Origin of the sequence: Xanthomonas cassavae CFBP 4642 (assembly GCF_000454545.1) — a bacterium.
Classification (GTDB): Bacteria; Pseudomonadota; Gammaproteobacteria; order Xanthomonadales; family Xanthomonadaceae; genus Xanthomonas; species Xanthomonas cassavae.
This window is the reverse complement of sequence record NZ_CM002139.1, coordinates 4672606-4724743: the sequence shown is the minus strand read 5'-3', so window position 1 is coordinate 4724743 and position 52138 is coordinate 4672606. Positions and strand designations below refer to the sequence as shown.

The window sequence follows — 52138 nt, the reverse complement described above, 5'->3', positions numbered from 1 at the left end:
GAGCGTTGCTCTCGGCGCTGAAGCCGCGCGTGCGCGGGTGAGGCGTTGTCCGTAGGGGGTTGATCTGGCACCTGATCGTAGTCGGCGCCGGCGAGGACGTTGGTGACACGATCGCGGACCTGCTCAGCTGCATGTGTGACCAAGACAGGGTTGTAAGCCGGAACCGCCAAAATATCCGCTAACTCACTGATGCAATGGATGAAATCCGATCTTGTGAGCTATTTTTACACGTATGTCGGCTGAACCCCGCTTTCAGGTCATCCAGCGTGACCAGTAGCATCATTGGATCGAGGGGCGACGGCTCAAATCCGATCCGCTCATAGAACGCCTTGGCGTCGGCCGAGAGCGCATGCACGAGCACCCCGCGAATCCCGATGGTGTCGGCGGCTTGGACGATGCGCTGCCCGGCATCTTTCACCAGAGCGCGGCCTAGGCCCCTGCCCTGCTGCGATTGATCTACGGCCAGCCTGCCAAGGACCACCACCGGAATCGGGTCCGGCATGTTGCGTCGGAAGCGTCCGGGTGCTGCGTCCACCGTGACCCCGCTCGATGCCAGCGCATAGTAGGCCACCACGCGGCCATCGTCGCAGGCGACGAAGGTTCGCGAAGCGCCGGTAGCCTGATTTTTCAGGGCACGACGCTTTAGCCACTGGTCCAGACTGTCCACCCCGGAGTCGAAGGCTTCAATGTCGTGGTGCGCGGCCAGCGGTTCGGGCGCTGATACCGTCATGCTTTCTCCCACGGGGCGGGCGTCTGCATGGTTTTCCGCAGGCGTTCGTTCGGCTGCGGCGGCATGTCCAGTCGTGCCAGAAAGGCCGCGTAGGCGTCCGGGCTGGCGGAAATGATCGTCTGGTCTAGTAACGCTTCCTCGGCGGCCGACCGGGCGGCTTCCAGCACGAAGTCGGTGCGGTTCTTGCCCCGTGCCTTGGCGGCGCGGTCGATCAAGCTCCGTTCCTCGGGCTTGATGCGGATGTTCAGCGTTTCACGCTTGCTGGGTGCGGTGCTCATCGTGGGCATGGCTCAATCTCCTGCGGTTTCATGTAAGTGTACCGCGCCGTAATGTCAATGTCATTACGTTTGTTTGCCCGGCGTCGTTAAATCGCTCCCCCTTGCCCCCGCTCTGTGTGTGAAATGACGAGTCCGGCCCGGTCCTGCGTGTTGCACAAGTCCTAAGTTTTGCGACTGCCGCCACAGCTCCGGAATTGCTGGCTTTTCTATGTTGCAAAACTTTGTCGCTTATATTCTATAATGTGCGACAACATTTGCGACTAAGGGCGGCCCTATGGCACGGCACAAACAAGACCCCGGCACGCTCGACCTGATGAGCGGCCGATTGCTCGTCGGCTATGCGCGGGTTTCGACCGACGACCAAGAGCTGACCAATCAGCGGACCGAGCTGCACGCGGCCGGCTGTTCCCGCATCTTCGCCGAGAAGATCACCGGCACCCACAGCAAGCGGGCCGAGCTGGCCCGGATGCTCGACCATCTGAGGGCCGGCGACGTGGTAACAGTGACGCGGCTTGACCGCCTCGCCCGCAACACCCGCGACCTGCTGGACATAGCCGAGCAGTTGCAGGCGAAGGGGGCCGGCTTGCGGTCGCTGGCCGAGCCGTGGGCCGACACGACCAGCCCGGCGGGGCGCATGGTTCTGACGGTGTTTGCCGGCATTGCCGAGTTCGAGCGGTCTCTGATCGTGGAGCGCACACGCAACGGGCGCACAGCGGCCAAGGCGCGGGGCGTTCGCTTCGGCCGCCGCCCTACCCTCACCCCTGCGCAGATTGCCCACGCCCGCCGCCTGATCGACGAGGATGGGCAGACTGCAACCCAAGCGGCCGCCTTGCTGGGTGTGCATCGAGCGACCCTGTATCGCGCCCTGACCAAGGAGGACGGCGCCAAATGAAGAAGCCGAAACGGATCATTCTCGACTACCCCGACCGGCCGAAGCCGCCGGAGCCGCTGACGCCGGAGGAGCAGACCCACGTCGATGACTTTTTCGCATGGATGGATCGGCAGGAGTCCGGGCCGATGCGCGAAGATGGCGAGCCGCTGACCGGGATCGAGGCCATCGACTATCCGCCCGGTAAGGCCCATCCCGGAAATGTCCGGAAAGATCGCCCCCATGACGAGGCGATGGCCGAGCTGTTCCGCGCAGACCCGGACCATGCAGCGGCGCTGCTGGATGCGGTACGCCGCGACGGGGACGCTGACGAGCTGCGCGGCCTTCTGCGGCAGCTTGCGGCGGCGTTCGGCCCGGAGTGGCCGGGGTTCACCGATACCGAGCGGGAAACGCTGGATCGCGGCTAAACGTGCTTGCGTGCTTTCTACTATTAGTGCTTGCTAGTTGCGTGCTTTCTGTTTATCATCCAATTGTCAAAACAAACTAAGAAGGGGCGACATGTGAAAACCCTAGTGTTGGCAAGTCAGAAAGGCGGGGCGGGCAAGACGACGCTGGCCGCGCATCTGGCCATAGCCGCCGAGCAGGCCGGCGTGGGGCCTGCCGTCCTTATCGACACCGATCCCCAAGGCAGTTTGTCGGCGTGGTGGAACTCGCGTGATGCGGACACTCCGGCGCTCGCGGCCGCGACGCTGGCCGAGCTGCCGGCGAAATTGGAAGCGCTGGCCAGCGCCGGTTTTAAGCTGGCCGTCATCGATACCCCGCCCGCCATCACCGATGCCATCCGGGACGTGGTGAAGCTCGCCGACCTTGTGCTGATTCCAACCCGGCCTAGCCCGCACGACCTGCGCGCAGTCGGCAGCACGGTGGACATTGCACAGGAAGCCGGGAGGCCCTTCGCGTTCGCACTCACGCAAGCGAAGCCGACCGCCCGCCTGACGGTGCAAGCGGTGGCCGCCCTGTCTGCGCACGGTCCCGTAGCCCCATCCATCGTGCATGATCGTGTGGACTATGCCGGCAGTATGGTGGACGGCCGCACGGTGCAGGAAACCGATGGTAAGGGCCGGAGCGCCGAGGAAATCACGGCGTTATTTGCTTTCGTGCAAGAACGCATGAACGATAAAAAGAAAGCTCGCAAAAAGGAAACCGTCTAATATGGCTACGAAGAAAAGCGCCGATCTTACCGGCCTAGTCGCCACCAAAGGCAGCGCCGCCCCAGTGGCCGATATGCCCCCCCGCACGCTCAAGCCGACGCCCACCAACGACGATCCGGCTAACAATGTGCCGTTGAACTTCCGCGTGTCGGCAGACCTACGCCGCCGGTTCCGCATGTTCGCCGCATCGCACGACCTCAAGCTAAATGAGCTGCTGCGACTGGCCTTCACCGAATACGAAAAGCGCCACAACAGCTAACTGCTGTGGCAGGAGAGCGCCCTATGGCCACGAAGAAGAACGACGACCCCCAGCAAATCGGGGCATTGCTAGGCAAGTTGGTGCCGCGCGACGTGCTGCGCACCGCTAATGCGGTATCGAAGAATCCCAAGAGGAAGGGCCTTACCGCACAGGACGAGGGGTCCGGGGAGCAATGGAACAGGGAAGTCAGTTAAGCCGATTGATCCGCGAACGCACCCAGGCCGGGCTGACGGCCGCGCGGGCACGCGGTNAACAGATGCTGCCGCGGCTGGCGACGGCGCTGCTGCGCTGCACACCTTGCCCAGAACGCGTTTTGCGTATGGCAAGCAACTTCCATGGCTGAGGGATGGGGCTAATCAGGATTATTTTTGGATTATCTTTCGGGTGGTCGAAAGAGAATGCAGCTGTGTATCGGCTGCAACGCGCTGATGGAATCGAATAGGGTGGTGGAATCCGGCGATGATCTGATTCAAGCACCGCGGATGAGGCATGCCAATAGCGCGTCGCGAGCAGTCGTCGGAAAGTTTGCACGGCGCGCCCGGAATCGCCGTGGATGCGTGGTCCATGCGCCGATGCCGATGCCCGTAGCGCGCGGACGCCGGCAAGCAATCAACCATTGTGCGTGCCCAGGGTGCGTGCGCCGGTCAGGATCATGCGCAGCATCTGCGAGATCTGCTCGATCAGCTCGGGGTCCTTCTCCGGCGGCAGGTCCATTGCCACCGCGCCCATCGCAAACACCAGCCGGGTGATCGCCTTGGACACCAGCGCCGGTGCGTGCAGGGTGGCGTTGTCGGCGGCGGCCAGGCGGATCAGATCCACCCGCAACTCGTCTTCGAAATAGGTGAGCTCGCGCTCCACCGCCTGTTTGAACGCATCCGAGCCTACCGCGCCTTCGCGCAGCAGCACGTGCAGCAGCTTGTCGTCGGCGCGCAACTGTTCCATGAACGCCTCGACCGAGACGCGGATGACGCTGCGCTCGGTGGAGGTGGCGCGCTGGCGAGCCTGGCCGATGATGGTGCGTAGCGAACGCCCGGCCAGATCGATCAGCGCCACGGCGAGCTCGTCCATGTCGCGGAACTGGCGATAGAAGCTGTTCGGCGCGATGCCGGCCTCGCGTGCCACCTCGCGCAGGCTCAGCGTGGACAGGCTGCGGTGCGGGCCGATCAGCGACAGCGCCGCGGCAATCAGGTCTTCGCGCGAGATCGCCGGCTTGCGTGACGGCGGCGCGTCGTGGGACGGCAGGGCGATGGAGGTCATGGGCAACAGCCGGGCGTGGGCCTGAATCATAGCCCCTTCCGTCAATATACAAGTGTATACACGGATGTGCATGCATGCGTATAGTGCCCTCCATGAGCCTGGCACCCACTCCCAAGTCCACCTCCCCGTTGCCCGCACGGCTGGCGCGCCGCCTGGTGTCGCCACAGTTGTTCGACTTCTGGGCAACCCGGATCAACCCGTTGTGGACGCTGGAGCGGCCGATGGCCCGTCTGGTCGAACGCAGTGCGGCCAGTCGCGATGCGGTGACCCTGGTCTTGCAGCCCAACGGCCATTGGCAGGGCCTGCAGGCCGGTCAGCATGTGAGCCTGGGCGTAGAGATCGACGGCCGCCGCTTGCTGCGCAGCTACAGCCCGACGCTGCTGGACAACGGCCACCTGGCGATCACGGTCAAGATGATCGAGGGCGGGCAGGTCAGCCGCTATCTGGGGCACGCCGCCGCGCTGGGCACGGTGGTGTCGCTGGACCCCGCGTTTGGCGACATGCTGCTGCCGGCCACGCCGACCCCCTTGCTGCTGCTGGCCGCCGGCTCCGGCATCACGCCGATGCGTGCGCTGCTGCGGGCCGCGGCGCAGGCCGGCATGCCGGCCGACATCGACCTGCTGTACTGGGTGCGCGCGCGCGACGATGCCTGTTTCCTGGATGAGTTCCAGGCGCTGGCCGCGGCGCATCCGCGCTTGCGCGTACGCCTGCTGACCACCCGCGACGGTGTCGCACCGGCCGCCCGGGTGGATACCCACGCGCTGGACGAGATTGCCGAGCTGCCGCGCCGTCATGTGATGGCCTGTGGTCCGGGCGGCTTCGTGGAGGCCGCACGTGCACGCCTGGAGGGCCGCGTGGCGGCGTTCCAGGCCGAGGCCTTCAGCGTGCCGGCGTCGGACGAAGCCGAGGCCGGGCAGGTGCAGGTCCAGCTGTCGCGCAGCGGCCGTACGCTGAGCCTGTCGCGCGGCCAGTCGCTGCTGGAAGGGCTGGAAGCCCAGGGCTTGCGGCCAAAACACGGCTGCCGCATGGGCATCTGCAACAGCTGCGCCTGCGCGCGCCAGGCCGGCACCACGCGCCACCTGCTGACCGGCGAGCGCAGCAACGAACCCACTGCACAGGTCCGCCTGTGCATCAGTGCCCCGAGTACTGACCTGATCCTGGATCTGTAAGGAACCCTCATGAGCCGAGTCCATAACCGCGCCCTGTCTGCCGCCGAGCTGGAATCCTTCGGCGACGAGCTCGATGCCATCCGCGCCCGCGTGCAGCGTCAGGTCGGCGCCGACGACGCGCGCTACATCCGCCGCATCGTGGCCGCCGTGCGCTGGACCGGCGTGTCCGGTCGTGCGCTGCTGTTCCTGGGTGCCTTCGTGCATAGCGTGCTGATTCCGGCCTGGATTGCCGGCGTGATGCTGCTGACGCTGTCCAAGATCCTGGAGAACATGGAGCTGGGCCATAACGTCATGCACGGCCAGTACGACTGGATGGGCGACCCGCAGCTCAACGGCAATACCTACGAGTGGGACATCGTTGCCACCGGCGACAACTGGCGCAAGACGCACAATTTCAAGCATCACACCTACACCAACGTGCGCGGCATGGACGATGACATCGGCTACGGCCTGCTGCGCATCTTTCCCGAGCAGCGCTGGCGCCCGTTCTACCTGCTGCAGCCGTTCATCGCGGTGGTGTTCGCGCTGCTGTTCGAATGGGGCGTGGCAATCCAGGACCTGCGTCTGGGCCGCTGGTTCGCCGGCAAGATGAAGGCCGCCGAATTGCGCGCCTCGTTCCTGCCGGTCGGCCGCAAGATGGGCCGCCAGATGCTCAAGGACTACATCGTGTTCCCGGCGCTGGCCGGCCCGTTCTTCCTGACCGTACTGCTGGGCAACCTGGCCGCCAACGTGCTGCGCAGCATCTGGACCTTCGTGATCATCTTCTGCGGCCACTTCACTGCCGATGCGGAAGTGTTCCCGAAGGAATCGATCCGCAACGAGTCGCGCGGCCACTGGTATCTGCGCCAGCTGCGCGGCTCGTCCAACCTCACCGGCGGCAAGCTGATGAACGTGCTGTCGGGCAATCTGAGCCACCAGATCGAACATCACTTCTACCCGGACCTGCCGGCCAATCGCTACGCGCAGATTGCGGTCGAGGTGAAGCAGGTCTGTGCGCGCTACGGCCAGCACTACAACACCGGCTCGCTGCCGCGTCAGTTCGGCCAGGTGATGTGGCGGATCGTGCGGCACGCGTTCCCGAGCCGGCCCAAGCCGGTGCGCGAGCGTAGCGGGGCGCTGCAGAGCGCGTGATCCAACGAGAAAGGTCGCCACTGGCGGCCTTTTTCTTGGAGTGGAGCGTGTTCGGGCTGCTGGCGTGTGGATCGTCTGCTGACGGCGCCGAACTCGGTTTGCCGGCACGCAGCACGCGGCGAGGATGCAGTCGCCGATGCTGCGGTAACGCTGGCGCGGCATGCGCATGCTCCATGCGGTGTGCCAATCACCAATCACTAATCACCAGCGGCCCAAGGCCACAAGGCCGGGCAGCAGGGTGGCGAATCGGATGACTCAGCGCGCCGAGTTGCGCGCCTGTGCCTGATAGGCGATGAAGCCGATGGCCGGCAGCGCGCGCGAGAACAGCCAGCCCTGCGCCAGGTCCACGCCGTGTGCGCGCAGGTAATCCAGCTGTTCCTGGCGTTCGACTCCTTCGGCGATGGTGCGCAGCCGCAGCGTCTTGGCCATTTCGATGATGTGCGCGGTGACCGAGCTGGTGGCCGAGTGCGTGCCGATGGTGTCCACGAACGATTTGTCGATCTTCAAGGCATCCAGCGGCAGGCCTTGCAGATACTGCAGGCTGGAATAGCCGGTGCCGAAGTCGTCGATGGACACGGTGTGGCCGGCGCCGCGCAGATGGGTGATGGTGGTGCGCGCGGCATCGATGTCCATCAGGCTGCGTTCGGTCGCCTCCACCCAGACCTGCCCGCTGTCCACGCCGGTGCCCCGCAGCGCGTCGGCCAGCACCGACTGCACGCGGCCGCTCTTGATGTCCCCGGCCGAGACGTTGATGGCCACATGCAGCGACGGTTCGGCGGCCAGGGTGGGGCCGAGGTCGCGGATGACTTCGGCCACCACCAGATCGGTGATCGGCAGGATCAGGCCGCTTTCTTCGGCCAGCGGAATGAAGGCGTCCGGCGGCACCAGCACGCCATCGGGCTGCTGCCAGCGCACCAATGCCTCGGCACCAACGCAGCGGCCGCTGTCGAGGGCGATGATCGGTTGGTAATGCACGACGAATTCGCCGCGCTGCACCGCGATCTCCAGCCGCGCCAGCGGCGACAAGCGTCGTCGCGAGACCCATAACACCAGGCCGACCAGCAGCACAGCCAGCGCAATGCCGACCGGCACCACCTGCAGCCGCGCGGCAGCCAGCGGTCCGCGCAGGTAGGCGATCGGCTCGGTGACCACCGCGGCCCAGTCGCCCCGGCTTCCCCGGCCGGACAGCACCTGCGCGGGCGCCTGCCCAGGCGTATGGGTGGTATCGTCAGCGCGCGACGCCACCAGCAACTGTTCGGCAGCGGTGCCGGTACTGCTGAGCAGTTGCCCGTCCGGAGTGCCGATCGCCAGCTGCAGGCCGGGCGGGATATTGATGTCGGCCAGCGTGTTCGGATTGATCAGGGCGTTGTAGTTGTCCAGCTGCAGCGCCATCAGTGGATGTTGCGGGTTGGCCAGCGGCAGCAGCCGCGTGGTGACCGCAATGCCGCGCCTGACCACGAAATCCGGGCGGCTTTGCGGAATGCTGGCAGGCAACAGTCCCCATGAGGTGCAGCGCAACCGCCCCTGCCGGAAATGCCCCAGCTCGACGATGTAATGGCTGGTCAGCACCAACGCGCGCATCTGCGCCAGGTGGGCGGGCGAGCAGGGCGTCGACCTGGAGGCGGCCATGCTCAGCAAGGCGCCATAGGCCTCGTCGAAGGCGGTTTCGGTACGCCGGATCGCCAGCGCCGCCAGCTGGCTGAGCCTGCCTTCCTCACGCGACAGCGCCAGCCGCCAGGCGAGGTAGTACGACAGACCGATCGGGAGCGTTGCGCACACCACCACCAGCAGCACGGTCAGGCTAATGATGCGTTGGCGCTTCACGTCACCACCCGCATCGGCATGAGGGCCAGATCACGCGTGCGGCCCGATATGCGGTGGACGCTGCGGCAGCATCCAGGCGTGCGCCATGGCCGCATCGCCGCGCCGACGGACGCGGCGCAACGGCGTGATGTGGACCACAGATGGGGATGGATGAGGCTGCACGTCGCGAATGTACGACACACGCGTGCATTGCGCGCGTCCGCAGAGCGAAGTGGATGTGATTTTATGCCGAGCGGGCCTGATGCGCAGTGCGGACTGCCGCGCTGCGAGGGATTCACGCGCCTGCACGCAAAGGCGCGCTACGGTCGTTGCGTCTGCGCTCGCCCATGCGGGCCGCAGGACCAGCCGGTCCGCGGCAAGGCGCTCTCACCGGAGGATTCATCCATGACAACACAGAAAGAACGTGTCGGCGGCACCGATGCAGTGCCGATCTTCAAGATGCAGGAAACCACGCGCGATGGCGAACTGATCAAGTACGTGGTCGGCGACACTGGCGTGGCTTTCGACAGCCTGGAAGGCGCGCAGGCCGCCGCCAAGGATCTGGGCATGCTCAACGGGTGAGGCAGGCTGGCTGCCAGGCAGTCAAGGCGGCTACGCGCCGCCAGGGCAGGCCCGGTGCAGCGGTGCAGGGCCTGTCAGTGTGCTGATCGATGGCTGGCAGGGCTGGCGCCCCTGCCGGGCTGTCTCACCACCGTGGATTCAAGGCAGCGGCTGCTCGGTCAGCCGCCCGGTATGCGGGGTGTGGATCAACGGTGCCAGGTCGAAGCCCTGTTCGCGTGCATGCGCCAGGTACGCCTGGGCGATGTTTTCGTCCAGCTGCGGCAACCGCGCCAGTAACCACAGATACTTGCGGTCGGGGCTGCCGACCAGGGCCGCGGTGTAGTCGGCATCGATGCGCATCACCCAGTAGTCGCCCTTGGTGAAGGGAATCCAACGCAGCCCTTCGGGCAGGAAGGTCACTTCCAGACGGCCATGGGTGTCGTCGATAGGGCGGGCTTGGCCGACGGCCTCCTCCAGCTCACCTTCCACGGTCAGGCAGCGGTTCTGCACGCGCACTGTGCCGTCGTCTTGCAGCGCGTAATGCGCCGACACGTCGGTACAGTCCGCATCCTCGAAACGGATCGGCAGCCGGGCGATCTCGTACCAGGTACCCAGATAGCGGTTCAGATCCAGCGACGCGACGGTGGATAACTCGGGAAGTCGGTTCATGACAGCCTCGGTGCGAAAGGTGAGGCTGACGTTGTACGTGCAGCGCCATGAAATGGATGTTGCGGCATGGCCCTTGGCGGTGCGGTGCGAGGTGGACTGAACCGCACGGCACACCGCAGCGCGCGAGGTTTGGGGTGCTGGGGCGGGTGCGCACATCGGAGGCGGATGGGCAGGCCGTTGTCCCTTGCGACGCAAGCCTGCGTTGCGGCAAACGCGCACTGTGTCCTTGCAGGCGCGCGGCAATGCATCGCGACCCGCGCAGGCCGGCGCCAGGTTGCGGAGGCGGGTGGCACGTTCGAGCGCGTCAGCCATCTGGCCAATCCGGTCGCGTGGGTTTGTTTATGGACAAGACCACGGCACGTTGCAGTGGGGGCTGAGGCTGCCGCCATGATCGACGCACTGCCCGCACTACGAGCCCATGTTCGAAATAGCCGTGGCAGTGCAGTGCTCCGGGCGCGGCGGCCACCCTGGCAGCCGGCGGCGCAATCACCGCCGCGCTACGCCGCGCTCGCGGTGCCGAGTGCGCGATCCAGTTTGCGGTAGCCGATTGCTTCGGTGAGATGACCGGTGGCGATCGCCGCACTGGCATCCAGGTCGGCGATGGTGCGCGCCACCCTCAGGATGCGGTGCATCGAACGTGCGGATAGCTGCAACTGCTCGATCGCACGCTCCAGCAGCAGTTGGTCGTCGTCTTGCAGCCGGCAGTGGCGGTCGGTATCGGGCTGGTCGAGCTGTGCATTGGGCAGGGCACCACGCGCAAGCTGCCGCTGCCGCGCGGCAACCACGCGGGCGCGCACGCTGGCGCTGTCCTCGCCCGGGTTGCCGCTGCGCAGCGCCTGCGCCGGCAGCCGCGGGACTTCCACATGGATCCAGCAGCGGCCCGGAGATACGGCTGCGGTAGTGGCGGATACTGTCGCTGCTGCAGCGGCACCGCCCGCTGCCATCGCCCGCCCAGCCGCACGGGCAGGGATTCATGGCGGCGACCAACTGGAAGCGTGCCGGAAAATCCACGCTGCGCGCCGCACGCGAGATGGTGACCAGGCCCGATTCCAGCGGTTCGCGCAGCACTTCCAGCGTCTGCCGTTGCCACTCTGGCAGTTCGTCCAGGAACAGCACGCCGTTGTGCGCCAGTGAAATCTCGCCAGGGCGCGGATGCGGGCCGCCGCCGACCAGGGCAACCGCACTGGCGGTGTGGTGCGGGGACCGGTAGGGCCGCTGGCGCCAGCGGGCCAGATCCAGCCCACGGCCGCTGACCGAGGTGATGGCAGCCGTCTCCAGTGCTTCGGCTTCGCTGGCGTCCGGCAGCAGGCCGGGCAGGCGCGAGGCCAGCAAGGTCTTTCCGCATCCGGGGCTGCCGACCAGCAGCAGGTGGTGCCCGCCGGCGGCGGCGATCTCCAGCGCGCGGCGCGCATGCGGTTGCCCGCGCACATCGGCCATATCCGGTAGCGCACGTGCGCCGAGCGCGGTGACCGCCAGTTCCGCAGCAGGCGCCGGCCGGGTGCCGTTGAGGGCGGCGCAGACCTCCAGCAGGGTCCGCGCAGTGAAGGCCTGGACATGCCCGGCGATGGCTGCCTCGGCGCCATTGGCCAGCGGCACGATCAGCCGTCGCCCCGCCTGTGCGGCGGCCAGGGCCGCCGGCAGCACGCCGTCGACGCCACGCAGCTCGCCGGTCAGCGCCAGCTCGCCGAGAAACTCATAGTCGGCCAGTGCCTGCCGGTCGATCTGCCCGCTGGCGGCCAGAATGCCAAGCGCGATCGGCAGGTCGAAGCGGCCGCCCTCCTTGGGCAGATCCGCAGGCGCCAGATTGATGGTGATGCGCCGGGCCGGAAATTCGAACTGCGCGCAGAGCAATGCGGCACGTACGCGCTCGCGCGACTCGCGCACCGCTGCTTCGGGCAGCCCCACGATCTGGGTGGAGGGAAGACCGCCGGACAGATGCACCTCCACCCGAACCTCAGGCGCGTGCACCCCCACGCGGGCACGGCTGTGCACCAGCGCCAGACTCATGGTGGAAGGCTCGGGTCAGGGAGTGTCGGAACCGGGCGCCGCACTGGGCGGCGTGCCGGTTGCGCGTGCTTCCAGGGCGGCCACCGCCTGCTCAAGCGCGTCGAGTTTTTCGCGCGTGCGCAGCAGCACGGCGCGCTGCACGTCGAACTCCTCGCGGGTGACCAGGTCCAGCTTGCCCAGGCCGGCCTGCAAGGCGCCCTTGAAGGTGCTCTGCAGCTCTTCGCGTGATTGGCGCAGGCCCGGCGGCACTAGGTCGCTGAGGCGGCGGGCGAGGTCGTCGAGCTGATTGAAATCGATCATGGTGGTCTCCGCAGGTTCGTAGGAAGCCTAGTGCAGGCCGCCACACGCGGGACATCGGCAAGGCAGTCGGCAGGCGGTAAGGATAGTCCCATTCGACTGTCGTCCGGGGTGACGGTCGCCGGCATGGATGAGTGTTGCAGCCGTCCACGGTATGCTGCGCGCCCGTCATGCCCTGGGATTTGTACCAATGAAAATGATCATGGCCATCGTCAAACCGTTCAAGCTCGACGATGTGCGCGAAGCGCTCGCCGGCTGTGGGGTGGCGGGCATCACGGTGACCGAGGTCAAGGGCTTCGGCCGCCAGAAGGGCCACACCGAGCTGTATCGCGGCGCCGAGTACGTGGTCGATTTTCTGCCCAAGGTGAAGATCGAAGTGGCGGTGACCGACGACCAGGCCGAGCGTGTGGTCGAAGCCATCGTGGCTGCAGCCGGCACCGGCAAGATCGGCGACGGTAAGGTGTTCGTCTACGACCTGGGCAGCGTGGTGCGCATCCGCACCGGTGAGCTGGACAGCGACGCGCTGTAGGGTTGGTAACGCGCGGTTGGCGTCAACTCGGTGCGATGCAGTGTGCCGTTGTCTCATGCGCGCCTGTGTGTGCAACGTGGCGCGTGCCGTGCATGGCTGGTCGACTGAGCGCAGCGGGGCTGTCGCGCGGGTTTGTTGTCCTTCGGCCTGTGTCACGCCGCATGCGGTGCGCATCGCCAGATGCGTACGGAGCGCCACGTTCGGTGACGCCGACGCGGCCGTGGATCTGAGGGCCAGAACGTTCTGCGGCGCTGATCGGGAGTGCCAGCAGGATGTGCGGCTTGCCGGCCACGTCGCGCTTCCAGCATGCAGCGAAGGTGACTTTACCCGGCTGCATCGGATGCCTGGGCCATGAACTCCTTGGTGCACCGTGCTGGTTGCGGCAAGACAGCGTGCGCGCTGTACCGCACGCCGCAGATCTGGCGAACGGCGCCGTGTCTGCCATTGGCATGCTGCGCTTAACGAGGCGCTGCCCTAGCGGAGCCGTGCTGGTCACGCTCTGATGGTTGCCGATGCGCCCGCCGGCCCAGGACATATCGGCGGTGACCCTGTGGCATGCGAGCAGCACGCTGCTGCTTTCAGTGTGTGCGAGGACGCCAATTTCTGTCGCCGCTCATGGCAAAGGCACCTGGGAAAGTCGCTGCCGCACTGCCCGCACTGCCCGCACTGCCCGCACTGCCCCAATGCCCCAATGCCTCAATGCCTCAATGCCTCAATGCCTCAATGCCTCAATGCCGCTGGGCCGGGGTACTGATCCCGTTGAGCCAGCATGGCGTCGCGTCGCGCATTGCGCGTTTGCTGGAGCGCTTCGCCTGTTGGGAGGCCGGCGATACGCGCCCCTCCCCACGTTCGGTGGCTGGCGATGCATAGAGATCGTACTCCTTCTCATACCATTTCAATACCGAAAGTCCCCAGTTTTACTGACTCATGAAACGGGCTCAACCTCCGTTCTCGCTTCTGAACTTGTCGCCGCGGCATGACTTGCCTACTCTAGGAGTTAATACCATTCCAATACCGGAGTTCGACATGCAGCGAGGCAACAGGCAGACGGGCATGCGCCTGCTTCCGGTGGTGATGGCGCTGGGCCTGGCACTGCCGGCAGTAGCCGCGCCGGTTACCCAGCCGGCCATCTTCCCGACCCCGGTATCGATCAGCCTGGATGGTCAGACGATCACGTTGGGGGATGCGGTGGTGCTGGTGGTGGCGCCGGGCGCCGACCCAGCCGCCGTTGCGCTGGTGCGCCGCGTACTTGGCGCGGCCGGTGTTGGCAAGATCGCCACTGCGGCGCGCCTGCCGGCAACCTTCGACCGCCCGCACGTGGTGGTCGGCACTGGCGCGGCGGCGGTGGTACGCGATGCGTTGGCGCGCAGCAAGGCCACGCAGGACACCCACACCGAAGGCTATACGCTGACCAGCGTGGCGCTGGGCAGTGGCCTGATCACGCTGGCCGGTCACGACGACGATGGCCTGTTCCATGCCGCGCAGACGCTGCGCCAGCTGGTCGAGCGGCCGGCGATCCCGACGCTGACGATCCAGGATTACCCGGCCATGCCGATCCGCGGCACGATCGAAGGCTTCTATGGCGCGCCGTGGTCGATGAGCGACCGCAGCAAGCACATCGACTTCCTCGCCCGCACCAAGGCCAACACCTTCATCTACAGCCCCAAGGACGACCCGTACGCGCGCGACCGCTGGCGCGAGCCGTATCCGAAGGCGACCTTGAAGGCGCTGGGCCAGCTGGCCGCCACCGCCAAACGCAATCATGTCGATTTCGTCTATGCGATCTCGCCCGGCCCCACGGTGTGTTTCTCCGACCCGGCCGATGCCAAGGCGTTGCTGCGCAAGTTCGATGCGTTCCGCGCGCTGGGCGTGCGCAGCTTCTACGTGGCGCTGGACGACATCGAATACACCACGTGGAACTGCGAGCGCGACAAGACCACCTTCGGTGCGTCCGGCGCGCAGGCGGCAGGCATTGCGCAGTCGCATCTGCTCAATCTGGTGCAGGCCGACCTGGTCGCCCGCCACGACGCTTCCTCGGAACTGATCATGGTGCCGACCGAATATTTCGATGCCAAGGAGAGCCCGTACAAGGAAGCGCTGCGCAAGCACCTGGACCCGAAGATCGTGGTGCAGTGGACCGGCACCGACGTGGTGCCGCCGGCCATTTCCATCCCCGATGCACGCGCCGCCACCAAGGCGTTCGGCCGCAAGACGCTGTTGTGGGACAACTACCCGGTCAACGATTTCGAAACCTCGGCCGGGCGCCTGCTGATGGCACCGTATGCGCGGCGCGAAGCGGGCCTGTCGGCCGAGTTGTCCGGCATCGTGTCCAACCCGATGAACCAGGAAGTGCCCAGCCGCGTGGCGGTAATGGGGCTGACTGCGTTCGCCTGGAACGATAAGGGCTATGACGCGCAGCGCACCTGGCACGCGGCGGCGCGCGATCTGGCCGGCGACGACGCGCGTGTCACTGCCGCATTGCTGACCTTCTTCGATACCCAGCATCTGGCGCCCACCTTCGGTAGCCAGCCGTGGCAGGAACAGGCGCCGCGCCTGAAGGCCGTGCTCGACCAGGTGCGCGAAGCGATCGCGCTGGGCGATGCCACGGCGCGCAATCAGGCGATTGCGACGTTGGCGCGCACCGCCGATGACATCGCCGCCGCCCCGCAACTCATCCGCGACGGTGTGGCCGACAAGGGCTTTGCCGAACAAGCGCGCCCATGGCTGGAGGCGATGGAGGGCTGGGGCCGCGCGCTGCGGCAGACCGCGGCCGGCCTGGAGGCCGCCAACCGTGGCAGCACCGAGGCGCCGGCATTGTTTGCCGATGCCGCGGCAGTCGCTGCCAGGGCCGCAGCGATCCCATCGATTCCCGGCGCCACGCGTTTCGGCGGGCCGGTCAGGATCGCCGACGGTGTGCTGGATCGGTTCGTGGCCGAAGCGCCGCACCTGATCGCCTATCGCGCGCCAGCGGCGACGCCGTAGCGGCATGCTGCGTTGATGGAATGCCGGTGCCTGCTCTCTGGCAGGCACCGGTGACGGTGATGCATCCCGCCCGAGATGCCCGCACGCCGCTGCCGATGCCATGCACCCGGCCTGGCGCAGCATTGCATGCTGTTTCATCACTCCTGGGCACGGTGCCTGCCGGGCATTACCACGTCCTATGAAAGATCGCCTGGCCACGCCGGCGCGTCTTGCATGCATCGTGGAGATCAGTCGCGCAAATCCGCCTGGTTCGCCGGCTGTGCGTCGCGCTTGAGACAACGATACAGCCGCTTCCACCCACCGCGAATACCGCGCACCCAGCCCGGTTCGGCGCTGCGTGCGGCTTCGTCGGCGGTGGGAGCGATGCCGGCCAGGCGCCGGCGCATCTTCTGGAAATTGGCCACCTCGCTGCGCTGCAGCTGCCGGGCCAGCAGGCCGCGCCGCAGCCAGCGCGGAAACCGCCACGCCGAGGTGAAATCGATCAAAACCGGCACCCCGGCACTGACCACCACGTTGGTGCCATGCAGGTCGTTATGGGTAATGCCGAAACCGTGCAGGCGGCGCAACGCCTGCTGCAACTGCTGGAACACCTCCTGGCCCACCACTGCGCTGGCGCTGAGCGTGTCGCCGGGAATGAACTCCATGCCCAACGCCAAACCGCCCAGGGTGCCGAGCAACGCGGGCGCATGCCGCCACCCGTGCAGCCGGCGCAGCATGCCGGCTTCGTGGCGCACCATCAGCCGCGCGATCGGCGCCAGCAGGGTACGGCGATAACGGGTGTAGTCCTTGACCACCGCCAGTTGCCCATCCAGGTGGGTGCGGTAGACGTCCGGTTCGAGCAGCCGCGTGCCCTGTTTGAGCAGCACGGGTGTCACAAGGTGCAGGCTGGAAACGTCCAGCGGCTGGTGGTGCATGGCAGTTCTCCGGACGCTGGCGGCGCGGAGGTGTCACGCGTTACGCAGGTCCACGGTGATCGCTTGGGATCGGGAGTGCGCAATTTTAAAACTTGTCGGCATTGACACTACAGTTATTTAACAAATGAAGTATTCCGGATGTGGAACGGCGTTTTTAAACAACCTCTTGGAGGCGGCATGAGGGACCGGTGCTTTGCGCACCATGTGGTGTCTTGCATGAGACAGGGGGCTGCTGCTGCGCGGTGTCTTGGCAGGCGATGCAACGGGGGGCGTGCCGTGCCGCGCGGCTCATGCCGAGTATGGAGGTCTCACCTCTTCTTGACAGACACTGAGACTCCAGACGCTGTGCGCGCTGCGGTCAGGGGGCTGCATCATGTGCGACGGCGTTGGCCTGCCCAGGCCAGCCTGCGCCAGTGTCACCGGCGACACCGCGTGCTGCGGGGAAGCCCCCATGAGACGACGGCAACTGCACCACTTCCCGACGCCCGTTAGGGAAACTCTGAACAACTCCCCCTGATCCTGCGACAATCGCACAGAGGCACCAGGACGATGACGATGCAACTGACCTTCGGCGACGCGGAGTACAACAGCAAGCGNCGTGCCGAAAACGGCAAAAAACCGGGGGTTTGAGCGCCCTCAGCGCGGCGGATGTGGCGTGTTTCGTTTTCCGGCTGCGTTGATCAGACCATCCTTAGGTCCGCCTGCGTGCGCAAGGATGCGGAACGATGGACGACCACTCAGGGGGAATGTGATGAAAAAGACCGCAACACTGCTGTTGGCTTGCACGGCGCTTGGCGTCACGGCACAGGCCTCGGCGCAATCGCTCTCGCGCGGCTGGGATAGCTACCGCCAGCAGCACAAGCAGCAACAGGCCGGCCCGCAGGGCAGTGCAGCGCCGACTGCTCCGGTATCGGCCGCCACGCCCACCACGACTGCCACGGCACCGGCCGGCAGCGACGGTAACGCATCTGGCCAGAGCGGCGGATTCACTACAGTGACGGCGCAAGCACCCGCAGTGGCATCGCCACCTGTGCCTGCGTATGTGGCGGCCGCCCCGCGCGAAGAGTCCCGCATCGACAGCGGTGCCTTCATCGGCGTGCAACGCGGTAGAGCGGAGGTGTTCGATGGCTATAAGCAGGACATGCTCGGTCTAAGCGCCGGTTATCGCTGGCGCGCAGGCTCGGTGACCCTCATCGGTCTTGAAGCATCGATCGGTCGCCTGGATCGCGGCGAGAGCACGGACGACATCTTTATCCCGTCCGTGAAGTTTGGCGGCCTTGGTGGCACGGCGCGCTTCAACTTCGGTGATAGCCCGTTGTTTGCGATGGTGCGCCTGGGCTCGTGGTACGCCGATGTCGCAGAGACGAGCGAGGAAATTTACGGTGGCTACGCAGGCGTCGGCGTGGGTGTGGACCTGGGCAAATACGCCAGCGTGAGCGTGATGTACACCAACTATGTGTACGCCAATGATTACTACGACTACGGTGAAGACATCACCATCAATCGTGCCGAAGTGTTGAACGTGGGCGCCGAAGTCCGTTTCTGATTGGCGACGCAGCACGGCAGATACGGCAACGGGGCGGATGGCAACATCCGCCCCGTTGCGGTTTGGGCGCTGCTGGCGTTCTACAGCGCCGGCTTGCGCTTACTCGCCCAGCGCCTTGGCCACGAACGGCGGGGCAAGCAGCACGCCGGTGTGCAGGTGCGCGGTGTAGTACAGCGTGTCGAAGCCCTTGGCTTGCGCGGCGTCCTGGCGGAAGGCGAAATCGGCCTTGGCCTGCTTGCTGGCCATGGTCACGCTCCACCAGCCGGTGGGGTAGCACGGCTGCGGGAACGGCAGGGTCTTGAACGACTGGAAGCCAGCCTTGCCCATCTCGGTACGCATTTCCTTGATCAGCTCCAGCAACGCCAGCGGCGATTCGGACTGCTGCACCAGTAGGCCATCGTCCTTCAGCGCCTTGAAGCAGCTCTCGTAGAACGCCTTGTTGAACAGTCCTTCGGCAGGGCCCACCGGGTCGGTGGAATCGACGATCACGATATCCACGCTGCCGGCCGGGCAATTGGCCATGTAGGCCACGCCGTCGTCGAACAGCAGCTCGGCGCGTGCATCGTGGTTGGAATCGCACAGCTCGGGGAAATACTTCTCCGACATGCGCGTGACCTGCTCGTCGATATCGCACTGGGTGGCGCTTTCCACGCCCGGGTGCTTGAGCACCTCGCGCAGGGTGCCGCAGTCGCCGCCGCCGATGATCACCACGCGCTTGGGCGCGGCGTGGGTGAACAGCGCCGGGTGGCTGATCATCTCGTGGTAGAAGAAATTGTCGCGGCTGGTCAGCATCACCGCGCCGTCGATGAGCATCAGCTTGCCCCAGTCGGTGGTCTGGTAGATCTCGATCTTCTGGAACGGAGACTGCACCTCGTCCAGCTTGCCGCTGATGCGGAAGCCGATCGCCGACCCGGTGGGCTGGAAGTGTTCGATGTACCAGTTGTCGTTGGTGCTCATGCGGACGTCCTAATCGAAAAGAAGCGGGCGGTTCCTTCTCCCGGCGGGAGAAGGTGGCGCGTAGCGCCGGATGAGGGTCGGGCGCAGCCCCGTGCAGCCAAACTGCGCAGCGGCTGACCCTTGCTCGGCCCCAGTCCGACCAGGAGCGGGGCGTGAAGTCGGCGCGGATTGTAACGGACCCTGCGCGTGCCAGGCGTTACACTTCACGCCCTTTTGCCCCAGCCGAGACAACGAAATGAGCGATTGGTCCCTCGACCAAGCCCGCAAGACCTACTCGATCCCGCATTGGGCCGATGGGTATTTCGATGTGAACGCCGCCGGCCACGTGGTGGTCACCCCCACCGTCGATGGCCCGTCGGTGTCGCTGCCCGAGGTGGTGGACGCCGCGCGCGCGGCTGGGGCCAAGCTGCCGCTGCTGGTGCGCTTCCCGGACATCCTGGGCCAGCGCCTGGGCAAGCTGCAGGCGGCGTTCGCGCAGGCGCAGTCCGAGTGGGATTACGCCGGCGGCTACACCGCCGTGTACCCGATCAAGGTCAACCAGCATCGCGGCGTGGCCGGCACGCTGGCCAGCCACCACGGCGACGGCTTCGGCCTGGAAGCGGGCAGCAAGCCGGAGCTGATGGCGGTGCTGGCGCTGTCGCGCCCGGGCGGGCTGATCGTCTGCAATGGCTACAAGGACCGCGAATACATCCGCCTGGCGCTGATCGGCCGCAAGCTCGGCCTGCAGACCTTCATCGTCATCGAAAAGCCTTCCGAGCTGACCCTGGTGCTGGAAGAGGCGCGCGCACTGGACGTCAAACCGGGCCTGGGCGTGCGCATGCGCCTGGCCTCGCTGGGCGCGGGCAAGTGGCAGAACAGCGGTGGCGACAAGGCCAAGTTCGGGCTGTCGCCACGGCAGGTGCTGGACCTGTGGAAGACCCTGCGCGACACCGAGTACGCCGACAGCCTGCAGCTGCTGCATTTCCACATGGGCTCGCAGATCTCCAATGTGCGCGACATCGCCAACGGCATGCGCGAGGCCACGCGCTACTTCGTGGAGCTGTCGCGGCTGGGCGCGAAGATCAGTCATGTGGACGTCGGCGGCGGCCTGGGCATCGATTACGAAGGCACGCGCTCGCGCAGCTATTGCTCGATCAATTACGGCCTGCATTCCTACGCCAGCAACATCGTGCAGCCGCTGGCCAGCGCCTGCGAAGAGCACGGCCTGCCCCCGCCGCGCATCGTCACCGAATGCGGCCGCGCGATGACCGCCCACCACGCGGTGCTGATCGCCAACGTGTCCGAAGTGGAGCAGGCGCCGGAAGGCCGTGTGCCGGACGCGCACGACGACGAGCCGGCAGCGATCCGCCACCTGCGCGAGATCCATGACGAGCTCGACGTGCGCCCGGCGGTGGAACTGTTCCAGGAGGCGCAGCACTTCCATGCCGAAGGCTTGAGTGCGTACGCATTGGGCCAGATCGACCTGACCCACCGCGCGCGTATCGATGACCTGTTCTATGCGATCGCGCACGGCGTGCGTGCACGCCTGAGCTTCGACGAGAAGAGCCATCGCCCGGTGCTGGACGAGCTCAACGAGCGGCTGGTCGACAAGTACTTCGTCAACTTCAGCGTGTTCGAGTCGATTCCGGATGTGTGGGCGATCGATCAGGTGTTCCCGATCGTGCCGATCGAGCGCTTGAACGAAGCGCCGCAGCGGCGCGGCATCATCGCCGACATGACCTGCGACTCCGACGGCATGGTCAAGACCTACGTCGAGAACGAAAGCCTGGACAGCTCGATGCCGCTGCACACGCTGAATCCGGGCGAGAGTTATCGCATCGGCTTCTTCCTGGTCGGTGCCTACCAGGAAATCCTGGGCGATATCCATAACCTGTTCGGCGATACCGATGCGGTGGAAGTGGCCGCGGACGGCGATGGCTATCGCATCGCGCAGCAGCGCCGCGGCGATACCACCGATGTGATGCTGGACTACGTGGGCTATCGGCTGGACACGCTGCGTGCGACCTATGCCGAGCGCATCGCCGCCGCGCAGCTGTCGCCCGAGCGCGCACAGGAATTGAGCGATGCGCTGGAAGCAGGGTTGACCGGTTACACCTATCTGTCCGACGAACCGTTGGGCTGAGGCACTGCGCGCTGCGGCCGAAGCCGTGGCGCGCCATTCTGTTTCACCTTCGAGCGCACTGCATTGACGAGACGGCCCGCAGCACCGCTGTGCGGCCGTAATGCGGCGTGGCTCAGGGTCCGAACCCGGCGCCATTGCCGGACGCCATGGCTTCTGCGCGCACTGGCCGAGCCCGGTAACGTCTTGCCCCGGAGACGGCGTGCGACGACCAACACCCTCCGCTCAAACCAGAGTCAGGCGATCACCAGCAACACCTGTGCATGCGTGATCGCCGCGGCGTGGCAATGACAATCAAATAACCGTCGTGTGACCGTCCGGTTGCAGACGGCATTTAAAAAAAAGCGCTGTGTCTTGCGGAATGGTTGTCCCTGCGACGCAATAAAATCAATGCCGCTGCATGCGGTGGTCTTGATGCATACGGTCCCGAATGCGACATGAAAGACGCAAAATTTCCGGCAAAGACGCCTTTGCCGGGTTGCTGCGCGATGCATGGCAGTCTGTCCCGTAGTGTGCAACGCGCAAAAAAAGCGATCTGTAGACGTATGCATCCAGAGCACTAGTTGAAATCACAAATCAGCAAAAAATTTTTTCGGGCGACGCGGATTTCGTGATTTTTGCACGGTTTATCGCGGTGGCTAATTGTTAGTGTTTGTGCAACTTGTCGGGAAACAAGTGCTTTTAGCAACGTCGTTGCACGTCGTGGTAGCGACGCCGCACGTCGCTTCGTGGTGCATTCCCATTGTGCGTTTCCATCGTATGTCGCTGGCATGCGCTGGCGGTCGTCGGTATCTCTTACCTCACGTTTTAAGGCCAGGTGCTGATCCGGCGTCCCCCTGCCTGCATTGCGGACATGGCGCACCGGGCGACTGCGCGCCACACACGAAGGATGCACGCAATGCACACTGACGCCTCTCCCGTGTTTCCCCTGACCAAAGCGCAACGCGGCCTGTGGGTCGCCAGCAAGTTGCATACCGACAACACCTTGATGTTGTCCGAAGCGCTGGAAATGTTCGGCCCGCTGGATCCGCAGCTGCTGATCCGCGCCAGCATGCAGCTGACGCGCGAATTCGACACACTGCGGCTATGCATCGCCGAGCACGACGGCGTGCCGCATCAGGTGGTCCTGCCCGACTACACAGCTGCGATTCCGTATTTCAACGTCAGCGAAGATCCCTTCCCGCGCAACGCCGCCGAGCATTGGGTTGACGAGGAAATCCGCAAGCCGGAAGACTTGCAGAACGGTCCGTTATGGCATTGCGCGGTGTTCCGCCTTGGCGAAGACCACCATATGTGGGTGCAATGCGTCAGCCATCTGGTGATGGATGGCTATTGCGCCTCGATCATGATGCAGCGCATGGCGATGCTGTATAACGCCTACGCAGAAAATCGCGAGCCGGAGCCCGCGCAATACGGCAGCGCGCTGTCGCTGATCGAGCTGGAACAGCAGTATCGCGACTCTGATCGTTTTCAGCGCGATCGCAGTTACTGGATGCAGCAGCTGGCCGATCTGCCGCCGCCGGCGACCCTGGCGCGTCCGGGCAATCACCTGTCGACCGGGTTGTTGCGGGGCACCGGACAGTTCTCGCCGCGGCAGGTGGTGCGGCTGCGCGCGCTCGGCAAGGGCTATGGCGCCAGCCTGCCGCAGATGCTGATTTCGCTGATCGCCGCGTATTACTACCGCTGCACCGGTGCCGAGGATCTGGTGCTGGCCATGCCGGTGACCGGCCGCATCAATGCGCGTTACCGGCAGACCGCAGGCCTGGTGGCCAATGCGATTTCGCTGCGCCTGAAAATGGATCCGCAGCAGCCGGTGCATGCGCTGTTCGCGCAGGTGTCCTCGGTGGTCAGGCATGCGCTGCGTCATCAGCAATACCGCTTCGAGGACGTGCGCCGCGATCTGGGCATGTTCGGGATCGATCAGAAGTTCGCACGCCTGGCAGTGAACATCGAAGCCTTCGATTACGCACTGCGCTTTGGCCAGGCCTATGCAATGCCGCATAACCTCTCCAACGGCCCGGCCGACGATCTGACCATCTTCTGCTACGAGCGCGGCGACGGTGCCGCGTTGCGCTTCGATCTGGATGCCAATCCGGCGCTGTACGACAGCGACGAGCTGGCCGAGCACTGCCGCCGGCTGACCCATCTGGCCGATGCGGTGCTGGCCGATCCGGAATGCGCGCTGGGCCAGATCGATGTGCTGGGCGATGCGGAACGCCGCCGCCTGTTGCAGACCTGGAACGCCACCACCGCAGCGCTGCCGGAGCCGGCCACGCTGCTGCACGGCATGCTGCAGCGTGCCGAACTGATGCCGGCGGCAGTGGTGGTGCAATACGACAACCGCACCCTGGACTACGCCACGCTGTGCGAACTGGCCTCGCGCATCGCCGCGCAATGGGTGGCCGATGGTGTCCGCCCCGGCGACGTGGTCGCCATCGCGTTGCCGCGCAGCGAGCAATTGCTGGTGGCCTTGCTGGCGGTGATGTGGAGCGGGGCGGCGTATCTGCCGCTGGACCCGGAAAGCCCGGCCGCACGCAACCGGCAGATGCTCAACGATTCCGGTGCCATCGCGCTGGTCTGCGAGCCGGCGTTGTGCGAGCGGTATCTGCTCGGTGGCATGGTCTGGCTGGATCCGCGTCCGGCGGTGCTGCCGGCGGCGATCGCGCCGCTGGCTACGCCGGACGGTACGGCCTATGTGCTGTACACCTCCGGCTCGACCGGCGCGCCCAAGGGTGTGGAAATCAGCCATCGCAACCTGTTCAATTTCCTGCATGCGATGGAGCATGAGCTTGCATTGCGTCCGCGCGACCGCGTGCTGGCGGTCACCACCATCACCTTCGATATCGCCGGGCTGGAGCTGTATCTGCCGTTGCTGGTGGGCGCGCGCGTGGTCATCGCACCGGCCGGCATCACCCACGATCCACGCAGCCTATCGCGGCTGATCCCGCAGGAGCAGATCAGCATGGTGCAGGCGACCCCGTCGCTGTGGCGCATCCTGCTGGTCAACCAGGATCTGGCGCTGGACCGTATCCACGCCCTGGTCGGCGGCGAAGCCCTGGTGCCGGAACTGGCGACCCAGTTGCTGAGCCGGGTCGGGCGCCTGACCCAGTTGTACGGGCCGACCGAAACCACGATCTGGTCGACCATCATGCCGTTACAGCTCACCGACGCTGCCGCCCCGCCGATCGGCAGGCCGCTGCTCAATACCCGCGTCTATGTGCTCGATGCGCAGCGACAACCGCTGCCGACCGGCGCGATCGGCGAGTTGTACATCGGTGGCGCGGGCGTGGCCAAGGGCTATCGCGGCAAGCGCCAGCTGACCAGCGAGCGCTTTGTGCGCGACCCGTTCGCCGACGACGGCAGCAACATGTACCGCACCGGCGACCGCGTGCGTCAGCGCCGCGACGGCATGCTGGAATTCATCGGCCGCGCCGATGCCCAACTGAAGATCCGCGGCCATCGTGTGGAGCCGGCCGAAATCGAAAACGCCTTGCTGCTGCACTCGCAGGTGGCGCAGGCGGTGGTGGTCGGTCATCGCGATGGCGACCACGACGCGCCGCAGTTGCTGGCGTATGTGGTGGGCAAGCATGGCGCGACGCCAACGCCCGAGCTGTTGCGCGCACATCTGCAGCAGCGCCTGCCGGCGTCGATGATTCCCACCTTGTGGGTGCCGTTGCAGGTACTGCCGCTGACACCCAATGGCAAGCTGGATCGCCGCGCCTTGCCGTCGCCGGGTGCGCTGCCGCAGCGCGCGCATGTGGCGCCGCGCGACGCGCTCGAACAACAGCTGGCCGCGATGCTGCAGGATGTACTGGGCATCGAAGTGGTAGGCGTCGAAGACAACTTCTTCGAGCTCGGCGGCGACTCGCTGCGCGCGGCGGAAATGGCCGCACGTTTCCCGCAGACGTTCGGTGTCGAACTGCCGCTGGGTACCCTGTTCCATGCGCCGACGATTGCCGGCCTGGCCGAGGTGATCAAGCGCAACGCGCAGACCCCGAACGACCCGCTCGGCGTGCTGTTGCCGCTGCGTGCGGGCACCCCGGGTACGCCGCCGCTGTTCTGCATCCACCCGGTGGTCGGCCTGGGCTGGTCGTATCTCACCTTGCTCGGTCAGCTGGATCCGCAGTGGCCGGTGTATGCCTTGCAGTCGCCGGGCTTGAGCGACCCGCAGCATCGCCCGGAAAGCATCGAGGCGATCGCGCGCGATTACTTGGCGCGGCTGCGCACAGTGCAGCCGCAGGGGCCGTACCGATTGATCGGCTGGTCGCTGGGCGGCTTGATCGCCCATGCCATCACTGCCGAACTGCATGCGCTAGGCGAAGAAGTCGAGCTGCTGGCGATGCTCGACAGCTATCCGCACCTGGAGCAGGCCGCGTCGCTGCCGGAATCGGAAAACGTGCGTGCATCGGTGCATGCGCTGGGCCTGCATCTGGCACACGGCCAGCCGATGCCCACCACGGTGGCCGAACTGGCCAGCCTGCTGTGCGATCACTACGGCTTGAACGACCTGCCCGCAGTGCGCCAGCTGCTCGAGCAACGCCCCACGTTGCTGGACGACATGGGCGGCATGACCCAGCACCACCTGCATCTGGCGCGACGTCACCGTCCCAAGCCGCTGGACCAGGATGTGGTGTTCGTCGAAGCGAGCGTGCGCATGACCTCCGGCGGCGACGATACGGTGTGGATGGATTACCGGCCGCAGGCCTGGCGCCCGTACGTGCGCAACCTGCAGCTGCACGTGCTGGACAGCGACCACCACTCGATGCTGTCGACCACGCATGCGGCCACGCTCAGTGCACTGCTGCACGCGGCCACTGCGAACGCCGCACAGCGCGATGGCAGCATCGCCACCGCCAGCGACGGGGTGGCCGAATATGCCTGAGTCTTCGTTCAACGCGGGACGCCAGCGCCCGGTGCTGATCGCCACCCTGGGCACGCATGGCGATGTGCGCCCGATCATCGCGCTGGGCCGTGGCTTGCAGGAGCGCGGGTACCCGGTGCGGGTGCTGACCAGTGCCAACTTCGAAGCGCTGATCCGCGCCAATGAGCTGGACTTCTTCCCACTCAGCGGCGACCACCAGAAACTGCTGCAGGGCCATCCGGATGTCGCCGAGATGCGCGGTGGCTGGCGCGGCATCTGGGGCACCTTGCGTGCGCAGCTGCTGGAATGGGCGCGCGACTGGGCCGAGCAGGGCCGCGCGGCCTGTGCCGATGCCGGCCTGATTCTCGGCGTCGGCAGCACCAGCCTGCTGGCGCATAGCCTGGGCCAGGCCTATGGCCTGCCGGTGGTGTTCACGCAATTGCAGCCGCTGACCGCTTCGCGGCATGTGCCGTTGATGGTGATGCCCACTGTGCGCCTGCCCGGGCTGGTGAGCGTGGCGCTGCATCACGCGGTGAGCTTTGCCGGCTGGCAGCTGATGCGCCCGGCGCTCAACGGCATCGTGCGCCCGGCCTTGGGGCTGCCGGCGTATCCGTGGAGTGGCCCCGATCGCAGTGCGCAGCGCGTGGTGTACGGCTACAGCGAGCATCTGTGCCCACGCCCGCCGGACTGGCCGGACCGGGCCCAGGTCAGCGGGTTCTGGCAGTTGCCGCAGCCGCAGTGGCAGCCGCCGGCCGCGCTGCAGGCGTTTCTGCAGGCCGGCCCGCCGCCGCTGTATATCGGCTTCGGCAGCATGATCAGCAGCGATGCGGCCCAACTCACCGCCACCGTCAAGGCGGCGGTGCGTCTGACCGGTCAACGCGCGCTGCTGGCCAGCGGCTGGGGCGGGCTGGCGGCCGCGCAAGACGCATCCGACGATGCCCAGCGCTTCTTCCAGCTGGAGCAGGCACCGCACGATTGGCTGTTTCCGCGGGTGTCGGTGGCCGTGCATCACGGTGGTGCCGGCACCACCGGTGCGGCGCTGGCTGCGGGGATTCCGTCGGTGGTGCTGCCGTTCGGCTATGACCAGCCGTTCTGGGCGCACTGCCTGGCCCACCGCGGCGTCGCCCCGCCGGCGCTTGCACGGGTCGGGCTGCAGCCTGAGACCCTGGCCGATGCCATCGGTCAGGCCAGCGCGCCGAGCATGCGCGCAGCGGCACGCGCGCTGGGGCAGCGCATCCGCGAGGAGGACGGAATCGGCCGTGCGGTGGAGCAGCTGGAAGCCTGGGGATTGCTGCAACCGGCGGTGTCGGTGGCGCCGGCCGTGCGAATCGAGCAGCAGGCCGTCGCGTGACACAGGCCGATGCGTGATGGATGACGCTGTGGGGGAGCCACAGCGTCGGCGTTGGATTGGCTGCAGCAATGCGGCTGGCCTCACCGACGACCTTTGGCTGCTGCACGGGCGTGGCGCTGGCGTGTTGCTGTCGCCAATAGGTGGTCGACCGGACCCGGCCTGCACGATGGAGTGACGTGGAAACAGCGTCTGCGTTGCTGATCCGAGCTGGCGAATGCGCCAGCGCCGGCGCCGGCATCGTCGCATCGGCGGGATGCGGCACAATCGGGCTCCCTCGGCTTTGCATCGCCCGCATGCGCTACCCCGCTCTCGATCTGCTGCGTGGCATCGCCATTGTCTGGGTGACGCTGTTCCATTCCTTCGTGGTCGGCGGTCTGGGGCCGGACTGGGCGTGGTTGTCGCGCTACGGCTGGATGGGCGTGGACCTGTTCTTCGTCCTGAGCGGCTTTCTGATCGGCACGCAGGTGCTGAGGCCGCTGGCGCGCGGGCAACGCCTGGACTTCAAGGAGTTCTCTCTGCGCCGCGCGTTTCGCATCCTGCCGGCGTTCTTGCTGGTGCTGGTGATCTACATGGCGTGGCCGGACGTTCGCGAGTCGCCCGGGCTGGCGCCGTGGTGGATGTTCGTCACCTTCACCCTGAACCTGTTCGTCGACTACGGCCGTGATGCCGCGTTCTCGCACGCCTGGTCGCTGTGCGTGGAAGAACATTTCTATTTGGTGTTTCCGTTGCTGGCGACGCTGCTGCTGCGTCGGCCCTCGGCCGCACGCTTTGGCGTGCTCTGCGTGCTGGTCGTGGATGCAGGCATCGCGCTGCGTGCCGGCATCTGGTGGCACAACACCGCCCTGGACAGCGCTGGCGTCGGTCTGCAGCGCAACTGGTTCATCGAAGACTCTACTACCCGACCTGGAATCGTCTGGACGGTCTGCTGGCCGGTGTCGTGCTGGCGGTACTGAAGGTGTTTGGTCCCGTGACGTGGCAACGGCTGCAGCAGCACGGCTTGGATGCGGCGCGATCTGTTCGCGCGCCGACCGCCACACCAGTGGATCGCAGCGCGACCGGGGCACTGGCGTTGCAGGCCATCGTCACTGCGCGTCGCGCGCCACCTGGAAACCGGCGAACGACTGCGTGACCGGCATGATTTCCAGCCGATTGATGTTCAGATGCGCCGGCAGGCTGGCGACGTAGAAGATCTGCTCGGCGATGTCCTCGGCGGTCATCGGGGTGGCGCCGCGGTACAGCGTGTCGGAGGCGGCCTGGTTGCCGCCGGTGCGCACCAGGGTGAATTCGGTTTCGGCCATGCCCGGTTCGATCGAGGTCACGCGTACGCCGGTGCCGTGCAGGTCCGCGCGCAGGCCCAGCGAAAACTGCTGCACGAACGCCTTGGTGCCGCCGTACACGTTGCCGCCGGTGTAGGGGTAGGTCGCCGCGACCGATGCGATGTTGATGATGGCGCCGCGGCGTGCGATCAGTGCCGGCAGCAGGCGGTGGGTGAGGGTGACCAGCGCGGTCACATTGGTGTCGATCATCTGCTGCCACTGGGTCAGGTCGGCCCGTTGCGCAGGCGCGGTGCCCAGCGCCAGCCCGGCGTTGTTGACCAGCACATCGATGTCGGCAAACTCGGCCGGCAATGCGTCGATCGCTGCCGACATGGCCTGCGCATCGCGCATGTCGAAGGCAGCGGTGTGCACCTGGCCGGCAGGCAGCTCGGCCGCCAGCGCATCCAGGCGCTCGGCGCGGCGGCCGGTGGCGATGATCTTCCAGCCGGCGGCGGCAAAACGGCGCACGGCGGCGCTGCCGAATCCGGAGGTGGCACCGGTGATCAGAACAGTCTTGGACATGGGCGATAACTCCTGCGAACGAGGGGGTCAGGCAAAGGGATCAGGGGGCGGTGGCAGCGCAGGGCGCGTGGGCCTGGGCACGGCGCGCGCGCAGCTTGGCCTCACTGAGCGGCTCGCGCGTCACTACACGGCCGTGTTGCACCTGCAGGAGCAGATACGGTGCTTCTGCGGCGCCGGGTGCGGTGTCGCCGGTGCTCGCGGCGGTTGGCAGGGCGATCACCAGCTCACCGTCGATCCAGTCCGCGGCGACCGGGGCGGTTCGTCCGGGGAACAACACCTCGAGCGGCAACGCCGGCGGCACGGTGTCGCAGGCACCGATGACGATACGATCCAGCAGCACCTGCGCCTGCTCCACGCGCCAATCGGCCTGGTAGCCGCGCCAGTTTGCACTGCAACTGCCCAGCGCCGGCCGCGCATGCGCTACGAACCGTTGCCAGGCGGCCTGGTCGTCCAGCACCGGCGCCAATGGCTCGGCCAGCAGCACCGCGTCCTGCCCGTCGATCCGGATGCGGTCGGGAATCTGCTCGGTGGCGTGCGCCGCGCCGATCAGTCCCCACCACAACCACAGGCCGGCGGTGCGCTGCAGCACGGCGGCTACTGCGCCTTGATCGCAATGGCGGGCAAGCCGCTACCGGTCAGTTTCTGCTTGGCTTCGGCCAGTTCGCTGGCGCTGCCGTACGGCCCCATGCGCACGCGGTAGACGGTCTTGCCGCTGATGTCGGCCGATTCCACGCGTGCAGCCAGGCCCATCATCGCCAGCTTGGCCTTGGTCGATTCGGCATCGCCGGAAGCACCGAACGAGCCGGCCTGCAGGATGTAGCGGGTGTTGTCGGTCACTGCAGGCGCGGCGGCGGGGCTGGACGCCGGCGTGGCGGCGGCAACCGTCGGTTTGGGCGCTGTGGCAGCCGGCGTGGTGAGCGCAGCGGTGCTGGCTGGCGCAGGCGTGGCGGCCGGACGGGTCTGGGCGGCTTCCGGCAACGGCTTGGGCACGCGGGCGGCCGGTTCGTTCAAGGGCACCGGCACGCTGGCGGCAGGAGTGGCTGCGGCGACGCTGGCTGCGGCGCCCGGTGCCGGTGGCACCGGCTTGCCTTCCAGCGCCGCGCGCGCGCGCGCGGCTTCCTCGGCGCGCGCGCTGGCGGCCAGTTCGGCATCGGACATCTGCACTTCCTTGCCGGGCAGCAAGGTGTAGAAGTCGTACTGGGTCTGCGCATCGCCCGGCTTGGCCTGCGGCTTGGGCGGTTGCGCGCTGGGCTTGGGCAGCTCTGCCGGCGTATCGGTGTCGGCATCGGCCACAGGCTCGGGCTGCGCGTCGGGGTTGGCCCGCGGACCCGCGCGCAGGAAACCGTCGCCGTCCTTCTTGAACAGGTTGGGCGCGGCCAGGAAGATCACCGCCGCAATCGCGGCGCCCGCCACCAACCACACCCAACCGGGCGTGCCATTGCTGGTGTTGCGTCGTGCCTGGCTCTTACCGCGTCGTGCTGCCATCTACCACTTCTCCGAATCGTGTCGTTGCGGGCCGTTGCCCGACGTGCTGCGGCGATCGCTGTTGCTGCGCCTGCTGCCGGGCGCGGCGCGGGCGATGAACGGGCGGCCCGAACGGCCTTGCCCGCGGCGCAGCCGGGCGGGCGCCATCCCCGGCTGCGGCATCCCGGTGGCGTGCTTACATCTTTTCCGGGGCGCTGACGCCCAGCAGTTCCAGGGCGTTGGCAAGCACTTGCTGGGTGGCCACCGCCAGGGTGAGCTTGGCATCGCGCTCGGCGGCATCGTCCACCAGCAGTTTGGTGTTGTGATACCACGTGTGGAAGGCGTGCGCCAATTCACGCAGGTATTGCGCGATCTGGTACGGCTCCAGCGTCTGCCCGGCGATTTCCACCACCTCCGCATAGCGCGACAGCTCGACCATGACGTTGAGCGAATGCTCGTCGTCCAGGCGCGCCAGCTCGGCCAGTCCATGCGCCTGCTCGTACTTGTAGCCCTTCTCCTGCGCCTGCCGCAGCACGCTGCAGACGCGGGCATGCGCGTACTGCACGTAGAACACCGGGTTGTCGTTGCTCTGCGCGCGCGCCAAGTCGATGTCGAAGGTCAGCTGCGAATCGGGCTTGCGCGCGATCAGGAACCAGCGCACCGCATCGGCGCTGGTCTCCTCGATCAGATCGCGCAGGGTGACGTAGCTGCCGGCACGCTTGGACAGTTTCACTTCCTCGCCGCCGCGCATCACCGTGACCATCTGATGCAGCACGTATTCCGGCCAGCCTTGCGGGATGCCCAGTTCCAGCGCCTGCAGGCCGGCGCGCACGCGCGTCAGCGAGCCGTGGTGGTCGGCCCCCAGCTCGGTGATGGCGCGCTCGTAGCCGCGTTGCCACTTGGTCAGGTGATAGGCGACGTCCGGTACGAAGTAGGTGTAGGTGCCGTCGGACTTGCGCATCACCCGGTCCTTGTCGTCGCCGAAGTCGGTGGACTTCAGCCACAGCGCGCCGCCTTCTTCGTAGGTATGGCCCGAGGCGATCAGCTTCTGCACCGCCTCTTCGACCTTGCCGTCCTTGTACAGCGAGCTTTCCAGGAAATAGATATCGAAGTCGACGCGGAACGCGGCCAGGTCGTGGTTCTGCTCGTTGCGCAGATACGCCACCGCGAAGCGACGGATCGCTTCGAGATCGGCCGGATCCTTGGTGCCGGTGACCAGGTGGCCTTCCAGGTCGACGGTATCGCCAGCCAGGTAGGCGTTGGCCACATCGGCGATGTAGTCGCCGCGGTAGCCGTTCTCCGGCCAGCCGTCGCTGTCGGGGGTGAGCCCCTGCGCGCGCGCCTGCACCGACAGCGCCAGGTTTTCGATCTGCACGCCGGCGTCGTTGTAATAGAACTCGCGCTTGACGTTCCAGCCATTGGCATCGAGCACGCGCGCCAGGCTGTCGCCGATCGCTGCGGCGCGGCCGTGGCCGACGTGCAGCGGCCCGGTCGGGTTGGCCGAGACGTATTCCACGCCCACCGAGCGGCCGTTGCCGGCCAGCCCGCAGCCGTAGTCGTGGCCCTGCTTGATCACATGCGCCACTTCGCGCTGGTAGGCGGTGGGGGCAAGATGGAAGTTGATGAAGCCGGGGCCGGCGATCTCCACCTCGGTCACGTCGTCGCTGGCCGGCAGCGCGGCCACCAGCGCCTGCGCCAGTGCGCGCGGATTGCTGCGCGCGGCCTTGGCCAGCAGCATCGCGGCATTGGTGGCGAAGTCGCCGTGCTCGCGGGTCTTGGGTCGCTCGACCACAAAATCCGGCGGCAGGGTGTCGGCAGGCAGGGTGCCGTTGGCGCGCAAGGCTTCAATGCCTTGGCCGATCAGTGCGCGGAGTAGGGCTTTCACGTGGGATCTGCTTGGAACCAAACCAGCGATTTTACCCGACCGCGCGGCGCAGGGCCCGGCCGATGGTTCAGGTCGGGGCGCCGGCGTGACGCGATCCACCCGGGCGCGGCACAACGACCAGGCGGGCGCGGCCGCGGCGTTTGGCGCCGGCAGATGCCCTCGTGCGCTATGGCTCACGCGCGGCAAAGGCTGCCTCCCGTGCGGATTGGCTGGTCATCGCAGCTAGCATCTGGCACGCAGCTGCCCTGGCACTGCGCACCACCGGTGCTGCCCCCCGCTGACCACGGCAGCCGCCCGGATGGCATCGCGTCCGGCAGGGCATCAGGCGCGCCAGTCCAGCCAGCCGCGCTCGGCCAGCGAGACCGGCCGGCCGTCGCCGATCACGAAGTGGTCCAGCAGGCGGATATCCACCAGGTCCAGCCCTTGCAGCAGGCGTTGGGTGACGGCGCGGTCGGCCTCGGACGGCTCCGGATTGCCGGATGGGTGGTTGTGACCCACGATCACCGCCGCGGCGTTGTGCAGCAGCGCCCGCCGCACCACTTCGCGCGGATGGATGTCGGCGCCGTCGATGGTGCCTGTGAACATTTCCTCGAAGGCGATCGCGCGGTGGCGGTTGTCCAGGAACAGTGCCGCGAACACCTCATAGGCGCGTGCGCGCAGCCGCTGCGAAAAATAGCGGCCCACGCTGGGCGGGTCGCTGAGCGCCTCGCCGCGCTCCAGCCCGCTCATCAGGTGGCGGTGCGCCAGTTCCAGCGCCGCGTTGAGCTTGCACGCCGAGGCCGGGCCCAGGCCAGGTAGGCGCGCCAGGGCCGAGGCCGGGCGGTCCAGCAGCACGCGTAGCGGTCCGTGCCGGTGCAGCAGCTCGCGCGCGGTCTTGACCGCGTCCTGGCCGCGCAGGCCCGAGCCGACGAAGATCGCCAGCAGCTCGGCGTCGGAGAGGGCAGGCGCGCCGCGCGCCAGGAGTTTTTCGCGCGGGCGTTCGGTGCTGGGCCAGTCGTGTATGTGCATATGGCGAGATTGCCGGTGCTTATCGCCCACGCCCATCAGGCCAGGCGGGGCCATCGGCTAATCTAGTTGTCCTTGTAACCGTAGGACGACTCCGACGTGATCGGCTCCACTCAGGCCCGCCCCCTGGACGGACAGCGTTTGCTGCTGTGCGTCGGCGGAGGCATTGCCGCTTACAAATCGCTTGAACTGGTCCGTCGCCTGGGCGACGCCGGCGCGCAGGTGCAGGTCGCCATGACCAGCGGTGCACAACAGTTCGTCACCCCGCTGAGCTTCCAGGCGCTGTCCGGGCAACCGACCCGCACCACGCTGTGGGACAGTGCCGCCGAGCAGGCGATGGGGCATATCGAACTGGCCCGTTGGGCCGACCGGGTGATCGTGGCGCCGGCCACCGCCGACCTGCTCGCGCGGCTGGCGCACGGGCTGGCCGACGATCTGGTCACCACGCTGTGCCTGGCCACGAGCGCGCCGCTGACCGTGGCCCCGGCGATGAACCACCGCATGTGGCTGCATGCGGCCACCCAGGCCAATATCGCCACCCTGCGCGCGCGCGGTGTGGCAGTGGTCGGCCCCGAGGACGGCCCGCTGGCCGAAGGCGAATCCGGTCCCGGCCGGCTGGCCGAGCCGGCGGCGATCATCGCTGCACTGGCAGGCGCAGAGGCCGTGGCCGCCGCGCCTGCCGCCGCCCTGGCCGCCACGGGACCGGTGTTCATTCCCAGCAGCGCGCAGCTGGAGGGCCTGCGCATCGTGATCAGCGCCGGGCCCACGTTCGAAGACCTGGACCCGGTGCGCTACGTCGGCAACCGCAGTAGCGGCAAGATGGGCTACGCCCTGGCCGCCGCCGCTGCCCGCCAGGGCGCCGACGTCGTCCTGGTCAGCGGGCCGGTGCACCAGACCACCCCGTCCGGGGTGCAGCGCATCGACGTGCGCTCGGCCGCGCAGATGCGCGACGCGGTGCTGGGCGCCTTCCCGGCCGATATCTACATCGGCGCGGCCGCGGTCGCCGACTACACCCCCAAGCGGGTGGTGTCGCAGAAGATCAAAAAGACCGGTGAAACGCTCACCCTGGAACTGGTGCGCACCCCGGACATCCTGTCCGAGGTCGCCGCGCAGACCGGCGCGCTCAAATTGGTGGTCGGTTTTGCGGCCGAAACGCACGACGTGGAGCATTACGCGCGTGGCAAGCTGGCGGCCAAGCGGCTGGACCTGATCATCGCCAACCAGGTGGGGATCGAGGGCGGCGGGTTCGAAAGCGACAACAACGCTGCCACCGCCTACTGGCAGGGCGGCGAGCGTGTGTTCCCCAGCAGCAGCAAGACCCAGCTGGCCGACCAACTGCTGGCCCTGATCGCGGAGAGATTGCAGGCATGAGCGACCCGACCCACACCTTGCAGCTGAAGTTGCTCGATCCGCGCTTCGGCGACGTGTGGCCGTTGCCGGCCTACGCCACCGAGGCCAGCGCAGGCATGGACCTGCGTGCCGCACTGGAAGCGCCGATGACGCTGGAACCCGGCGATGCGGCGCTGATTCCCAGCGGCATCGCCATCCATCTGGCCGACCCGCAGCTGTGCGCGGTGATCCTGCCGCGCTCGGGCCTGGGCCATCGCCACGGCATCGTGCTCGGCAACGGCACCGGGCTCATCGATGCCGATTACCAGGGGCCGCTGCTGATCAGCACCTGGAATCGCGGGCGCGAGGCCTTCACCATCGAGCCGGGCGACCGCATCGCGCAGCTGGTGATCCTGCCGATCGTGCGCGTGGGCCTGCAAGTGGTGGATACTTTCGTCGACAGCGCGCGGGGAGCGGGTGGATTCGGCCACACCGGGGTGCGCTGACGGGGGAGTCGCATGAGCAAGGCGAACGAGCGCAGGCAGTCGATGTCCAGCGTGCGTATGAGTGGTCCGGTATTGGGGGGCGTGTTGCTGCTGCTGGCCGCGTGGTTCGGCTGGAACAGCTATGCGCAATGGCACGAAGAGTCGATTGCGCAGACCCTGGAGCAGGCCCGCGACCGCGCGGTGCAGGAGGTCGGCCAGGCGATGGCCGCGCAGGCCAGCCAGCTCGATACCGTGCTCAAGCAACCAGCGGTCGTCACTGCGCTGGGCAATGGCGACGCATTGGCCGCCGCCTCGATCATCCGTGAGCGTTTCAAGGGCGCCGAGGACGTGCAGGTGCTGCCTGGCGACCTTGCCGCGGCCTATGCCACCCCCAAGGAGTTCGGTTACGCGCGCCTGAGCCTGCTCGAATCGGCGCAGGTGGCCGACCATGCGCAGGTGCGCGTGGTGCGCGACGCCAGACAGGTGCGCCTGGGCGTGGCGGCCGCGGTGCGCCTGGGCGGGCAGCCGGCAGTGGCGTATGCGCGATTGCCGCTGCTGCGTCTGACCGGACCGCTGGATGCGATCGCGGTGCCCGGCAGCGCCTACCTGGCGCTGCGCCAGGGCAGCTACAACGTGACCCAACAGGGTGATGCGGCACTGGCCGACGCCGCCGAAACGCTGGCCAGGCCGCTGGGCACCAGCGGCCTGCGCGTGGCCGCAGCGGTGCCGCAGGGCGATGCCGGCCCGCTGGGCCTGGGCGCGGTGGGTTGCGCCATCGTGGCGGGCTTGCTGGGCGTCATTGCCGTGTTGCTGGTGCTGGCCAGCCGTGGCCGGATGGCGTTGCCGCGTCGCCGCGTTGCCGGCGCCACGACGGCCGACGAACCCACTTTTAGTCAAAGCCTGCAACACGACGCCAGCCTCGCCAGCGAGGCGGCTGCGGCGGATGAGGCAGCGCAGCCCGCCACGCCAGCGCTGGTGCCGGCGGTGCAGGTCGCCACCGACATGTTCCGCGCCTACGACATCCGTGGCGTGGTCGGAAAAGATCTCAATCCCGGCGTGGCGGCGCTGATCGGCCAGGCCATCGGCAGCGTGATGCAGGCACAGGGCCTGCGCGATGTGGTAGTGGGCCGCGACGGGCGCCTGTCCGGCCCGGAACTGGCCAACGGGCTGATCGAAGGTCTGCGGCGCGCCGGCTGCAACGTGACCGACATCGGCCTGGCACCGACGCCGATGGTGTACTTCGGCGCGTACGAGTTGCGTGCCGGCAGCTGCGTGGCGGTGACCGGCAGCCACAATCCACCGGACTACAACGGTTTCAAGATCGTCATCGGTGGCGAGACGCTGTCCGGCACGGCCATCGCCGAACTGCACCAGCGCATCAACGAAGGCCGCCTGCATACTGCCGCCGCGTCCGGCGAGCTGGCGCAGCGCGATCTCAGCGATGCCTATATCCAGCGCGTCTCCTATGACGTGCAGCTCGACCGCCCGATCAAGGTCGTCGTGGACGCCGGCAATGGCGCGGCCGGCGAGATTGCGCCACGCCTGCTGGAGGCGATCGGTGCCGACGTCGTGCCGCTGTATTGCGACATCGATGGCACATTCCCCAACCACCATCCGGACCCGAGCGAGCCGCACAATCTCGACGATCTGGTGAAGATGGTGCAGCGTTTCGACGCCGATATCGGCGTGGCCTTCGACGGCGACGCCGATCGCCTGGGCGTGGTGACCAAGGAAGGCGCGGTGGTGTTCCCCGACCGCCTGCTGATGCTGTTCGCCGCCGATGTGTTGCAGCGTAATCCCGGCGCGTTGGTCATCTACGACGTGAAGTGCACCGGCAAGCTGTCCGATTACGTACTGCGCAATGGCGGCAGCCCGCTGATGTGGAAGACCGGGCATTCGCTGATCAAGTCGAAGATGCGCGAAACCGATGCCGAGCTGGCCGGCGAGATGAGCGGGCATTTCTTCTTCAAGGAGCGCTGGTACGGCTTCGATGACGGCATCTACGCCGCTGCGCGCCTGCTGGAAATCCTGGCCCAGCGCGAGGAAACCCCGTCCGAAGTGCTGGACGCCCTGCCCGAAAGCGTCTCCACCCCGGAGATCAAGGTGCCGGTGGAGGGCGATGCGCATGCGCTGGTGGCGCGCTTTGTCGAGCGCGCGCAGGTCGGCGAAGAATCGCCGTTCGAATCCGCACGCCTGTCCACGATCGACGGGTTGCGCGCAGACTTCGTCGACGGCTGTGGCCTGGTGCGCGCCTCCAACACCACGCCAATCCTGGTGCTGCGGTTCGAAGCCGACAGCGAAGCGGCGCTGGAGCGCATCCGCGCGCTGTTCCGCAGCGAATTGCAGGCACTGTTGCCCGGGCATCCGCTGGCGTTCTGAGCCCGGGGGCTTCGCCGCCAGCGGCCTCGCCCCTGCAGCGTCAGCACCGTTGGTCGCGACGCTGTAGAACGGCGGCGAAGGCGAATCGGGCGCGCCACATCGGCAGGCAGGGAAGCAGGCGTGCCGCAGCGGCAGGCTCAGCATTCGCTGCCGCTGCTACCGGCATTGCCGGCCACTGCATGCAGGTGCAGGCCGTTGGCCATAACCGCCGGTTCGATGGCCTGCGGGCCGTCGCGCTGCAGCCACACCGCATCCCAGTACGGATACGCGCCGATCCGGTCGACCAACCCGGCGCGCAACGGCGACGCCACCAGGCTGCGCGCGAACTGCCGGTGATCGATATCCGCTGGAAGCGCCGCCGCCTGCATCTCCGGTTGCCAGATGGTGCCGCCGCGCCCGCGTGCGCGATTGACCGCTTTGCCGGCTGCCAGCCGTGCAGCGCCCGCCAGTTGCAGCAAGCCCGCCTTGCCTGGCGCCTGCAGCAAGCCGCACCAGTGCTGTGGCAGCAGTACCCAGCACAACAGCTGCGCACCGTGCCAATGACGCGGCATCGCCAAGGTGGCCGCAGCCGCACGCGCGCAGCGCCAGTCCGCAAACAACGGCACGCCTTGATGGGTGGGCAGGCACAGATGCCAATACGCCGCAGTGGGCGCTGGCACGAAAACCGAACAAGGGACGGACGCGCTGGACATGCCCACAGCCTGCCCGCGCCGTTAGGGCATCACCATCATCCAGCCGCGCATCAAGGCGTCGGCCACCTGCGCAACGCTGCGTAAGAATCAGGCGCCAGCTGCAGCGCTTTTTCGCAACGCGGCCAGCCACAAGAACAACCTGGCGCCGTCTGGAGCGATCTATCCACCAACACGGCTTGTACGCGCCGACTATCGACTACCGACGAATCCCCAATCCCCAATCCCAGCCCCTCAATGCCCAGCCCGATCGCGTTTCCAGCCGCGATGCTTCACATCCAGATACAGACTGTAAAACGCAGTGAACGCTGGAAACAGGTTCTGCAGCACGCCCACCGAATCCTGCTTGGCCGAGAACACGAAGTAGCTCAGCGTCATCAGGCTGCCGACCACGCTCATGTACCAGAACAGCCGCGGGATCACCGGCTTTCCTGCGCGCTTGGAGGCAACGAACTGCACCAGCCAGCGGCCGCCGAACATCAGTGCACCCACATAGCCGATCAGCTTCCAGCCGGTGACATGGATGCCGGTCCAGTACAGCCAGGTCAGTGGCTGGTCCAGCAGGCTCGTTTCCATCAACGTTCCTCCACCACGGTGCGCTTGCTGCGGGTGATCAGCCACGCCACGCCGCGCAGGTCGCGGATGCCCACCAGCGCACGATTGAGATTGTTGTACTTGGACACGCCGGCGGTGCGATGGCGGTGGTTCACCGGCACGCTCACCGTGCGCCAGCCGGCGCGTTGCATCAGTGCCGGCAGGTAACGGTGCATGTGGTCGAAACAGGGCAGGTCCAGGAACGCCTCGCGCTCGAACAGCTTGATGCCGCAGCCGGTGTCGGGCGTGTTGTCTTGCAGCATGCGCGAGCGGATCGCGTTGGCCCACTTGCTGGCCCAGCGCTTGGAGCCGGAATCCTGGCGGTTGACCCGCCAGCCGGCAAACAGCTTGACCTGCGGCTGCGCCTGGCTGCGCGCGATGAGCAGCTTGGGGATGTCGGCCGGATCGTTCTGACCGTCGCCATCCAGGGTGGCGATCCAGCTGGCGCGCGCGGCCTTGACCCCGCTGCGTACCGCCGTGCTTTGTCCGCTCTGGGTCACGTGATGCAGCACGCGCAGTTCCGGCGTGGTGGCCTTCAGGCCCTGCAGCACGGCCAGGGTGTCATCGCGCGAGTGGTCGTCGACATAGACGATTTCAAAGGCCACCAGGCCGCGCAGCGCTGCGACGATTTCGCCGACCAGGGCCGCGACGTTATCGCGTTCGTTGAACACCGGGACGACGACGGAAAGCTGAGGTTGGCTCATGGATTCGTGGTGGCCGGAGGAGGGCAGAGCAAAAAGATCGCGCATTGTGCCCTGAGCGTCTGAGCCAGGCATGAAGCCTGTGCGCATCCGCCGTACCGGTATGCGCACAAGCGGCCGGGAGCGTTTAGGGCCGCATGCCGCCAGGCTCGCCTTGGCACGCTGGCGGCAGCCGGATGGCTGCTATCGCCGCAGTGTACGGGTTGCGGCGACGGCCGAGCGCTCCCTGGCCCGCGGTGTTACCTGCGCTGCAACACGTTCAGGCGCGGTCGCCGAAGTACTGCCGGCACCACTCCACTACCTGCGGCAGGCCGCGCTCGACCGGGGTGGCCGGATCGAACCCGAAGGCCGCCTGCGCGCGTCGGGTGTCGGCCATGGTGCGGAGCATGTCGCCCGGCTGCATCGGCTTGTAGACCTTCTCGGCCGGGCGACCGGCCGCCTGGGCGATCACCTCGATGAAGGTCTCCAGCTCCACCGGCGTGTGGTTGCCCAGGTTGAACACCCGGTGCGGTACCGGCGCGTCGCTGGGCGCGTCCAGCGCGCCGAGCACGCCGGCCACGATGTCGTCCACGAAGGTGAAGTCGCGCTGCATCCTGCCGTGGTTGAACACCGCGATCGGGCGCCCGGCTAGCACCGCGCGGCTGAAGATCAGCGGCGCCATGTCCGGCCGCCCCCATGGACCGTACACGGTGAAAAAGCGCAGCCCGGTCGCGCACAGGCCATACAGCTGCGCATAGGTGTAGCCCATCAGTTCGTTGGCGGCCTTGGTCGCGGCATACAACGAGCGCGGCTGGTCCACACGCTGGTCTTCGGAGAACGGCGGGGTGGCCGAGTCGCCGTAGACCGAGCTGCTGGAGGCATACACCAGATGCTGCACGCCGCGGTGCCGGCACAGCTCGAGCATGTTGACGAAGCCGGCCAGGTTGCTGTCGACATAAGCGGCAGGGTTTTCCAGCGAATAGCGCACCCCTGCCTGCGCAGCCAGATGCACCACGCGGGTTGGCTGAATCTGATCGAACAACCCGGCCAGGCCGTCGCGGTCGGTCAGGTCCAGCGTGCGCAGGTCGAGGTCCGGGCACAGCGCCGCCACCCGGTCGCGCTTGAGCTGCGGGTCGTAGTAGCTGTTGTAGTTGTCCAGTCCCACCACCGTCTCACCGCGTTCAGCCAGGGCGCGGCAGGTGTAGGCACCGATGAAACCGGCGGCGCCGGTGACGAGAATGGTCATGGCAGTAGTCCTGAAGACATCACGTACGAAGGGCGGGGTCGCCGGATGGCGGCTGCTCCGCCGTCAGCGCGGATCGGCTTGCCAGGATCGTCTTGCGCTCGGCGCTGAATTCCCACCAGTGGCGTGGCGCCTCGCCCTGCATGAAGCGCACGATCGACAGGAACACATCGATCACGCACGGGTCGTGCCGCACCCCGCTGCGCTGGCAGAGTTGGGCATGCATCTCGAACGCATCGCAGCCACGCAGCTGTGCCGGCTCGTGGATGCCGAGAAGATGCAGATCCTGTACGCAGGCCGGCCCGACATTGGGCAGGTCGGTCAGGCGCCGCAGCTGCGCGCGGTCGACCTTGGCAGGATGCATCGGTGCTCCTCGTGCGCGGGCCGCGGCACTCAACCCTTGTGCAGGCGCAGCCGTTCCAGCACGCCTTCCAGCGTGTCCAGGTCGGTGTAGTGGATCACCAGCTTGCCCTTGCCGCCGCGGCCGTGATTGAACACCACCTTGGTGCCCAGCGATTCGGACAGTTCGGTTTCCAGCGAGGCGATGTCGGCCTGCGGGGCTACTGGCGCCGGTTTGCCCTTGCGCAGCGAGCCGGGTACCTTGCCGGCGGCGAACTGCTGCGCACGGTGTTCGACTTCGCGCACCGACCAACCCTGGTCGGCCGCTTCCTGGGCCAGCTTGCTGGCCAGTTCCGGCGCCAGGGTGAGCAGCGCACGCGCATGACCCATTTCCAGTCGGCGGGTTTCCAGCAGCACCCGGATCGCCACCGGCAGTTCCAGCAGCCGCAGCAGGTTGGACACCGACGCGCGCGAGCGGCCTACCGCTTCGGCGGCCTCGGCATGGGTCAGCGAAAATTCGTCGATCAACCGCTGCAGCGCCTGCGCCTCTTCCAGCGGGTTGAGGTCTTCGCGCTGGATGTTCTCGATCAGCGCCATCGCGATGACGGTGCGGTCGTCCAGCTCGCGCACCACCACCGGCACGTCGGTCAGCCCGGCCAGCTGCGAGGCGCGCCAGCGGCGTTCGCCGGCCACGATCTCGAACTGCTCCGGCGCCAGCTCGCGCGCCACGATCGGCTGGATCACCCCCTGCGCCTTGATCGACGCCGCCAGCTCGGCCAACTTGACCTCGTCCATCTCCCGGCGCGGCTGGTACTTGCCCGGCTGCAGCTGGGTCACCGCCAAGGTGCGCAGGGTGTCGCCGGGCTGCAAGGCCTGTTCGTCGGCACCGGCCGGTGCTGCGGCGGCAGCCGCACCCTTGGGCCCCAGCAGCGCTTCCAGGCCGCGGCCCAGGCCACGCTTCTTTGCCAGCGGCGGCTTGCTCATCAGACGGTCTCCACGGGCCGGACGGCCTTGTTGCGGTCGTTCTGGCGGCGCACGATCTCGCCGGCCAGGCCCAGGTAGGCCACTCCGCCACGCGAGGTGCGGTCGTAGCCCACGATGCTCTGGCCATGGCTGGGCGCCTCGGCCAGGCGCACGTTGCGCGGCACGATGGTGCGAAACACCTTGTCGCCGAAATGCTCGGTCAGCTCGGCCGACACCGCATTGGCCAGGTTGTTGCGGATGTCGAACATGGTGCGCAGCACCCCTTCGATCTCCAGCGCCGGGTTCAGGCTGGCGCGCAGCGCTTCGATGGTTTCCAGCAGCGCGGTCAGCCCTTCCAGTGCATAGTACTCGCACTGCATCGGCACGATGATCGAATCGGCTGCGGTCAACGCATTGAGCGTCAGCAGCGACAACGCTGGCGGGCAGTCGATCAGGATGAAGTCGTACTCGTCGCGGATCGGCGCCAGGGCGCGCTTGAGCCGCTGCTCGCGCTCGCCCTGGTCCATCAGCTGGATCTCGGCGGCGGTCAGGTCGATGTTGCCCGGCAGCAGGTCGAAGCCTTCCGGCGCGGCGACGCGGATTTCGGCAGCGCTGTTCTCGCCCAGCAGCAGGTCACAGGTGGAGGCGGCCACATCGCGCTTGTCGATGCCGCTGCCCATGGTGGCGTTGCCCTGCGAGTCCAGATCCACCAGCAACACACGCTTGGGCGCGCGCGCCAGGCCGGCCGCCAGATTGACCGCGGTCGTGGTCTTGCCGACGCCGCCTTTCTGGTTGGCAATGGCGATGATCCGGGCCATGCGGGAGAGCCTCGTGGGCAGGGAGTAAGACCGGCCATTATGCGGGCAGGGCGTCGGATCGGGAAATGCCGCCCGCGGCAGTGCGCCGCACGGGCGGGAATGAATGACGCAGGCGCCGGTCAGCCGGTCGGCGAGGCGCCAGCGGGCGGCTCCTTCATGGCCCGGTAGCGCTGCAGGATGTCGGCGATCTCGCTGTCCAGCGCCACCCGTTGCTGCTCGAAGCTGGTCTGCAGACGCAGCTGCGCCATCAGCTCGCGATGGCGTTGCTGGATGTCGCCGGCCAGCTTGTCGGCCACCGCCTGGCCGGCCAGCTCACGGTCGCCGGCGCTACGTAGCAGGCTGGCCAAGCCTTCACGCAGGCTGGTCACGTTGAAGCGCGCGGTATGGATGTTGTTGTCCACGATGGCAATGCGCTCGTTGAACACGCGGCGCAGGTCGTCCTCGCTCTGATACGACATCAGCATCGCCTGGTCGGTGCGCTGGCGCATCTGCTCTGCAGCCAGGTCGGCCTGGCGCTGCTGCTCGCTGGCCGCGGCGGCGGCGCGCTCGTCGCTGTTCATGGCCCGCTGCACCTCGGCGCTGCGCAGCCCGCTCTTGGCGTTGAACTCGTCGCGCGCCTGGTTCACCGCCTCCGGCGGCAGCGTATCGCTGCACACCCGGGCGCCGTTCTTGTTCCAGCAATAGAGCTTCTTCGCGGCCGGCTTGTCCTGCGCGATGGCAGGCGCGGCGGCCATGGCTGCCGCAACGGCGACGAGTAACGCCAAACGGGTGTGTCTCGGCATCATCGCAGCCCCCTGTCGCCTGCCGTCAGCCTGTGGTGTCGGTGCCGTAGCGGCCACGATAGGCCAGCAGCGGTTCCCGGAAGCCCACAAGGTCGGCGTTTCCTGCCGCAAAAGCAAGCAGATCGGCAAGATTGGCCACTGCGATCACCGCAATGCCGGCCTCGGCCGCCACCGCCTGCGCCGCCGAGCGGCGGTCCTGCTCGGAGGCGATCTCCTGCCGGTCCAGCGCCACCACGATCCCGGACGGAATGCCGCCGGCGCCACGAATGATGGCCAGCGCCTCGCGGATTGCGGTACCGGCGGTGATCACGTCGTCCACGATCAGCACCTTGCGGCCGGCCAGTGGCGCCCCGATCAGGGTGCCGCCTTCGCCATGGTCCTTGGCCTCCTTGCGGTTGAACGCCAGCGGCAGGTCGCGGCCGCGCCCGGCGTAGGCGCAGGCCAGCGCCGTCGCCAACGGGATGCCCTTGTAGGCCGGCCCGAACACCAGATCGAACTCCACCCCGGCCGCGTCGATCGCATCCGCATAGCACTGCGCCAGCTGCGCAGTCTTGGCCCCGGAATCGAAGCGCCCGGCGTTGAAGAAATACGGACTGAGCCGCCCGGACTTGAGCGTGAACTCGCCAAAGCGCAAGGCATCGGCGTCCAGGGCCAGCTGCAGGAATCGGGTGCGGTGGTCGGTCATGGTGACGAGATTGGGGAGTGGGGATTTGGGATTGGAAAGCATAGCCGGTCGCGCCTTGCGGCATCCGCCGATGCGGTACGCTTTCGCGAATCCCCAATTCCCACTCCCGAATCCCGGTTCTTCATCTATGCGCATCATCAGTTTCAACGCCAACGGCCTGCGCTCGGCCGCCAGCAAGGGGTTTTTCGACTGGTTCGTCGCCCAGGACGCGGATGTGCTGTGCATCCAGGAGACCAAGGCCCAGGAGCGCCAGCTGGCCGGGCCGGACTTCCTGCCGGCCGGCTATAAGGCCTGGTTTCGCGATGCCAGTACCAAGAAGGGCTACAGCGGGGTGGCGATCTACGCCCGGCGCGAACCCGACGAGGTGCGCACCGCGCTGGGCTGGCCCGAGTTCGACGAAGAAGGGCGCTATATCGAAGCGCGTTTCGGCAACCTCAGCGTGGTGTCCTTCTATATCCCGTCCGGCTCGTCGGGCGAATTGCGCCAGGACTACAAGTTCCAGGTGATGCAGTGGCTGCGGCCGATCCTGGAGCAGTGGCTGGCCAGCGGCCGCCAGTACGTGCTGTGCGGCGACTGGAACATCGTGCGCACCGCGCTGGACATCAAGAACTGGAAATCCAACCAGAAGAATTCCGGCTGCCTGCCGCCCGAGCGCGACTGGCTCAACGGCCTGTGCGCCGACGCGCCAGATGACGCCGACGCCGCCCAAGGCCGCGGCTGGGTCGACACGTACCGCGTGCTGCATCCGCAAGGCCAGGACTACACCTGGTGGAGCAACCGCGGCGCGGCGCGCGCCAACAACGTGGGTTGGCGCATCGACTACCAACTGGTCACCCCCGGCCTGCGCGATGCGCTGCAGGCCTGTGCGATCTACCGCGAGCAGCGCTTTTCCGACCACGCGCCGTACGTCGTGGACTACGCGCTGTGAGTGAGGGCGCGCAATTGGTCGGCGCGAGACTGGGTGCGGGTGTCGCTACCCACGATTGGCGCGCTTTTGTTGGCGCGGTGCAGGCGAGCATCGCAACGGCTGTAGACCCTTCAGGGAGCCGATTGTGCGGTTACGGCAGCCTGGCCCGCGCCGCGGTCGGTAACACTGCCCGCACTGCATCGACCAGCATCCGATCCCACCGGCCGCACGCATGAGCAAGCCCGCACCCAAGTACAACGGCCTGCGCGGCATCCGGCAAGCCTTCGCCACGCCATCGGCGGCGACCATGGCGCTGCTGGGTTTCGGCAGCGGTCTGCCGTTCCTTTTGATCGCCTCGCAGACCCTGTCCACCCGGCTGCGTGATGTCGGGCTGGACCTAGGCAGCATCGGCCTGATCAGCCTGGCCAGCTTCTTCTATCTGCTCAAGTTCCTGTGGGCGCCGCTGATCGACCGCTACGCGTTCCCGCTCACGGCCTTCCTCGGCCGCCGCCGCTCCTGGCTGCTGGTCGCGCAGATCGGCGTCACCATTGGTTTGGTTGCGCTGGCATTCTCGCGCCCGGACCTGAGCGTGACGGGGCTGGTGAGCTGGGTGCTGTTCGCCTCGTTCTGGGGCGCCACCCAGGATTCGGTGGTGGATGCCTACCGCATCGAGATCGCGCCGGAAACCGCGCAGGCAGCGCTGGCCGCGACCTACACCCTGGGCTACCGCATCGGTCTGATCCTGGGCGGTGCAGGCGCACTGTACATGGCCGAATACCTCGACTGGACCTGGGCGTACCTGGGCATGTCGGCGTTGATGCTGCTGCCGATCATCACCACGCTGGTGTGCCGCGAGCCCGACCGACCCGAAGCCACGGTGGTCCGCCGCGTCGATGTGGCAGGAGCGTTCTGGCAACCCATCTCCAGCTTCTTTTCCGGCAACGGCGTGGCGTTGGGGGTCGTGCTGCTGCTGTTCGTGGGCTTGTACAAGTTCCCCGATCAGGTGATCGGCGTGATGGCTGGGCCGTTCTATCTGGATTCCGGCTACACCAAGGCCGACATCGCCACCGTCTCCAAGCTGTTCGGCGTGTGGATCGGGATTGTCGGTGCCTTTGCCGGCGGCGCGGCGGTGGCGACATTCGGCTTCCGCCGCATGTTGCTGGTGGCTGCGCTGGGTGTAGCGCTGTCCAACCTTGCGTTCCTGCTGATGGCGCACAACCCGGGCAAGCTGTGGGCGTTCTATGCCGCGCTCAGCGCCGACAACCTGTTCCAGGGTTTCGCAGCCACCGTGCTGGTGGCCTTCATGTCGTCGCTGACCGACCGCAACTTCACCGCCACGCAATACGCATTGCTGGTATCGCTGGCCAATCTGCCGGGCAAGTTCGCTGGCGGCGTGTCCGGGTTTCTGGTCCAGGCCACGTCCTACAGCACCTTCTTCATCCTCAGCGCCCTGACGGTGATCCCGACCCTGCTGCTATTGGCCTGGCTCTGGCCGCGCCTGCTGGCACACGACAGGCAGCCGGATTGAAACCGCCGTCAAGGTTGTCGATGATGCCGACCGGGCACTGCATCGCACGAGGAAGGGCATGACCGATCTGGTGTTGCGTGACATCGATCCGCTGCTGGTGGACCGCATCCGCCGCATTTCCGTCGCACGGGGCTGGACCCAGCACCAGACCGTCATGCATCTGCTCGAGCAAGGGCTGTTCGCCAGCGAATACGAAGTCACTGGCGGCCTGCAGCATCCGGAAGTCGATGCCCTGGCCGAAGCGATTGCTGCACTCAAGGCGCTGCCGGCCGGGAACACTCCCTAGCGACAGGCGAACTGCGGCGGCTGCCAGGCAGGGTTAGAAAGGGCCGATTCGCAACACCTGCAGTGGTGAAGCGCTTCCGGCCCTTACTAGCGGGGCCAGGCAATTGGCGGCAGGCGGGTCCGTCTCAGGCCCGGATGGAAGCCGGCTCCAGCCCACGTTCGCCCCAACCGTCTATCCTCTTGCGCCGGCTGCTGGCAATGGCCTGGGAGGACCCTCAGGCCGGATGGATCGCCCCCAGCAACCGCAGCCCCGCCGCGCCGGTGACCGACGGCAGGTTCGCCGGGCGACCGGCCAGGAGTTCGGCCGCCAGCCAGGCAAACCCCATCGCTTCCAGATAATCCGGATCCAGCCCATGCCGCGCGCTGGATTCCACCACCACCCCCGGCAGCCGCGCCGCCAGGCGTGCCATCAGCACCGGATTGCGCACGCCGCCGCCACAGACCAGCACCCGGCGGGTCTGCGGTTGCAGCCGCAGCAAGGCGTCGGCCACGGTGGCCGCGGTGAGTTCGAGCAAGGTCGCCTGCACATCGGCCGGGCGCAGGCGCGCATCGCCCATCGCCTGCATCACCCAGGCCAGGTGGAACTGCTCGCGCCCGGTACTCTTGGGCGGCGCCAGCGCAAACCATGGGTCGGCCAGCAACGCCTGCAGCAGGCGCGTATCCACCTGGCCGCTGGCCGCGAATGCACCGTCGGCATCGAACGCGGTGCCGTGATGCTGCTGGCACCAGCTGTCCAGCAGCGCGTTGGCCGGCCCGGTATCGAAGCCCAGTACCGTGCCGTCGCGCGGGATCAGCGTCAGGTTGCCGATGCCGCCCAGGTTGAGCACGGCGCGGTCTTCGTCGCCTGCGCCCAGCATGGCCAGATGGAAGGCGGGCATCAGCGGCGCACCCTGGCCACCGGCGGCAATGTCGCGACGGCGGAAATCGGCCACCGTGGTGATCCCGGTGTGCTCGGCAATCCGGCTGGCATCGCCGATCTGCCAGGTGAACGCCGGGTCGGCCTTGGGGCGGTGGCGGATGGTCTGCCCATGCGAGCCGATCGCGCGAATACGGGCGCGCGCCACCCCGGCCTCGTCGATGAGTCGGTTGGCCGCGTCGGCGAACGCCAGCCCCACCTGTGCATCCAGCCGTCCAAGCGTATCGATGGCGACTGTCTCTGCGCCCTGGCCCAGCGTAACCAGCAGCTCGCGCAACGCCGGCGCCCATGGCACCGTGATGCCCGCCACCAACGCGCAGCGGCGATGGCTGTCGTCGGCAAAGCGCACCAGCGCCGCGTCGATGCCGTCGGCGCTGGTGCCCGACATCAGGCCCAGGTAAAGCGGGGAGTCAACGTGTTCCAAAGCGGGCATGCCGGAGCCAGAGATGCGCGGCCGTCCAGCTTGTGCAGCCGGAGCAGGGTCGTCAACTGCTCCTGCGTTCGAAGGCAGTGGTCATTGGCTGCGTCCAGGTCTGCCGGCACGCTTGGCACCGGCGACGCGGCATTGCTGTAGTGGCGAGATGGCGTGGGAAGCAATCAACCGGTGTCGCCGGTTGTGCAATCCCAGCCGATGGCCGCTCCACTGCAGGCGCTTGCCGCCGGTCTGCCGGCGGCAAGCGCAGTGCTAGGTCGCGCTCAGCCGCGCGACTTGCCCTTGGCCGGCTTGCCGGCATCGGCATAGATCAGCTTTTCCATACCTTCGATGCGCGCCATCGCCGGTGCGGTCTGCGCGCGGAAGGCGGCCAGTTCGGCGCCCTGCAACGGTTCCGGAGGCGGCATGGTCACCGACATCGGGTTGCGCTGCTGCCCGGCCACGCGGAATTCGTAATGCAGGTGCGGGCCGGTCGCTAGGCCGGTCATGCCGACATAGCCGATCACCGTGCCCTGGTTGATGCGCTGGCCGGCCTTGATCTTGCCGAAGCGCGACATGTGCCCGTACAGCGTGCTGAAGTTCCTGCCGTGATCCAGGATCACCACATTGCCGTAGCCGCGCTGGGTGCCGACGAACACCACCCGCGCATCGCCGGCCGCCATGATCGGCGTGCCCGACGCGGCCGCGTAGTCCACGCCCTTGTGCATGCGCATCGTGCCCAGCACCGGGTGCCGGCGCGCGCCGAAGGTGGAGCTGATGCGGCTATAGGCCACCGGCATGCGAATGAAGCTCTTCTTCAGCGGGCGGCCGGTGATGTCGTAGTACTCGGCCGGCTTGCCGGCGCGCTCGAAGCGGAAGCCGGTGTAGGTCTTGCCGCCGGTGGTGAAGGTTGCCGCCAGGATGTCGCCGGTATTGATCCGCTCGCCCTCGCGCCAGGTTTCGTCCATCACCACGCTGAAACGGTCGCCGGGCTGCAGGTCCTTGTCGAAGTCGATGTCGTACTTGAAGATCTCGTCGGTCATGATCGCCACCGCTGCCGGCGACAACCCGGACTTGTCCGCCGAGGCGTACAGCGAGCTGGTGATCTCGCCACTGGCCACCACCGTACGCGTGGTCGTCGCCCGCTCGGTCACGTTCTCGCGCACGGCATCGCCTAGCAGGCGCAATTCCACCCGGTGGCTGTCGTCGCGATCAAAGCGCAGGGCCCGCAACTGGCCGGGCGTCGGTATGTCGAACGCGATCTCCGCGCCCGGACGCAGCTTGGTCAGCGCCTCCTTGGTGCCCGGATGCGCCAGCACCTGGTACATCACCGTGGTCGGAATTCCCAATTCGCCGAACAAGGTGCTAAGCGTCTGGCCCGGCTTGACCTGCAGGATCTCCCACTCGGTACTCGGCGCCAGCTGCTTGCGGCTCGGCACCAGCGGCGGCAACGGCAATGCCAGCGTGGAATGGCTGGACAGCGGCGTATCGATCGCGTTGGAGAAGCCAGGCACGATGGTCGCGACCATTGCCCCGATGGTCGCGAACAGGCTGGCGTGGATCCAATGGCGGCGTGTCCAGCGGTCATTGAAGGCCGCCGGCAGGTGCGCCTTGAGCTTGCGATGCAGTGCAGTGTCGTGGAGGACGTGGAGGCGTTCGTGAAAGCGCCGCTTGCGTGCACGGCCCTGCTCTGAGTTCTGCATCGTTCAATGTCCTCGAGGGCTCGAAGTGCGAGCCCGATCGCCGGTACCATAGACAGGCTGTAACAGCGCGTCAAACCATTGAGCTCGTTGATTATTTTCACTTGGCGCGGAATTAACCCGCGTTTAACATCATTCACGTTGTTGACGGCAAATGCCGCTGGAGTCCGTGGTTGACCACTCTCGAAGAATCCCTCGCACTCATCGGCCGTGGCGCCGACGAGATTCTCAAGCTCGATCAGCTCGAAGCACGCCTGACATCGGGCGTACCGCTACGGGTGAAGGCCGGCTTCGATCCCACCGCGCCGGATCTGCACCTGGGCCATACCGTGCTGCTCAACAAGATGCGGCAGTTCCAGCAACTCGGACATCAGGTCATTTTCCTGATCGGCGACTTCACCGGCATGATCGGCGACCCCAGTGGCAAGAACGCCACCCGCAAGCCGCTCAGCCGCGAGGATGTGCTGGCCAACGCACGCACCTATGAAGAGCAGGTCTTCAAGATCCTGGACCGCGAGCGTACGGAAGTGCGTTTCAACTCCGAGTGGTTCGGGCAGATGACCGCGGCGGACATGATCAAGCTCTCTGCCCAGCACACCGTGGCCCGCATGCTGGAGCGCGACGATTTCGCCAAGCGCTTCACCGGCCAGCAGCCCATCGCCATCCACGAATTCCTCTATCCCCTTGTGCAGGGTTACGACTCAGTCGCCCTAAAGGCGGACGTCGAACTCGGTGGCACCGACCAGAAGTTCAACCTGTTGATGGGCCGTGGCCTGCAGGAGCATTACGGCCAGGCCCCGCAGATCGTGCTGACCATGCCGCTGCTGGAAGGCCTGGACGGCATGGCCAAGATGTCCAAGTCACTGGGCAATTACATCGGCATCAACGAGCCGGCCATCGACATCGTCACCAAGACGATGAAGATCGGCGATGAGTTGACCTGGCGTTGGATCGATCTGCTGTCCTTCGATATCAGCGTGGCCGAAGCGGTGCATCTGAAGGAGCAGGTCGCCACCGGTGAGTTGCACCCGCGCGATGTCAAACTGCGCCTGGCGCGTGAACTGGCCACGCGATTCCATGACGCGGCCACCGCCGAGCAGGCGATCGCGGGCTGGCATGCCGTGGTAACCGGGCAAGGCGACACCAGCCTGTTGCCTTTGCAGCAAGTTGCGGTGCCCGCCGAAGGGCTGCGAATCGCCGGTCTGCTGACCGCAGCCGGCCTCACGCCGAGCAATTCCGAAGCGACGCGCAAGCTGAAAGAGCGCGCGGTCAAGATCGACGGCGAGGTCATCGAAGATGCGGCGCGCATGTTGGTCCCTGGTTTTGAAGGCGTGATCCAGGTAGGCAAACGCAACTTCGCCCGCGTGGTGCTGGTCAACAGCTAAGGGCGCGCCACGCTGCTGCAGAGCGGCAATCGCAAGTGGGCTGCCGCTCTCTCTGTATGAGGGGATGGCAGCCCCAGCGGCATATTCAGACTACGAATACCCAGAGGTTTGCGCAGCAGTGCTAGGTTTCAGGAAATCTCGTGAAATATTTTTCACAAAACCCTTCCCAAAACCGTTGCGCAGGCATATAGTTCGCCTCCCCCGACGCAACGGACCCGCAAACGCGGACCAGAGCGGGACGGGTTCGAAGATTCCCTGATTTAGGGTGTTGACGAAACGCAAAAGCCGGCTATGATGGGCGGCTCGCTACATGGAAAGACGCTACGGCGGATTGAGGTGCGGCGGCGGCAACTTCCTCTTCACGAGG

At 66.8% G+C, this 52138-nt stretch carries 45 protein-coding genes and 2 pseudogenes; 22 read left to right on the top strand and 25 right to left on the bottom strand.

The window, feature by feature from the left end; genetic code table 11:
- Positions 1–178: 178 nt before the first annotated feature.
- Positions 179–730, bottom strand: a complete 552-nt coding sequence (locus XCSCFBP4642_RS0121000) for a GNAT family N-acetyltransferase (protein ID WP_029218400.1) — start codon at positions 728–730, stop codon at positions 179–181.
- Positions 727–1008 carry a type II toxin-antitoxin system TacA family antitoxin gene (locus XCSCFBP4642_RS0120995; RefSeq protein ID WP_017166845.1) on the bottom strand — a complete coding sequence of 94 codons (282 nt, stop codon included), beginning with the start codon at positions 1006–1008 and terminating at the stop codon, positions 727–729. The genes XCSCFBP4642_RS0121000 and XCSCFBP4642_RS0120995 overlap by 4 nt, the downstream gene beginning before the upstream one ends.
- Before the next feature lie 274 nt (positions 1009–1282).
- Here XCSCFBP4642_RS0120995 and XCSCFBP4642_RS0120990 point away from each other — a divergent pair, with 274 nt between their 5' ends.
- From XCSCFBP4642_RS0120990 to XCSCFBP4642_RS29300, 5 genes are all read left to right on the top strand, one after another.
- On the top strand, positions 1283–1900 hold the full coding sequence (locus tag XCSCFBP4642_RS0120990; RefSeq protein WP_084624368.1) for a recombinase family protein: 618 nt from the start codon (positions 1283–1285) through the stop codon (positions 1898–1900).
- Positions 1897–2304, top strand: coding sequence for a hypothetical protein (locus XCSCFBP4642_RS30915; RefSeq protein ID WP_029218402.1), 408 nt, complete (start codon positions 1897–1899; stop codon positions 2302–2304). Before XCSCFBP4642_RS0120990 ends, XCSCFBP4642_RS30915 begins: the two co-directional genes overlap by 4 nt.
- A gap of 93 nt (positions 2305–2397) precedes the next feature.
- Positions 2398–3048 carry a ParA family protein gene (locus XCSCFBP4642_RS0120980; RefSeq protein ID WP_029218403.1) on the top strand — a complete coding sequence of 217 codons (651 nt, stop codon included), beginning with the start codon at positions 2398–2400 and terminating at the stop codon, positions 3046–3048.
- A 1-nt stretch (position 3049) separates the two neighbouring features.
- Positions 3050–3307: a hypothetical protein gene (locus XCSCFBP4642_RS0120975; protein ID WP_029218404.1), complete on the top strand. Its 258-nt coding sequence runs from the start codon at positions 3050–3052 to the stop codon at positions 3305–3307.
- 23 nt (positions 3308–3330) lie between these two features.
- Positions 3331–3501 carry a hypothetical protein gene (locus XCSCFBP4642_RS29300; RefSeq protein ID WP_160170351.1) on the top strand — a complete coding sequence of 57 codons (171 nt, stop codon included), beginning with the start codon at positions 3331–3333 and terminating at the stop codon, positions 3499–3501.
- A gap of 415 nt (positions 3502–3916) precedes the next feature.
- Here the strand turns inward: XCSCFBP4642_RS29300 and fabR are convergent, their stop codons facing one another.
- Positions 3917–4564 (bottom strand): HTH-type transcriptional repressor FabR, encoded by a 648-nt coding sequence (gene fabR / locus XCSCFBP4642_RS0120960; RefSeq protein ID WP_029221495.1) that lies wholly within the window; start codon positions 4562–4564, stop codon positions 3917–3919.
- Between the two features lie 92 nt (positions 4565–4656).
- Here fabR and XCSCFBP4642_RS0120955 point away from each other — a divergent pair, with 92 nt between their 5' ends.
- Together XCSCFBP4642_RS0120955 and XCSCFBP4642_RS0120950 are read left to right on the top strand one after the other, a co-directional pair.
- Positions 4657–5733, top strand: coding sequence for a ferredoxin reductase (locus XCSCFBP4642_RS0120955; RefSeq protein ID WP_029221494.1), 1077 nt, complete (start codon positions 4657–4659; stop codon positions 5731–5733).
- Between the two features lie 9 nt (positions 5734–5742).
- A complete protein-coding gene (locus tag XCSCFBP4642_RS0120950; protein WP_029221493.1) occupies positions 5743–6864 on the top strand; it encodes a fatty acid desaturase family protein in 1122 nt (373 codons plus the stop codon).
- A gap of 255 nt (positions 6865–7119) precedes the next feature.
- Here XCSCFBP4642_RS0120950 and XCSCFBP4642_RS0120945 read toward each other — a convergent pair whose 3' ends face one another.
- Complete coding sequence (locus tag XCSCFBP4642_RS0120945) at positions 7120–8688, bottom strand: EAL domain-containing protein (RefSeq protein ID WP_029221492.1); 1569 nt, start codon at positions 8686–8688, stop codon at positions 7120–7122.
- Between the two features lie 384 nt (positions 8689–9072).
- On the opposite strand from XCSCFBP4642_RS0120945, the gene XCSCFBP4642_RS27755 reads away from it, so the two are divergent.
- Complete coding sequence (locus XCSCFBP4642_RS27755) at positions 9073–9249, top strand: hypothetical protein (protein WP_167331401.1); 177 nt, start codon at positions 9073–9075, stop codon at positions 9247–9249.
- Positions 9250–9387: 138 nt separating this feature from the next.
- Here XCSCFBP4642_RS27755 and XCSCFBP4642_RS0120930 read toward each other — a convergent pair whose 3' ends face one another.
- The 3 genes and pseudogenes from XCSCFBP4642_RS0120930 to ubiK form a co-directional block, all read right to left on the bottom strand.
- Positions 9388–9897, bottom strand: a complete 510-nt coding sequence (locus XCSCFBP4642_RS0120930) for a lipocalin family protein (protein WP_029221491.1) — start codon at positions 9895–9897, stop codon at positions 9388–9390.
- Between the two features lie 497 nt (positions 9898–10394).
- Positions 10395–11904 (bottom strand): annotated as a pseudogene (locus XCSCFBP4642_RS25515) (YifB family Mg chelatase-like AAA ATPase).
- Positions 11905–11919: 15 nt separating this feature from the next.
- Positions 11920–12204: a ubiquinone biosynthesis accessory factor UbiK gene (gene ubiK, locus XCSCFBP4642_RS0120920; protein ID WP_029221490.1), complete on the bottom strand. Its 285-nt coding sequence runs from the start codon at positions 12202–12204 to the stop codon at positions 11920–11922.
- Positions 12205–12355: 151 nt separating this feature from the next.
- Between ubiK and XCSCFBP4642_RS0120915 the strand changes: the two genes are divergently transcribed.
- The gene (locus tag XCSCFBP4642_RS0120915; RefSeq protein ID WP_029221489.1) at positions 12356–12730 is read left to right on the top strand and encodes a P-II family nitrogen regulator; all 375 of its coding nucleotides are present in this window, start codon (positions 12356–12358) and stop codon (positions 12728–12730) included.
- 1026 nt (positions 12731–13756) lie between these two features.
- Positions 13757–15712, top strand: coding sequence for a glycoside hydrolase family 84 protein (locus tag XCSCFBP4642_RS0120910; protein ID WP_029221488.1), 1956 nt, complete (start codon positions 13757–13759; stop codon positions 15710–15712).
- A gap of 227 nt (positions 15713–15939) precedes the next feature.
- On the opposite strand, the gene XCSCFBP4642_RS0120905 is transcribed toward XCSCFBP4642_RS0120910, so the two are convergent.
- Positions 15940–16626 (bottom strand): kinase, encoded by a 687-nt coding sequence (locus XCSCFBP4642_RS0120905; RefSeq protein WP_029221487.1) that lies wholly within the window; start codon positions 16624–16626, stop codon positions 15940–15942.
- Between the two features lie 751 nt (positions 16627–17377).
- Between XCSCFBP4642_RS0120905 and XCSCFBP4642_RS0120895 the strand changes: the two genes are divergently transcribed.
- Positions 17378–18172, top strand: coding sequence for a hypothetical protein (locus XCSCFBP4642_RS0120895; RefSeq protein ID WP_029221486.1), 795 nt, complete (start codon positions 17378–17380; stop codon positions 18170–18172).
- Between the two features lie 99 nt (positions 18173–18271).
- On the opposite strand, the gene speE is transcribed toward XCSCFBP4642_RS0120895, so the two are convergent.
- Positions 18272–19129 (bottom strand): polyamine aminopropyltransferase, encoded by an 858-nt coding sequence (gene speE, locus XCSCFBP4642_RS0120890; protein ID WP_029221485.1) that lies wholly within the window; start codon positions 19127–19129, stop codon positions 18272–18274.
- 235 nt (positions 19130–19364) lie between these two features.
- Between speE and speA the strand changes: the two genes are divergently transcribed.
- The 4 genes and pseudogenes from speA to XCSCFBP4642_RS25510 form a co-directional block, all read left to right on the top strand.
- The gene (gene speA, locus XCSCFBP4642_RS0120885; protein ID WP_029221484.1) at positions 19365–21251 is read left to right on the top strand and encodes an arginine decarboxylase; all 1887 of its coding nucleotides are present in this window, start codon (positions 19365–19367) and stop codon (positions 21249–21251) included.
- 895 nt (positions 21252–22146) lie between these two features.
- Positions 22147–26130, top strand: coding sequence for a non-ribosomal peptide synthetase (locus tag XCSCFBP4642_RS0120880; RefSeq protein ID WP_029221483.1), 3984 nt, complete (start codon positions 22147–22149; stop codon positions 26128–26130).
- Positions 26123–27460 (top strand): glycosyltransferase, encoded by a 1338-nt coding sequence (locus XCSCFBP4642_RS0120875; RefSeq protein ID WP_029221482.1) that lies wholly within the window; start codon positions 26123–26125, stop codon positions 27458–27460. The genes XCSCFBP4642_RS0120880 and XCSCFBP4642_RS0120875 overlap by 8 nt, the downstream gene beginning before the upstream one ends.
- 293 nt (positions 27461–27753) lie before the next feature.
- Positions 27754–28457, top strand: a pseudogene (locus XCSCFBP4642_RS25510) (acyltransferase family protein); the annotation flags it as partial.
- An 85-nt stretch (positions 28458–28542) separates the two neighbouring features.
- Here the strand turns inward: XCSCFBP4642_RS25510 and XCSCFBP4642_RS0120865 are convergent.
- From XCSCFBP4642_RS0120865 to radC, 5 genes are all read right to left on the bottom strand, one after another.
- Complete coding sequence (locus tag XCSCFBP4642_RS0120865; RefSeq protein ID WP_029221481.1) at positions 28543–29298, bottom strand: SDR family NAD(P)-dependent oxidoreductase; 756 nt, start codon at positions 29296–29298, stop codon at positions 28543–28545.
- A gap of 40 nt (positions 29299–29338) precedes the next feature.
- Positions 29339–29887: a hypothetical protein gene (locus XCSCFBP4642_RS0120860; protein ID WP_029221480.1), complete on the bottom strand. Its 549-nt coding sequence runs from the start codon at positions 29885–29887 to the stop codon at positions 29339–29341.
- Between the two features lie 5 nt (positions 29888–29892).
- Positions 29893–30783 (bottom strand): SPOR domain-containing protein, encoded by an 891-nt coding sequence (locus XCSCFBP4642_RS0120855; protein ID WP_029221479.1) that lies wholly within the window; start codon positions 30781–30783, stop codon positions 29893–29895.
- Between the two features lie 175 nt (positions 30784–30958).
- A complete protein-coding gene (gene argS / locus XCSCFBP4642_RS0120845; protein WP_029221478.1) occupies positions 30959–32647 on the bottom strand; it encodes an arginine--tRNA ligase in 1689 nt (562 codons plus the stop codon).
- Positions 32648–32968: 321 nt separating this feature from the next.
- Positions 32969–33655, bottom strand: coding sequence for a RadC family protein (gene radC, locus XCSCFBP4642_RS0120840; protein ID WP_033898619.1), 687 nt, complete (start codon positions 33653–33655; stop codon positions 32969–32971).
- A 96-nt stretch (positions 33656–33751) separates the two neighbouring features.
- Between radC and coaBC the strand changes: the two genes are divergently transcribed.
- Genes coaBC through XCSCFBP4642_RS28950 form a run of 3 tightly spaced genes read left to right on the top strand, consistent with a single transcriptional unit; the run spans position 33752 to position 37845 of the window.
- Positions 33752–35023 (top strand): bifunctional phosphopantothenoylcysteine decarboxylase/phosphopantothenate--cysteine ligase CoaBC, encoded by a 1272-nt coding sequence (gene coaBC / locus XCSCFBP4642_RS0120835; protein ID WP_029221476.1) that lies wholly within the window; start codon positions 33752–33754, stop codon positions 35021–35023.
- Positions 35020–35487: a dUTP diphosphatase gene (gene dut / locus XCSCFBP4642_RS0120830; protein WP_029221475.1), complete on the top strand. Its 468-nt coding sequence runs from the start codon at positions 35020–35022 to the stop codon at positions 35485–35487. Before coaBC ends, dut begins: the two co-directional genes overlap by 4 nt.
- A gap of 12 nt (positions 35488–35499) precedes the next feature.
- Positions 35500–37845 carry a phosphomannomutase/phosphoglucomutase gene (locus tag XCSCFBP4642_RS28950; protein ID WP_029221474.1) on the top strand — a complete coding sequence of 782 codons (2346 nt, stop codon included), beginning with the start codon at positions 35500–35502 and terminating at the stop codon, positions 37843–37845.
- Positions 37846–37982: 137 nt separating this feature from the next.
- Here the strand turns inward: XCSCFBP4642_RS28950 and XCSCFBP4642_RS25505 are convergent, their stop codons facing one another.
- From XCSCFBP4642_RS25505 to pyrE, 9 genes are all read right to left on the bottom strand, one after another.
- Positions 37983–38537: a hypothetical protein gene (locus tag XCSCFBP4642_RS25505; RefSeq protein ID WP_029221473.1), complete on the bottom strand. Its 555-nt coding sequence runs from the start codon at positions 38535–38537 to the stop codon at positions 37983–37985.
- Between the two features lie 231 nt (positions 38538–38768).
- A complete protein-coding gene (locus XCSCFBP4642_RS0120815) occupies positions 38769–39110 on the bottom strand; it encodes a lipid-A-disaccharide synthase N-terminal domain-containing protein (protein ID WP_029221472.1) in 342 nt (113 codons plus the stop codon).
- Positions 39110–39832: a glycosyltransferase family 2 protein gene (locus XCSCFBP4642_RS0120810; protein WP_029221471.1), complete on the bottom strand. Its 723-nt coding sequence runs from the start codon at positions 39830–39832 to the stop codon at positions 39110–39112. The genes XCSCFBP4642_RS0120815 and XCSCFBP4642_RS0120810 overlap by 1 nt, the downstream gene beginning before the upstream one ends.
- Positions 39833–40088: 256 nt before the next feature.
- Positions 40089–41054: an NAD-dependent epimerase/dehydratase family protein gene (locus tag XCSCFBP4642_RS0120805; protein WP_029221470.1), complete on the bottom strand. Its 966-nt coding sequence runs from the start codon at positions 41052–41054 to the stop codon at positions 40089–40091.
- 19 nt (positions 41055–41073) lie between these two features.
- Positions 41074–41415 carry a helix-hairpin-helix domain-containing protein gene (locus XCSCFBP4642_RS0120800; protein WP_029221469.1) on the bottom strand — a complete coding sequence of 114 codons (342 nt, stop codon included), beginning with the start codon at positions 41413–41415 and terminating at the stop codon, positions 41074–41076.
- A gap of 29 nt (positions 41416–41444) precedes the next feature.
- Positions 41445–42374, bottom strand: coding sequence for a ParB/RepB/Spo0J family partition protein (locus XCSCFBP4642_RS0120795; protein WP_029221468.1), 930 nt, complete (start codon positions 42372–42374; stop codon positions 41445–41447).
- Positions 42374–43171, bottom strand: a complete 798-nt coding sequence (locus XCSCFBP4642_RS0120790; RefSeq protein ID WP_029221467.1) for a ParA family protein — start codon at positions 43169–43171, stop codon at positions 42374–42376. Before XCSCFBP4642_RS0120790 ends, XCSCFBP4642_RS0120795 begins: the two co-directional genes overlap by 1 nt.
- Before the next feature lie 119 nt (positions 43172–43290).
- Positions 43291–43956, bottom strand: coding sequence for a hypothetical protein (locus XCSCFBP4642_RS0120785; protein ID WP_053329607.1), 666 nt, complete (start codon positions 43954–43956; stop codon positions 43291–43293).
- A 22-nt stretch (positions 43957–43978) separates the two neighbouring features.
- Positions 43979–44638 (bottom strand): orotate phosphoribosyltransferase, encoded by a 660-nt coding sequence (pyrE, locus tag XCSCFBP4642_RS0120780; protein WP_029221465.1) that lies wholly within the window; start codon positions 44636–44638, stop codon positions 43979–43981.
- Between the two features lie 127 nt (positions 44639–44765).
- Between pyrE and XCSCFBP4642_RS0120775 the strand changes: the two genes are divergently transcribed.
- The 3 genes from XCSCFBP4642_RS0120775 (at position 44766) to XCSCFBP4642_RS0120765 (ending at position 47359) form a co-directional block, all read left to right on the top strand.
- Positions 44766–45566, top strand: a complete 801-nt coding sequence (locus XCSCFBP4642_RS0120775; protein WP_029221464.1) for an exodeoxyribonuclease III — start codon at positions 44766–44768, stop codon at positions 45564–45566.
- 211 nt (positions 45567–45777) lie between these two features.
- Positions 45778–47073, top strand: a complete 1296-nt coding sequence (locus XCSCFBP4642_RS0120770; RefSeq protein WP_029221463.1) for an AmpG family muropeptide MFS transporter — start codon at positions 45778–45780, stop codon at positions 47071–47073.
- Between the two features lie 58 nt (positions 47074–47131).
- On the top strand, positions 47132–47359 hold the full coding sequence (locus XCSCFBP4642_RS0120765; RefSeq protein WP_029221462.1) for a hypothetical protein: 228 nt from the start codon (positions 47132–47134) through the stop codon (positions 47357–47359).
- A gap of 214 nt (positions 47360–47573) precedes the next feature.
- Here XCSCFBP4642_RS0120765 and XCSCFBP4642_RS0120760 read toward each other — a convergent pair whose 3' ends face one another.
- Both XCSCFBP4642_RS0120760 and XCSCFBP4642_RS0120755 read right to left on the bottom strand, forming a co-directional pair.
- The gene (locus XCSCFBP4642_RS0120760; RefSeq protein ID WP_029221461.1) at positions 47574–48707 is read right to left on the bottom strand and encodes an anhydro-N-acetylmuramic acid kinase; all 1134 of its coding nucleotides are present in this window, start codon (positions 48705–48707) and stop codon (positions 47574–47576) included.
- Between the two features lie 263 nt (positions 48708–48970).
- Entirely contained in the window at positions 48971–50389 is a 1419-nt protein-coding gene (locus XCSCFBP4642_RS0120755; protein WP_029221460.1) for a M23 family metallopeptidase, read from the bottom strand.
- A 170-nt stretch (positions 50390–50559) separates the two neighbouring features.
- Between XCSCFBP4642_RS0120755 and tyrS the strand changes: the two genes are divergently transcribed.
- Positions 50560–51771 (top strand): tyrosine--tRNA ligase, encoded by a 1212-nt coding sequence (gene tyrS / locus XCSCFBP4642_RS0120750; RefSeq protein ID WP_029221459.1) that lies wholly within the window; start codon positions 50560–50562, stop codon positions 51769–51771.
- Positions 51772–52138 lie beyond the last annotated feature (367 nt).

What these genes read in the sequence shown, in the direction of transcription:
- XCSCFBP4642_RS0121000 (WP_029218400.1), bottom strand. Translation starts at nt 730, where the DNA reads ATGACGGTATCAGCGCCCGAACCGCTGGCCGCGCACCACGACATTGAA.
- XCSCFBP4642_RS0120995 (WP_017166845.1), bottom strand. Translation starts at nt 1,008, where the DNA reads ATGAGCACCGCACCCAGCAAGCGTGAAACGCTGAACATCCGCATCAAG.
- XCSCFBP4642_RS0120990 (WP_084624368.1), top strand. Translation starts at nt 1,283, where the DNA reads ATGGCACGGCACAAACAAGACCCCGGCACGCTCGACCTGATGAGCGGC.
- XCSCFBP4642_RS30915 (WP_029218402.1), top strand. Translation starts at nt 1,897, where the DNA reads ATGAAGAAGCCGAAACGGATCATTCTCGACTACCCCGACCGGCCGAAG.
- XCSCFBP4642_RS0120975 (WP_029218404.1), top strand. Translation starts at nt 3,050, where the DNA reads ATGGCTACGAAGAAAAGCGCCGATCTTACCGGCCTAGTCGCCACCAAA.
- XCSCFBP4642_RS29300 (WP_160170351.1), top strand. Translation starts at nt 3,331, where the DNA reads ATGGCCACGAAGAAGAACGACGACCCCCAGCAAATCGGGGCATTGCTA.
- fabR (WP_029221495.1), bottom strand. Translation starts at nt 4,564, where the DNA reads ATGACCTCCATCGCCCTGCCGTCCCACGACGCGCCGCCGTCACGCAAG.
- XCSCFBP4642_RS0120955 (WP_029221494.1), top strand. Translation starts at nt 4,657, where the DNA reads ATGAGCCTGGCACCCACTCCCAAGTCCACCTCCCCGTTGCCCGCACGG.
- XCSCFBP4642_RS0120950 (WP_029221493.1), top strand. Translation starts at nt 5,743, where the DNA reads ATGAGCCGAGTCCATAACCGCGCCCTGTCTGCCGCCGAGCTGGAATCC.
- XCSCFBP4642_RS27755 (WP_167331401.1), top strand. Translation starts at nt 9,073, where the DNA reads ATGACAACACAGAAAGAACGTGTCGGCGGCACCGATGCAGTGCCGATC.
- XCSCFBP4642_RS0120930 (WP_029221491.1), bottom strand. Translation starts at nt 9,897, where the DNA reads ATGAACCGACTTCCCGAGTTATCCACCGTCGCGTCGCTGGATCTGAAC.
- ubiK (WP_029221490.1), bottom strand. Translation starts at nt 12,204, where the DNA reads ATGATCGATTTCAATCAGCTCGACGACCTCGCCCGCCGCCTCAGCGAC.
- XCSCFBP4642_RS0120915 (WP_029221489.1), top strand. Translation starts at nt 12,356, where the DNA reads ATGCTGCGCGCCCGTCATGCCCTGGGATTTGTACCAATGAAAATGATC.
- XCSCFBP4642_RS0120910 (WP_029221488.1), top strand. Translation starts at nt 13,757, where the DNA reads ATGCAGCGAGGCAACAGGCAGACGGGCATGCGCCTGCTTCCGGTGGTG.
- XCSCFBP4642_RS0120905 (WP_029221487.1), bottom strand. Translation starts at nt 16,626, where the DNA reads ATGCACCACCAGCCGCTGGACGTTTCCAGCCTGCACCTTGTGACACCC.
- XCSCFBP4642_RS0120895 (WP_029221486.1), top strand. Translation starts at nt 17,378, where the DNA reads ATGAAAAAGACCGCAACACTGCTGTTGGCTTGCACGGCGCTTGGCGTC.
- speE (WP_029221485.1), bottom strand. Translation starts at nt 19,129, where the DNA reads ATGAGCACCAACGACAACTGGTACATCGAACACTTCCAGCCCACCGGG.
- speA (WP_029221484.1), top strand. Translation starts at nt 19,365, where the DNA reads ATGAGCGATTGGTCCCTCGACCAAGCCCGCAAGACCTACTCGATCCCG.
- XCSCFBP4642_RS0120880 (WP_029221483.1), top strand. Translation starts at nt 22,147, where the DNA reads ATGCACACTGACGCCTCTCCCGTGTTTCCCCTGACCAAAGCGCAACGC.
- XCSCFBP4642_RS0120875 (WP_029221482.1), top strand. Translation starts at nt 26,123, where the DNA reads ATGCCTGAGTCTTCGTTCAACGCGGGACGCCAGCGCCCGGTGCTGATC.
- XCSCFBP4642_RS0120865 (WP_029221481.1), bottom strand. Translation starts at nt 29,298, where the DNA reads ATGTCCAAGACTGTTCTGATCACCGGTGCCACCTCCGGATTCGGCAGC.
- XCSCFBP4642_RS0120855 (WP_029221479.1), bottom strand. Translation starts at nt 30,783, where the DNA reads ATGGCAGCACGACGCGGTAAGAGCCAGGCACGACGCAACACCAGCAAT.
- radC (WP_033898619.1), bottom strand. Translation starts at nt 33,655, where the DNA reads ATGCACATACACGACTGGCCCAGCACCGAACGCCCGCGCGAAAAACTC.
- dut (WP_029221475.1), top strand. Translation starts at nt 35,020, where the DNA reads ATGAGCGACCCGACCCACACCTTGCAGCTGAAGTTGCTCGATCCGCGC.
- XCSCFBP4642_RS28950 (WP_029221474.1), top strand. Translation starts at nt 35,500, where the DNA reads ATGAGCAAGGCGAACGAGCGCAGGCAGTCGATGTCCAGCGTGCGTATG.
- XCSCFBP4642_RS25505 (WP_029221473.1), bottom strand. Translation starts at nt 38,537, where the DNA reads ATGTCCAGCGCGTCCGTCCCTTGTTCGGTTTTCGTGCCAGCGCCCACT.
- XCSCFBP4642_RS0120815 (WP_029221472.1), bottom strand. Translation starts at nt 39,110, where the DNA reads ATGGAAACGAGCCTGCTGGACCAGCCACTGACCTGGCTGTACTGGACC.
- XCSCFBP4642_RS0120810 (WP_029221471.1), bottom strand. Translation starts at nt 39,832, where the DNA reads ATGAGCCAACCTCAGCTTTCCGTCGTCGTCCCGGTGTTCAACGAACGC.
- XCSCFBP4642_RS0120805 (WP_029221470.1), bottom strand. Translation starts at nt 41,054, where the DNA reads ATGACCATTCTCGTCACCGGCGCCGCCGGTTTCATCGGTGCCTACACC.
- XCSCFBP4642_RS0120800 (WP_029221469.1), bottom strand. Translation starts at nt 41,415, where the DNA reads ATGCATCCTGCCAAGGTCGACCGCGCGCAGCTGCGGCGCCTGACCGAC.
- XCSCFBP4642_RS0120795 (WP_029221468.1), bottom strand. Translation starts at nt 42,374, where the DNA reads ATGAGCAAGCCGCCGCTGGCAAAGAAGCGTGGCCTGGGCCGCGGCCTG.
- XCSCFBP4642_RS0120790 (WP_029221467.1), bottom strand. Translation starts at nt 43,171, where the DNA reads ATGGCCCGGATCATCGCCATTGCCAACCAGAAAGGCGGCGTCGGCAAG.
- XCSCFBP4642_RS0120785 (WP_053329607.1), bottom strand. Translation starts at nt 43,956, where the DNA reads ATGATGCCGAGACACACCCGTTTGGCGTTACTCGTCGCCGTTGCGGCA.
- pyrE (WP_029221465.1), bottom strand. Translation starts at nt 44,638, where the DNA reads ATGACCGACCACCGCACCCGATTCCTGCAGCTGGCCCTGGACGCCGAT.
- XCSCFBP4642_RS0120775 (WP_029221464.1), top strand. Translation starts at nt 44,766, where the DNA reads ATGCGCATCATCAGTTTCAACGCCAACGGCCTGCGCTCGGCCGCCAGC.
- XCSCFBP4642_RS0120770 (WP_029221463.1), top strand. Translation starts at nt 45,778, where the DNA reads ATGAGCAAGCCCGCACCCAAGTACAACGGCCTGCGCGGCATCCGGCAA.
- XCSCFBP4642_RS0120765 (WP_029221462.1), top strand. Translation starts at nt 47,132, where the DNA reads ATGACCGATCTGGTGTTGCGTGACATCGATCCGCTGCTGGTGGACCGC.
- XCSCFBP4642_RS0120760 (WP_029221461.1), bottom strand. Translation starts at nt 48,707, where the DNA reads ATGCCCGCTTTGGAACACGTTGACTCCCCGCTTTACCTGGGCCTGATG.
- XCSCFBP4642_RS0120755 (WP_029221460.1), bottom strand. Translation starts at nt 50,389, where the DNA reads ATGCAGAACTCAGAGCAGGGCCGTGCACGCAAGCGGCGCTTTCACGAA.